The sequence below is a fragment of the Plantactinospora sp. KLBMP9567 genome (genome assembly GCF_033446045.1).
GTDB lineage: Bacteria > Actinomycetota > Actinomycetes > Mycobacteriales > Micromonosporaceae > Plantactinospora.
Genome location: NZ_JAWQRR010000023.1, coordinates 227,120 through 283,994 on the forward strand (window position 1 = coordinate 227,120; position 56,875 = coordinate 283,994).

Consider the following 56,875-nt stretch of genomic DNA (forward strand, 5'->3'; position numbering starts at 1 on the left):
GGTCGCCACCGGTGACATGGCGGACGTGCCGGTCGACGGACCGTTCACCCTGGTGTACCTGGTCTACAACACACTGTTCAATCTGGTCCGTGCCGAGCGGCAGGAGGAGTGCTTCCGCAACGTCGCGCGGGTGCTGGCGCCGGGCGGCGCGTTCGTGATCGAGACGTACGTCCCTGATCCGGTCGACATGGAGCGCACCGAGCAGCAGGTCCAGGTGTGGGACGTGACGGAGGACTCGGCGACCATCCGGCTGCACCGGTTCGACCGGGCCGCGCAGACGTTCGTCCGGCAGACCATCAGGTTCGACGGTGCGGGCGTGCACCTCAAGCCGTTCGGCATGCGGTACGCCTGGCCCGAGCAGATCGACCAGATGGCGGCACGGGCCGGTCTCCGGCTCGCCGAGCGGTACGCCGACTGGCACCGTCGGCCGTTCGGCGCGGACAGCGGCAGTCACGTCTCCGTCTATCGCCGAAGCTAGCTGAGCGTCGACCAGGGGTCCGGCATCCCCGGCGCGGGTGGTGCTCACCGGAAATGCCGGTAGCCGGTCCCTGGTCGGCGGCCTCGCCGGTGCCGGTCTCTCGGGCGAGGGCGGCACGCTCGACCGGGCGGCAGCCGCCGACAACGCGCCGAGCTGGCGCTGCCGGGAACGAGCAGGACCGCGCCGATCACGGGGCCGGCCAGCTCGGGCGCGAGCAGGACCCACTGCCGGCGATGGCGGCGGGGAACCGCCCGGGCCGGTCCGGCAGGGCCGCCCGGTCACCGTTCCGCCCGTCGGTTACGGCCGCCCCGGAGCTTGCCGAAGCAGCTGGCGGACCCCGGACCGCAAGGAGAGCTTGACGAGGTCCGGCGGTTGGAGGGCGAGTCCGGCCGAGGTCGGCCTCCGTAACTTCCGGCCAACTTCCGGGAGTTGAATCGGGTCGATCTGTGGCGTCTCCAGGTCTTGTCTTCAGCGTCTTCGATGGGTATTAATAGTGGTACGGCTCATCGACGGGGCTGATTACCGGAAGTTTTCGGCAACCTGTTCCGGTCGGCGATCGCCCGTCGCCGGCCCGGCGGCCACCTGCGGGTGGCGGGACAGCAGCAACAACCGGCTGGCTCGTCGCCGGGCCGTCGGACCGAATCCGGCTTCCACGGCACCGGATCCGGTCCCGGAAGCAGGCGCCACCTGCGCTGCCAGTCAACGGCGACGGCCCACCAGCGCCGCCAGTTGACGCCGCGGAACCCGGTGCGGAGGGAAGGACGCCCCCTCCGCACCGGGTGGGCGTACCCGACCGGCCGGCGTGCCTTTTCGCATCCGCTCCGCCGGGGTCGATGGCTCCGGAAGGCGAAGACGGACAGGTCAGGAGCCGGGCGTCGTCGCCACCGTGAGCAGTACGGCCGAGTCGTCGATCGCGGTCAGGCCGTGCCGCTCGGGCGGGATGACCAGGTAGTCACCGGCGGTTCCCTCCCATGCGTCGGCGGCGGTGGGCAGGCGTACCCGGCCGCACAGGACCTGGAGGGTCGCCTCACCGGGGTTGTCATGGTCGGCGAGGCTCTGCCCGGCGGCGAGCGCGAGCAGGGTCTGCCGCAGCGCGTGCCCGTGCCCACCATGAACCGTACGGGCGCTGCGCCCGCTGCTGCTCTCCCGCGCCGCGGTCAACTGCGCGTCCAGCAGAGTGGTCAGGGAGATCGACTGCATCGCACTACCTCTCGACGTGGTACTCAGGTCGCCAGCAACAGGGTGCCGGTGGTGATCAGGGCGACGACCTTGACCAACTCCAGGGCGACGTAGGCGTAGTGGGCGTGTGACCGTGGCTCCTGGGCACCGGCGAGGATCCGATCGGCGCGTCGGGTCAGTCGGGGACGTACCACGGCGAGCTGCACCAGCAGCACTGCCACGACCACCCCGACGGCGACCGGGACGGACGCCTTGGGTGTCGCGTCGGCGGCGACGATCGCGGCCACCAGCGTCACCCCGAGGACCACCTCCGCGGCGTTGAGCGCCCGGAAGACCAGCCGGCCGATGCCGAGCCCGATCCGCAGGGTGACCCCGGGGGCCCGGAACTTCAGCGGCGCCTCCAGAAAGGAGATCGCCAGTCTGCCGCCCACCGTCGGTGGACCGCTGTCGCTCCGGCGCGAACCCGAGATCGCCGAGCAGTTCCACCAGCCGGTCGACCGCCTGGTCCTCGCTGGCTGTGGGCGGATTGACCGACGGCTCCGTGGACGAAGCAACTGGCGACTGCGTGGATGATTCAACCGATGGCTTCGTGGGTGACTTGGCCGACGGCGCCGCGAGTTGCCGGCCCCAGGCGCGTCCGGCTTCGGATGTCCTGTGTAGCGCGTCAGGATCGGTGGCGACGCTGCCGGCCAGAATTCCGGCGAGGAGGCGGTAGTTGCGCGGTCCGGCCGGGTCCGTCCCGGGCCGGGCCCGGAACAGCAGCGCCGGTCGCCCGCGCCGGCCTGGTGGGGTGTGCACCCGGTCCACCTGTCCCGTCCCGGTCAGGGTGTCGAGATGGAACCGCACCGTGTTCGGGTGTACGTCGAGCCGCTCCACGATGTCGGCGATGCTCAGCGGTACCGGTGACGCGCGGAGCGCCGCCACGGCCGCCCGGCGGCACCATCGACGTGCCCGCCGGGCCCGATCTCGACGTACTCCTGGTCGTCATCGCCGGAACGGGACAGCTCGGCACCGAGCTTGATCCGTTCGACCTTCAGCCGTGGGGCGCTCGTCTGGCTACCGCGCCGCTCCCGGCGCCAGTTCGTCGCGAGCGCCACCGACGAGCTGGCACCTGCCTGGGGCTGGCGGGCGGTGCGCCGCGAGCTGGGGGCGGTTCGTGGAGCTCAGACCTCGACGATCGGCCAGCCGTCGCCGAGCACCTGCCGCAGTTGCTCGGACCGGGACGTGACCACCGCCGCGGCGCTGGTGAGAGCGACGTACGCGGTGTGTCCCGCCCCGAGCCGCCCGGTGTGCCGGGCCATCCCGCCGATCATCGCGTAGTCGTCGGTGTGGAGGGCGGGGGAGACCACGTGTACCGCCGGGTTCTGCCGGAGCATCTGAAGGTAGTCGTACTCGGTATGGTCGAGCAGGCTGTACGCCTCCAGCAGGCAGACCAGCGGTACGGCGACGGTGCCATCGGCGTCCGCCACCTCGACAAGGGTCTCGCCGATGACGTCGACGCCCTGGGCGTAGGCCATCAGGGCCCCGGTGTCGAGCACGTAGTGGGGCCGACTCACTCCGCCGCTCGCCGGTCGAGGTCGGCACGGACCTCGTCGACGGGCCGCTCCAGCAACTGGGCGACCCTGACTATCGCCGCCTCGCGAACCTCCGGGCTCACCTGCGGCACCGCGAGCCGGCCGGCGGTGCGCTTCAGGTCGTACGGGTACTCGCGGTGGCCGGCTGCCCGCAACGCGGCTCGCATGTCGTCGGATTTCCGCCGCCGCCGCAGCGCCCTCGGTGACGGATGCGGAAACCTGACGGGTCGGTAGGGCGGCGAGTTGTTCTGCCACGTCATCGGGGACCGAGATCGTCACACGCCGAGTCATACTCTTGAGCCGATCGGAGTATGAATCATGCGGCCAGCGGGAAGCCCTGCTCGGCGAGTAGTGCGTAGATTGTCCCTTGTAGTGGCGCTGGGCACGATCGGCGGCGATCAGTCGCCGAAGCTGCTCGGCTCGGGAGCCGACGTCGGCGACGCCGAAGTCGCGTCCAGTATGAGCTCCGGCGTCTTTAGCCGGCCGCCGTAACGGTGGTCGTGATCTTATCGATCTGGGCCATGTCGGCCGCAGTCAGCGGTCCGAAGGACATCGCGGCGGCGTTCTCCTCCACCTGCTCCACGGTGCGGAATCCAGGGATCGGCACCGTGGCCGGGCTGCGCGCCCACAGCCAGGCCAGCGCCCCCTGGGCCAGGGTACGGCCGCCGGAGGTGAGCACCTCGCGAATCGCGTCGATCGCCGCGAGCCACTCGGGCGCGCCCGCACCGTCGCGGAAGTAGCGCATCCATGGCAGGGCCTGGCTGCGTACGTCGTCGCCGGGCACCTGCCGCCCGTCGTGGTACTTGCCCGACAGCAGGCCCATCGCCAGCGGGCCACGGTTGATGCTTGCCTGGTTGAACTTCTCGCAGACCGCGAGCACCTCTGCGGAACCGCTGAGCACCGACAGGTCGTGCTGGATCGCCGTACAGCCGGCTCCGGCCTCGGCGAACGCCGCCGCCCGTACGGCGTCGTCCGTGCTCCAGCCGTAGGACCGGATCTTGCCCTCGATGACGAGGTCGTCGAGGACAGCGATCATCTCCAGCGCCCGCGGAACGGGCAGGTCTCCCAGGTGTAGCTGGTAGAGGTCGACGTAGTCGGTCCGCAGCCGGCGCAGCGAACCTTCCAGACAGGTGCGGATGTACTCCAGGCTGTCGTCGTCGCCGATGGCGAGCCGGCGTTCCTCGTCGAAGGTGTAACCCCACTTGGTGGCGATGACCACCTGGTCGCGTACGCCGTGGAAGGCCGAGCCGATGAGTGTCTCGCTGTGCCCGGCGCCGTAACTGCTGGCGGTGTCGAAGAAGGTGATGCCGAGGTCCCGGGCCCGGTGCAGTGCCCGGATCGACTCGTCGTCGTCGCGCGAGCCGCCCCACCCGTACTGGTTCTCGGTGTCGCCGTACGGGCCGCCGATCGCCCAGCAGCCCGCGCCCAGTGCACTGATCTCGATGCCGCTACGGCCAAGAGGTCGCTTCATGCGTCCCACTCTGCTACCTGGAGCGCGCTCCAGGTCAAGGCGGATATCCTCACGTTCGTGAATACCTATCCACCGTCCGTGGCGGCGGAGCGTACCGGGTTCAGCCTCGACACCCTGCGCTACTACGAGCGGATCGGCCTGCTGAGCGAGATCGCTCGTACCTCGGGCGGTCGCCGGGTCTTCACCGAGGACGACCTGGGCTGGCTGGACGTCCTGCGGTGCCTGCGGGACACCGGCATGCCGATCGCCCAGGTGCGCCGGTACGCCGAACTCGCCCGGCAGGGCGAGATCACCCTGGCGGAACGTCTCGCCCTGCTAGAGGAGCACTCCCGGGAGGTCGAGGAGCGGATGGAGCTGCTGCGCCACCAGTACGCCCACCTCCAGGACAAGATCGCCTGGTACCGGGGACAGCTCGACTGACTCATGGTGTCGGTGCCTCAGGGTGTCGCGTGCCTCAGGGTGTCGCGGCCCGGCCGAGTGCCGCCTCGACGATCCGGATCGCCTCGGCGGGGTCGATGCCGACGCTGGTGACGACCGCCGCGTAGTCGTGGGCGGCACGGCGGGCCTGTTCGAGGGCCTGCTCGCCGGCGGCCGAGACGAACGAACCGGCCCGGCCACGGGTCTCGATCAGCCCGGCCTCTTCCAACTCCCGGTAGGCCCGACCGACGGTGTTCACGGCGAGGCTGAGGTCGGCCGCGAGCCGCCGGATCGTCGGCAGTCTCGTGCCGACGGCGAGCGTGCGATCCTGGATCTGTCGCGCGAGCTGGGCCCGGAGCTGCTCGTACGGCGGAGTCGGCGAGCCCGCGTCGATGACGATCATCCGGTGACCATGGCACGCCGGGCCGCCGTCCCGACACCCGTGGCCCGCAAGTGGATCAGGCAGTACGCGATGGCGCCCACCACCACGAGCCCCAGCGAGGCGACGTTCCACCAGCCGAACGATTCTCCGTACAGGAAAATTGCCGGCAGCGTCCAGACCAGGCTGGGGGTGACGAGGGCGCGGGCGTCCTCGACCCGCATGATCACATCGGCGGTGAGCGACGCCTCGTCCTCCGCCACGGCCGGGCTCGCCAGCACGTTGCGCAGTTGCAGCACGATGCCGACGGCGGCGCCGGTGAGACCGATCAGGACGACGGTCGCCCCGCGCCGCAGGCCGGGGTCCGGAACCGCCAGCACGCTCACCGCGAGCAGCAGGGCGGCGGTGAAGCTGGCGACCGTGAAGACGGCGTACGGCCGGCCGAGCACCGCCGACCAGCCGAGCTGGACCGGGTGGGCCACCCGCCGGGACAGTTGCGCGCCGGCCCGCCGGTCGACGTGCCGCACCCACCAGCCGAGCAGCCACTGCGCCACCAGCAGCCCGACCACCAGCGCCACCAGCACCAGCATCGGCAGCCAGGAGGAGGTGACGTCGCTGGTCCGCACCGACACGTGGGTGAGCGCCGCGCCGACGATGAACACGGCCAGCAGCAGGCTGTCGGCGACCTTGACCCGCCGCCGTACCGCCAGCCGCGCCGCGAGCAGCGGGGTCGGCTCGACGTCGGCCAGGCCGTGCCGCTCCAACCACACCCCGGCCAGCCACCGCTTCGGATCCGTCTGAGCTGGCGGTCGCATGCCTTACCTCCGTACGTCGCAAGTTTTGTCTCACTAGCTTGAGTCATAGGATGCGACAATGTCAACCTCGGGACGGGCGCTAGGCATGCTCGCCCGCCGGCTCGGGGGACAGCGCAGCGGTGGCGTCGGACGCATCGATGGGTTCTGGCCGAATTGACGGAGCTCAGCCAGTACGCACACCTACAGGACAAGACCGCCTGATACCGGGGACATCGGCCGGGTCGTCGGCTCGCTGAGCGTGTCGCGTACCCGGTTTGCCGAGGCCGCCGAACGTCTCGCGGGGCTTCCCGAACGGCTCCACGATGCCGAACGGCAGCTCCGGGAGGGCGCCGACCCCCGACTGCAAATCGCGGACGTGACCCGGGACTGGTCCCGGGCGGCCGAACACCTCGGCCTGCTCACCGGGAGCCTGACTGAGGCGGTCGGCGCACGGGCGTCGTACGCCGTCGGGTCACCGGCGCGACCGCCTGACCAGACCCTCCCGGCCGCCACCCGCCCCCCGGTGGCCGGGAGCCGAGTTGGCCCGGGGCGGGTGCCGGGCTCCGGCCGCCGGCCACCCGGGCGGTCGACGGACGACCCCGCCCGCCTCGGCGCCGCTACCTGCGAAGGGACCCGAGATGGCAGTCAAGCTGGCGAAGAGCGGGATCGCCCTGAACCGGGAGATCGCCGACCAGGAGCGCTGGGGACGCCCGGAGATCCACGCCCGCGCGGACGCCCTCGCCGAACGCATCGTCGCCATCTGGCCTGGCCCTACCGGGGAAGCCGTGGACACCAGGTCGGACGTGGCCTGGGACGTGATGAACCGGGCGCTCGCCGAGCTGCCGGCCGGGTCCTGGACCACGTACGGCGACGTCGCCGCCCTCATCGGCAGCCACCCGGTCGCGGTCGGCGCCCGACTAGCCAGCCACCCGGCGCCGAACGCACACCGGGTGCTCCAGGTCGAGGGCACGGTATCGGCCGGCTTCCGCTGGCCCGACCCGAACCGCACCGACGATCCTCGGGACCTGCTCCGCGCCGAGGGTGTGGAGGTCGACCGGTACGGGCGGGCCAGTCAGGAGCAGCGCATCGTCGCCGAGGAACTGGCCCAGTTGATCGGCATGGCGCCGGAAGATCTACCCCGGCCGCGTCCGGGTCGGGATGTCCGGTTCGTTGAGCAGTTGACGGAGCTGCAGAGCCCGGAGGTTGCGGAAGCCGCGATCGCCGTGATCGAGGCGTGGACCAGGCTCGGCGGGACGCTCGGCTTCGGCACGGGTGGCGAAACCTCCTGCTTCCTCCTCGCCCGGGGCAGGGAGCACGAGCTCGGCAACATCTGGTCGGCGGCGATTTACCCGAGTGGCAAGTTCGAGGTGGTGTTCCAGCACCTGAGCGTCCGGACGCCGTTCGACGACATAACCCTGCGGCAGGAGTTCCGGCAGCGGCTTAACAAGGTGCCAGGGGTGGAGATCGCCGCCGCGAAGCTGGCCCTCCGTCCCGGCTTCCCGCTCAAGGTTCTCGTCGACCCCGATACCCGTAACACCCTGATCGAGCAGCTCGGCTGGTTCTACGAACAGGCGCAGCTGGACGGCTCGGACCGCTGAAAGCCCGTCGAGGGGGGGGGGGGGGGGGGGGGCCGCCCCCCCCGCCCCCCCCCCCCCCCCGGGGGGGCCGGCGCCCTACGAACGGGCGCCGGTGGACGGCGCGCACCGCTGAACGCCGGTGGATCGCGGCCGGTAGGGTGTCACCGGCCGCGATCGACTGACCACGGCGGAGGGTTCGCCCGTGCCGCAACTCGCCTTCGCCAACCGCTTCTGGGAGAGCTACGACGTACTCGAAAGCCGGTGAAAGCCGGGGTACGCAAGGCGATGGCGAAGTTTCAGCAGCTCAGCATCGCCGAGTTGCACGCCGACAAGGGCCTGTACCTGGAGTCGGTCAACAACGCCCGGGACGCGCGGATGCGGACCATCCGGATCAACGACTTCTGGCGCGGCGTGGTACTGGCCCCGGACGACGGCACCGACACCTTTCTGCTGCTGAACGTCGTACCGCACGACGAGGCGTACGGCTGGGCGGCGAAGCGCCTCTACACGATCAACAGGGCCACCCCGGGCGCTGGCGGGTGTTCCTACACCCGTCGCAGCGCCGGGTCGCCTACCGCGCCTCGTACAACGGCCCGGCCCAGGTGACCGGCGGACCCGGCACCGGCAAGACGGTGGTGGCGCTGCGCCGGGTCAAGCACCTGCTCACCCGCGCGCCCGACAGCCGGGTGCTGCTCACCACCTACACCACCGCGCTTGCCGGCACGTTGCGGGAGCACCTGGCGCTGCGACCTGGCCGCGTACCAGAAGGCCAGCCGGCGGGGCCGCGGCTCGGCCCTCGGCCCACGGCAGCGGGAACGGGTCTGGCAGGCCATGGAGATGTTCCGGGCCGAGCTGAGCGTGGCCGGCGCCAGCACGCGTTTGCAACTCTTCGCCGAGGCGGCCCGCTTGCTGGGTGCGGCCGACCTCAGCACGCACGGCTTCGAGCATGTCGTGGTAGACGAGGCCCAGGACCTGCACCCCGCGCAGCGGCGGGTGCTGCGCGCGGCCGTGCCCACAGGTCCGAACGAACTTCTCATCACCGGCGACCCCCATCAGCAGATATACGACTCCCGGGTCTCGCTCGGCGCGTTCGGCATCGCCACCGCGTCGCAGCGCCGTGCTCGGGGTGACCGCGAAGGCCGTCCCCTTCGCCAAGGACATCACCCCGGCGGAGGTGGACCGGATCCAGCACGACAGCGACCTGCTCCGGGAGCGTTGCGTGCTCTTCGTCGCCCGCACCCGGGCCCGGGAGGCCCTACACGTCTCATGGAGTGGCGCCGGCAGCCCTTTCCTGCCGGCCCTTGAGTAGCCGGGTGGGCTTACGTGGGGGCGCTCCACTCAGGCCACCGTCCCATCTCGGTTTGACCGATCCTTGACGCCGTTCCGGCACCGTAGCCCACGGAAAGGAGCGTCAAGATGACTCGAAGTAAGAGACGACTCGTCGCGGTCGGTGCTGCGCTCGTCGCCAGCACGGCCGGACTGATCGGCGCCGGCCAGGCCGGAGCGGCCGGTCCGACCCAGGTACCACCCGAGGGCACGGTCTGCACCAGCCAGCTGCGGGCGGATGCCGGTGTGGTGTTCAGCGGCAGCAGCACCGTCAACAGCGGCGGCGGTCCGCTGTGGAGCGTACGGGTGACCGGCACCGCCGCCGGGCCGCAGAGCGAGGTGCTCCGGACCCCGGCCCGGACGCTGCCGCCCACCACCGTCGTCCCACCGGTACCGGGGACATGGTTTTTCCAGGGCTGCCTGCGGAACACCGGGCCACTGACCACCAGCGTCCAACTCCAGCTCAATCCCGTCTAGGAGGGACCGTGTTCACCGCACGAATGCGCAAGGCCGCGATCGCCGGCGCGGTCCTGATCGGCGTCGGGCTCGCCCTGAGTGGGGCGACCGTGGCACAGGCGGCGGCCGGCGGCAGCCTGCCTCCCGGATCCACGGTCTGCACCGAACGCATCCGGTCGACGCAGGGGGTCGCCTTCTACGGCTCCCTCCAGGCACCGGTGACCGGGGTGACCGCGCTGTGGACGGTCTACGCCAGCGCCACCGAAGCCGGTCCGGAGACCACCCTGGTACGGCTGCCGTCCCGGGAGCCGAGCACGACGTACCTGAGCTGGCCGGGCACCTTCTACTACCGGCTCTGCGTCACCAACACCGCCACCGCGATCGGCTTGCTGCGCTTCAACTTCTTCGGCCAGGGCACCGGCGCGGTCGGGGGCTTCGGCCCGGCGACCGCCGTACTCGGTCCCGCCGGCAGCTACTGCGGACTGGAAACGAGTGTGCCGGCGCGGCTGGCCGGCACCTCGACGGCGCCGGTACGCTGGACGGCGGAGGTCGGGAACTTCAACGCCGAGTTCCTCCGTACCGAGCAGTACGGCACCAGTACCGGGATCGACCGGCCGCTGACGCCGGGCGACGACGAGATATTCCAGGTGTGCGTGGCGAACCCAAGCAACTCCACCGCTACCATCTCCTTCGACCTTACCCGGCCATAGATCCATCGTCGACGGTTGAACCCCTCCGCCGGTCCCTGCGTGGCACCTGGCGGAGGTGGCGATGGCCAGGTTCCGCATTCTCGGCCCGCTCGAGATCGACGCCGTGGACGGCCGGCCGGTACCGCTCAGCGCGGCGAAGCCGCGGACCCTGCTCGGGGTACTGCTGCTGCACGCCAATCGCCCGGTGGGCGTCCCCACACTGGTCGACGTGCTGTGGTCCGGCACGCCGCCCCGCACCGCCGCCGGGGCTCTCCGGACGCACCTGTCCACCCTCCGTACCTCGCTGCGTCTCGCCGGGCTGAAGGCGCGGCCGCCGGGCTATCAGCTCGACGTCTCCGCCGACGACCTCGACATGCTCCTCTTCGACCGGCTCGCGGAGCAGGGGCGCCGGGCAGCGGCCGGCGGCGACCTGTCGCGGGCTGCCGACCTGTGGGAGCGGGCGCTTCGGCTCTGGCGCGGCCCAGTACTCGACGGTGTCGACCTTGCCGCCGTCGAGTCCACTCTGGCCGACCTGGCCGAGCGGAGGCTCATGCTGCTCGAACGGTGGGCCCGGGCCCGGCTGGCGCTCAACCAGCACACCGAGGTGCTGCCCGCGCTGGCTGCGGCAACGGCGGAGCAGCCGCTACGTGAGCAGTTGCACGAACTGGTCATGCTCGCGTTCTACCGGGCCGGCCGGCAGGCCGACGCGCTGGAGACGTTCCGCCGGCTGCGCGGGCGCCTGGCCACCGAACTGGGCGTCGAGCCGGGGCCGCCGCTGCAACGCCTGCAACGGCAGATCCTCTCCGCCCACCCGGGGTTGGACCCGCCCCGGCCCGGTGATGGGCTGGCGGTACCCGGTGCCGCCCCGGTGCCCCGGCAACTGCCCCCGGACATCGCGGCGTTCACCGGCCGTCACCGGGAGGTCGCGGCCGCTCACTCCCGGCTCTCCGGCGGCTCCCCGCTGCGGCCGCCCCCGGTCGTGGCGATCAGCGGGGCAGGCGGCGTCGGCAAGTCGGCGCTTGCCGTCCATCTGGCGCACCGGCTGGCGCACTGGTTTCCGGACGGGCAGCTCTACGTCGACCTGCGGGGCGCCACGGCGGGCCTGCGGCCGCTGCCTCCGCTGGAAGTACTGGGCCGGTTCCTGCGCGCCCTCGGTGTGCGGGACACCGACATGACCACCGTGGACGAGGCGAGCGGCACCTTCCGGGCGGCCACGGCGGACCGCCGCGTGCTGGTGGTGCTGGACAACGCCCACGACGCGGACCAGACCCGTCCGCTGCTTCCCGCCGGCCGGCACACCGCCGCGCTCATCACCAGCCGACGAGTGCTGTCGACATTGGACGGTGTCGCACACCTGAGGCTGGACGTGTTGCCTCCGGCCGAGACGATCCAGCTTCTCGGCCGGCTCGCCGGCGCGGACCGGGTCGCCGCCGACCCGTCGGCTGCCGCGCGGATCGCCCGAGCCTGCGGCCAGCTGCCGCTGGCGCTGCGCATCGCCGGTGCCCGGCTGGCAGCCCGGCCGAGCTGGCCGCTGCGCGAGCTGGCTGATCGGCTCTCCGACGTCCGACGCCGCCTCGACGAACTTCGGATCGCCGAGCTGGGTGTGCGGTCGAGCTTCCAGATCGGGTACGAACTCCTGCGCGACAGCCCGGACGTCGGTGACCGGGATGCCTCGCGGGCCTTCCCGGTGCTCGCCAGCGCCGACGCGGCCGACCTGAGCCTGCCGGCGGTTGCCGCTCTGCTGGACCTGGCGGAGCCGGACGCCGAGCCGATCCTGGACCGGCTGGTCGACGCCCAGCTCCTGGCCAGCCCGGCGGTGGGTCGGTACCGGCTGCACGACCTGTTGCGGCTGTTCGGGCGATCTCTTGTGGACCCGCCGGATCCGGTGCCACTGGGCCGCCTGCTGCGCTGGTACTCGGCGACCGCCTGGCAGACTTTCCGGCTGCTGCGGCCAGCGGATTCCCGGCCGGCGACCGCCGGCGAGTGGGCGTCGGGCGGTAGGGGGTTTCCCGACGTCGGGGCCGCGCTCGACTGGCTGGAGGCGGAACGGCCCAACCTGCTCGCCGCCGTACACCAGGTCGCCGAAACCCCGGAGCTGCCCGGGGCCGCCGCCACCAGCCTGGCGCGTGCCCTGTTCGCGTTCTTCCACGTCCGTGGCTATCTCAACGAGTGGGTCGAGGTGAACCTCACGGCGCGGGTGGTCGCGCACCGGGCCAGTGACCTGGTTGCCGAGGCGCACATCTGCCGGGACCTCGGCGCGGCCTTCGAGGTGCGCGGCGACTACCGCGCGGCGCTGGACTGCCTCCGCGACGGTCTGAACAGGTACGTGGCGGCCGGCGACCGGGCCGGTGAGGCGGCCTGCCTGAACGGCCTCGGCACGGTCTACGACAGTCTCGGCCGGCTCGACGAGGCGGCGGCCTGCCTGGAGCGGAGTCTCGCGGTCAGCGAGGAGCTGGGCGACCGGCACAGCGCGGGGATCAGCCTGAACAACCTCGGCGAGGTCTACCGTGGCCGGGGGGAGTACGCGCGCGCCGCCGAGGGTCTGCGCGCGGCCCTGGCCATCTTTCGCGACACCGGCAACATCCGCAGCCAGGCGGCGGTACTCAACAACCTGGGCGAGGTCTTCGACTGCCAGGGTGCGTACCCGGACGCGCTCGCCTGCTACGAGCGGAGTTACGCGCTCTTCCGCCAGCTCGGCGTCTCCGTCGGGCAGGCGACCGTGCTCGCGGCACTCGGCCGGGTGCAGCGGCTGCTCGGCCGGCATGCCGACGCGCTGGACCGGCTGGCGGACGCGCTGGCCATCGCCGACCGGCTGGACGAGCGCCGCAGCGCCGCGATCAGCCTGCGCGAACTCGGCACCACCCGGCACGAGCTGGGCGACCCCGAGGCGGCGCGGGCATGCTGGCAGCAGGCGCTGGCGCTCTTCGAGGCACTCGGAGTCCCCGACGCCGACGAGGTCCGCACCCTACTCGCGGGCGGCTCCGGCTCGTCCCGATAGTGGTGTCCGGGCACGGCCGGGACACCCTGGCCCCGACCGCTGGCCCACATCGGGCGACCCGAGAACGGTCGTCATCTGACAGATGTCTCGCCGGTGCGCGGCGGCGCAGACTTCGGTCGTACCGGAGCGGGTGGAAGCCCGGCACCGGCGACGACGCGAACGGGAGTCTCCCGGCCCGCCGCCACGACCAGCTCGTGGTCCAGGCCGTGGGGACGGCCGCGGCACGCTGAACCGGCCCGGACAGCGGGAGCGAGGGGGGAGAGGAGACCACGAGACGGTCGAGGGGGGACAGCGAGGGGGAGGATCGCCCGCCCGGGCCAGGCCTGGGCGGGCGATCCTGTCGACGGTCCGGACCTAGCTGGCGGGACCGATGAGTTTCCAGGGTTCGTGGTCGGGGTCGGCCCCGGCGCCGGGCGGGTTGCCCTGGGTCCACCACTTGGCCCGCCAGATCCTGCCGTCGTACCTGACGGTCACGTTCTCCACCGACTGCGTCGACGGGTCGTACACCCTGGCGGCGTCCCAGGCCGGTGCCGAGCAGCCGCCGGCCGGCGGGTTCACCTTCGCGGCCCCCCGGTTGTGCTCGGTGACCGGCGCGTACGTCGTACTGCCGAGCTTCACCGTGGTGTTCACCGGTCCGGTGGCCGGGATGTAGTAGATGATCGGCACGTCCAGGCTCTTGCCGGCCGGGATGATCTGGCAGTAGTCCAGAGCCAGGCTCACCCGGTGGAAGTCACCGGCGAGTCCGGTCCGGGCGTTCGGTCCGGTGTGCCCGGCCTGGACCTTCCACCGGCCGCCCTGCTCGCCGGTCTGCCAGTCGCCATCCTTGATCAGCGCGGGTGTGGAGGTCGGCAGGTCGAACGAGATGAGGTTTTCCTTGCCGCCACCGATTGTCACCCCGGTGTTGTTGGTGATCCGGACCGTCGGCGTCAACGGCCAGAGTTTCGCCGTCTCGGTCGGATACTGCACGAGGTCGACGGTGACGTCGATCGCCGAGCCGGGGCGCTGCGCGCTGCTGCCGGCGCTGCGGCTGTTGTCGTACGCGTCGAGGCCCTGCAGCCGCTCGTGCAGCCGGCGGGTCAGGGTGTAGCCCATCACGCACGGGTTCCTGGCGCTGGTGTCAGCCTCGTCCGGGCAGTCGTAGTCGCCGGAGAGTTCCCACATCATCACGCCGCCCGCGCCGCTGCGGTCGACGTAGTCGATGATCTGGTCGAGGCCCTGCATGTCCTGGATGGAGAGGAAGGTCCTCTTCTCCGAGTTCCACAGCCAGGCGGTTCGGGTCACCTCGTCCCAGTGCCGGTCGTAGGTGCCGGTGCGCCGGTCGTCCGGGTCGGTCTCCGGGCTCAGGCCGACCGCGTTGGTGTACCGGGGCGTGACGTCGCGCTCCAGGTTCTTGGCGTGCCACATCGGGTTGACGCCCGCGCCGACCTCCGCGCCGTCGGCGGAGACGTCGTGCCAGATGTTGTCGACCCCGACCGCGCCGTCGCCACAGGGCCGGACCAGGCCGGTGCCGGGCTGGCAGTCCTCGCCGGCCGAACTGCCCCACATGCCGTTTTCGCCGCCGGTGACGTTGCGCCAGCCCCGGGTGTAGTAGGGAATCCCGAGGTTGATCCGTCCGGCCTGCATCGCGCCGCGCAGGTAGTGGAACGCCCAGTCGGTGTTGAAGTAGCCGATCTTCTGGTACTCCGGGGTCTGGTAGAGCTCGGCCAGCTCCGGGTCCCTGCCGTCGTCGTAGAGGGCGGCGTTCGGGCCGACCACCTCGTTCCAGGAGCCGTGGTAGTCGTACGCCATCAGGTTGGTGTAGTCCTGGTAGCGCAGCGCCTTGTGGTTCTCCATGCCGCGCACGAGATAGCCGGAGGCCGACGAGGCGGAGGTCAGTAGGTAGTACCGGCCGTCCGCCGCCGCGGCCCGGTCGAGCCGTTCCCGCAGCGTCTTCATCAGCGCGGTGTACGCCGCCGGCAGCCCCTTGCGGCGCGGCTGTGCGGTCGCCCAGTCGTTCGGGTTGCCGGTGTCGTCCAGCACGGTCGGGTACTCGAAGTCGATGTCGACGCCGTCGAAGTCGTACCGGCGGAGGAATTCGACCACCGAGTCGGCGAAGGTGTTGATTCCGGCCTGGTTGGTGGTGCCGTCGGCGTTGGTGGTCATCGGATAGAAGCCGCGGCTCTCCGCCCAGCCACCCACCGAGACCAGCGTCTTCACCCGGGGATGCAGGTCCTTGTAGGTGCTCAACAGGTTGAAGTGGCCCCGGTACGGCAGGCTCTCGTCCATCTCGGTGCCGGGCCCGTCCCAGGTCATCCCGGTGGCCGGGTTGCCCGGACCGTCCGCACCGACCGAGATCCGGTTTCCCTCGATCCAGGCGAAGGCGTAGTTGATGTGTGTCAACTTGGACCAGGGGATGTTGTTCACCAGATAACGCGGTTTACCGTCCGCACCGGTACGGGTGCCGTTGAAGTAGCCGATCACCCGCCGGTCGCGGTCCTGGCCGAGCCACTCCCGCCCGTCGCCCTGATAGACGTCGCAGTACGGGGCGTTGGTACCGGCGGTCGGGACCATCCCGTCCGGGCGGCACTGCGCGTGGTCACCGGGCACCGCCGGCCGGCTGCCGCCGTCGTCCCCGCCGAGGTGCGCCTCCATCGGGGCGCCGGCACCCAGGTTGGGGTACACCGACGAGCCGGTCGGATTCCTGCCGATGATCTCGTCGATCAGGCCGCCGCCGGGGAAGTCCATCACCACGATCCCGGTGCGGTCCATGGTGGACCGGCCACCGAAGTTGTCGGCACGACCGGGAAAGAACTCCGGGCAGCGGCCGTCGGCGCCGCGCAGGCACTGGATGAGGAACTCGTTGACCCCGGTCGCCGTCGGGGTGCCGCCGGCCACGGTGTAGGGCCGTGCCCCGCCGCCCGAGCCGCTGGTGAGGTTCATGTAGAGGGCGTCGGGCTCGTGGTCGTGATGGGCCTGCTCGCCCCGGTTGGCGTCCCACACCCCGTTGGTCTTCCGGAGATGGGCCCGAACCTTCTCCCACTTCTCGTTGATCGCGCTGATCGTCGGGACATCCCAGTCGTTCTGGACGTAGTTCTCCGAGGATCCACCGGCCGGGTAGAGCTGGCCGATCCCGTAGCCCTCGTAGATCCCGCCGCGCGGGCCGACGAAGCCGAGCAGGACGATCTTCCCGCGTACGGCGCCGAGGGTCGGCGTCGTCGCCTGCACCCTACCGTCGACGGAATCCGCCCAGAACAGGTCCGCCCAGGATTTGCCCTGCCTCGTTTCCTCCTCCTCGCCGGTGTAGTAGCGCCCGGTGAGGTACGAGTCGAAGACCTTCCTCCGCCATTCGGTGCTGTCGTACCCGGCCGCGTCGTAGCAGGTTGTGCCGCCGGAGCCCTCGCACTCCGCCTTCAGGTTCAGCAGAATGGTCTCGGCCGGGTTGGCATCGAGAAAAGTCTCGATCTTCGTCAGTACGTCCGTGAAGTTGGCGTGCTGGTAGTAGACGCCGTGGTGGACGGTGAAGGTCAGACCGGCGTCACCCTTGTCCACCCGGACCCGGATGTCGATCGACCGGATGCCGGCCTCCAGTTGGACGGTCAGGGTCTCCGCGCTGTACCCGTGGCGCTCCTGCGTCTGGGTGATCTCGGTCGAAATGAACTCGCAGTCGTCGCCGTTTCCGCTTGCCGAGTGGCCGCACAGCGCGAGGGTGTCGTGGGTGCCGGGAATCGACAGATCGGCCAGGCTGGCATCGTCCGGTACCCGGGACATCCAGTTCCGGTTGGCCTCCGAGGCGGACTGGATGTCGTTGTAGTAGTCGTTGGCGTACGCCGGAGCGGCCGGTGTCAACACGACCGCCGCGGTCGCGACGAGGGTCAGGACCAGGAACGGGACAGACAGCCTCCGAGCCGATCTACGCCTCCCCACAAGTACCGGCGGGCCGGTTCGAGGATGTGTCTGCATGGTGCGCCTCCGTGCGTGAGCGTTCGCGCTGGCGGTTGCCGGGCGGTCGTGCTCGAAGTGTCGATGCCCCGGAGGTGTGAAGACATCTGTCAGATGACGACGGTCTGTGGGAGTACGCCGAAACACAGCTCACGGCCAGGTCGCTGGCGTCTGCGACCCGGGGCCGGATCGTCCCGATCTTCTTCGCGGTTGTCTCAGGGTTCTTGATCTTTTCGGGTGACGTTACATCCACGACGCTGATCCCGATGTCGTTGAGCGTCGTCGGTGGCGCCTTTCGGCAACTCCACCTACCTGGTCCCGTCGACAAGCGGCTACCTCATTCGACTACGCTCGGTCACCACAGGGCGGAGACGTGCGCGTGGATCGCGGCATGTGCCGACACTGGCCGGCGTGTGGGATGCGGGCTGAGTGAAGCTTGGGTGTGATCGTCATCGAGCGGGTTCGTGTGCGGTGGACGGCTGCGGCGCGTGATGCGCCGGCCGCGATTGCCCGTCGCGGCCTCAACCAGGCGGTGGTTGCCTCGGTCACTGCCGGAATCCGACGTGGTCATCCACGAGGTCCTGGCTGACGAGGCGGTCAACTACGAACGCCATGACGAGGTGCTGGCCGGAGGCGTTGAGCAGGCCGGAGCCACCGGCCTTTGGTTGAGCCGTGACGAGGCGACGTTAACCGTCGACCGGCTACCTGGTTCGGCGGCCTATCCGCGTCCGTATGCGTCGACTCGCCTGTTCGCATTGACTCCGGGACGGCTTGGCCGTTACCGGGCCAACTTCCGGTTCACCGGCGACATCTGCAGCCCGAGCTGGTACTACGAGGATTGGCTGGTGCCGGAGTTCAGCATTCGTCCCTTGCCAGGCGCGCGAACTCGTCGAGGGAGATGCTCTTCTGTACCTCTTCGTTGGTCTCGATGGTGGTGATCAGGACCGATCCGGGTTGCAGGCCGGACAGTTCAGGGAGCCGGAAGGTCACCGAGTGGGAGGTGAAGCGGTTGTTGCTGGTGACTCCCCGCATTCGGAAGGCTGCGCGCGGGCCAGGGGCTGGTTCAGGCGGGAAGCCCGTCAGGCGAACGGTGGCCGGTGAGGTCGCGTCGCGCTGAACGTCGTACCGCCACTCCGGCCAGTTCAAGGACGGCGTCGGCGCGCCGGACGGGGGCGGCGAGGCCAGGTCTTCTGCGGCGCGGAGACGCACAACGTCGGGCGGTTGGTCCGCGCACCAGGCCAGAGCTGCGAGCGGCCGCCCATCAGCGTCCACGGTTAGGCCGGTGATGGCTTTGACTGCGGGCGTGCACGAGGTCAATCCGGTCAGTAGCAGCAGGGCGGCGGTGAGCGAAGCGGTGGTCCGCTGCGCCGTCGTCAGCGCTTGAACGGCCATGCTCCGACGATCGCAGCGTTGCGTTGATCCACGACCACGGTCCGGTCTCAGGTCGATGACGCTCCCGGCTGGGTGGCGGCGCGCACCCGTTCGGTGGCGTGTCAGGAAAAAGGATCGCACCTTCGGAAGGCCGAGCATCGGTAAGCCGCACGTTCGGCGCGTTGTCAAGCCACGTGCCACTTCGGCACTCGCGGTCATCGACCGGCACGGTGTGCCGGCCACCAGGCATGACGGTCCCAGCCGGGGCGGCGCGCGCGGAGCGGCATGTGCGGTTGTCGGCGGTCGTGCCACCGCGCACGATGATCGTCATGGACGCACTTACGGACTTCCTGCTCCAGATGGAGATAGCCACGCTGGAAGAGACACCGTTGTACGCGATCCCAAGGGGCTCCGTCGACCTGGTGACGCCGCCCGTGACACACGGCCCATGGCCAGCGGCTACCTGCGCGGCGGTCCTGAGAATCTGGCACAAGGCGGACTGGATCGGCCTGTACCTTCCGGACTACCCCGCGGAATGGAGGCTTGTCCCCGCAGACTGGTGCACCCGGCTCGTTGATGGCGACACCCTGGCCGAGCCCGATGCCGAGGAACTCCTCGACCACCCAGAACGCTGGCTGCTGCAGCACGCCGATGGGCACGTCGCGCCGTACAAGACAGCAGCGGGTGAGACGACGCCGTGGGAGCAGTGGCATAAGGAGGCACTCGACATGGCAAAGCCGCTGCCGCTCAAGACGCACAACTCGAAGTGCTGACGGCGACATCCCCTACTCATCCGGTAATCGGCACGACCGCGCGCTGGACGCTGCCGTCCTTGGTCACGTCCTGTAGGCCCGGTCTGCGGTATGTACGTGCGCGCGTGGCCGCCAGAAGCGCGCCCGACATAGGCCTTTCGCGTGCAGCTTGCGCATGGGGCCTGTCCTGCGGGCCTGCGGGCGGCCGTAACTGGGCACGTGGCTTCAGCAGCCCGCAGAGGGGGTATTACCCTCCGCTGCATGACTGGCGATCTTGTGTACGGTGTGCGGCTCTTCGTCCCAGGGACTGCGGCGACGATGGCTCAGTGGCAGGGCTCGCTCGGACGTTCCGGTCTGACGCTGGACGGCCAGTCGCTCACATCGGAGACCCTCGGCTTTCGCGCGCAGGTGGAGTGGGTGGAGAACGACGGCTCGTTCAGCCAGGCGTTCGGTCACGGCACGATGTCGGTGGAGGAGCAGTGCGCCGTCGTCGGGGCCGGCAGCGCGCTGATCCTGGATCTACCGGTGTACCTCGGTGCTGCGGCGGGAGAAGTGGCGATGCTGATCTCCGCGCTGGGCGACGCCGGAGCGCTGGGAGTGCGACTCGAGCAGTCGAAGCTGGGCTGGCCCGTCGCACGCTGGATTCGGAGTCTCGAAAGCGGCGACCCGTGGATGCTCTACCGCTGCGCCGTGATGGTGCTGCAGGACCGCGGTGTGTCGCGATCCTGCGGCATGCACGCGTTCGGGTTGCCGGATGCGCAGGTCGAGGCCCCACCGGCCGAGGCCAACCAACTCCTTGGCTCGCTCAACGTGTATCAATTGGCTGAGGACCCGGTGCTGGTCAGCGGCGACACCTTCACACCCGACTTGGATACCCCTCGCCGCCGCTTGGAGCGCTGGCCCGATGACGGGTATCCGCCGGGCCGTGCTTGCCACAACCCCTTTGGTACCTGGCGTCTGGGCGCCGAGGGAGGCGAGGCAGATTCGCGGGGCGAACTTCGACCCGTGTTCATCCCCCCGCTGGTGGCCCTACTCACCGCCGCCGAGGAGAAGGTTGGCCGGGGCCTCCGTCGCGAAGAGGTGGAGCGCCTCACCGGCGAAGGTGTCTGCATGATGATGACCCACGCCGATGCGAAGAACCTCGAACGCAGCCGCGGTTACGCAGACCTCGAGCCCGAACTCGTCTGGAGGCAGTGGCAGGTCCTGCGCGAGTCTCGCGCCTGACATCGCAACGATCCAGCACGCGTACCCGAGTGAGGATGCCGGTCATCTGCTCATCGGCACGGCAGAAACGGGACACCCACGAGTCGGCTACATGCGGTGACGGCCGGGTAGGCGGATGATGCGCGAACTGCGGCAAATCCGCGCACTTGATGACGTCACTCGGCGGGTTCGATACGCAGGACGGCGACAGTATCGCCGATCTTGACGATCTCCAAACTCATGACGTCGTTAATGGTCGCGACGGTTCCCACCTCGCAGCTCATCCCGACACCGCCGCGGCCCTGCGACGACACGCCGCCGCCACCGGAACAGCCCGAAACGCTGTAGCCCGACCCGGTCAGCGGCGCGACCATCTCGACCGCGTCGGCGGCGATCGCCGTAACCTCGATCGGCCCGAGGCCGTACCTTTCCGGCACGGCCACGACATCGCCCACAGCGACCTCGATCTGGCACGTCCCGTCAGCGCACGGCCCGGTCGGTGAAGGCGATGGTGTGGCCGCCTGGGTGGGAGCCGGCGTGCCGTCGGACGCCGATGACTCGGAGCCGGACCCATCCGAAGAATCCGCCGAACACGAGGTGAGGGCAGCGAACACGACAGCGACAACAACGGCGACGACTGCGGTGGACGACGTCCTCCGCATCACGGTAGCCATGGAATCCAGGCTACCCGGCAAGACCGAGTGCGCGGTCATCGGCAGTGACCGGACGGCGCGCGCGCCAGCCGTACACCGCCGCACTCTGTGATCCGTGCCCAGCCGGCCGCCGCGCGTGCTCTGCGGCAGATCCGGATGCCGGGTTGCCCCCAGCGGTCAAAGCTGCCGGAACTGCTGCGAGCCTTCTCAGCATGAACAGTGAAGTCCTGCTCCCCCAGCAGTCGGTTCCCGCCGCCGGCGCCGTGCTCAACCCGTTCGTGATCGTGGACGCCGCCGCCCTCATCACCTTCGTATCCGAGGTCTTCGGCGTCCCGGAGACCGCCGAGGCGAGGACTCCGATGCCCGACGGCAAGCTGATCCATGCTCGCGGGCGGCAGCCGACTCAGTTCAGGCTCCGGCTGGCCGCGATGGCGGCGTACCCGCTCGTGCTCGGTTTCGGGGTACGAGAGAACGTCTTCCTGTCCACCATGTGTAGCCCGAAGCGGAAGGCGTCGTAGCCAGCGGCCCACTCGAAGTTGTCCAGCAGGGTCCAGTGACAGTAGCCGAGCACCGGTACGCCGTCGTCGATCGCGTCGAGCAGGCCGGCCAGCGACGATTCGATGAAAGCCGCCCGAAGGCCGTCGTCGTCGATGCCGATACCGTGTTCGGTCACGAAGACCGGCACGCCGCTGATCTCGTGTGCGTACCGCACGGCGCCTCCGAGCGACTCCGCGTCGATCGCCGAGCCCAACTGGTTGAGGGTAGCCCCCTGTGGCGGCGGCAACAGCCCATCGGCGTCGTAGACCGCGCTCTCGTAGTTCTGAATGCCGATGAAGTCGTCCTCGCGTGCCAGCCTCAGCCAGTGGTCGTACACCTCGGTGCGCTTGCGGTCCCGCAGCGTCGCGTCGTCGCCGGCCACGCGGTCGTCCACGATCGCGATGGACAGGCCCACGGGCAGGTCGGGCCGCTTAGCCTTGAGCGCTGCCCGGCCGACGAGGTGGCCCGCCGTCATGCCATCCCGCATGGCGTCAAGTTCTTCCGGCAGCATGATGTTGCTGACGCGGTAGCGGGGCACGCCCGCGGCGGCGCTTGCCGCCTCCAGCATGGCCCGCTCCAACTCCCGGACGGATGCCGGCAGCTCCGCCCAGGACAGTAGCTGCGGCAGGTTGGGTTCGTTGAGCGTGACGACTGCGGTGACCCGGTCACCGAGGTGGTCCATCACCTTGGCGCAGTATCGGGCGAACAGCTCGGGTGCGGCGGCATCCAGCCAGCCACCACGCTTGGCGAACCAATGGGGACAGGTCATGTGGTTGACGGTCACGACCGGAGCCAGACCGCGCTGCGAGCAGCTGTCGACAATCGCCGCATAGTGATCTAACGCCTCGCTGGAGAAGCTGCCTTCCCGCGGCTCGACCCTGGCCCACTCCACGGAGAACCGGAAGGCGCCCAGTCGCATGGCCTCAACCAGATCGAGGTCCTCCCGCCACAGTGTCCAGCTGTCGCAGGCACGGCCGGAGCGTTCGGCGAAGACCGTCGGCTGAACGTTCTCCAGGAACCAGGTGTCGCTGCTGATGTTGCCCCCCTCGGTCTGGTGACCGGAGGTGGCGACACCGAACAGGAACCTGTCAGGGAAGCGCCTCATGCGGCTAATCATCCCTCGACCGTCCCAAGATCGAACGCACTGATTTCGGCAGTTCCGAACGTCCACCGACACCGAGGTCGGTCACGTGGTGTGACTACTCCGGCTGCGGGGTGGCGGTCACGGTCGGCGGCAGGTCCGGCCCATGGCAGTGAGCGGCATCTCGATGAGCCCGCCGGGGCTGAAGAGGCGTGGCTGCGGTCGCGCCCGGTCGGCTATGGTTGGCGGCATGCATTCCGGCATCGCCGCGATGAAGCCCTGGTCCTGCCGCTGACGGCGGCAGGGTCGACGCGACTTTGAGCTAGCTCTGTTCCGCCGTCCTGGCGTTCCTGCCGGGCGGCGTCTTCGTGCTGCCCGGCTCCACGACGAGCCGAAGAGCAGACAGTGAACAATCTTGACCTGAACTCATCCCCGGAATCGACCACCCTGTCCGATTTCGCCTGGGGCGGCCGGCTGCCGGCCGGTGACCGGGCTCACGTCCGAGCCGACGGCGTACGGGTGGTGCGGGGCGGACGGGCCGTGCTCTCCGAGGTGCGCGTGACCGTCTCCGCCCGTTCCCGCCTCGCCGTCGTCGGCGAGAACGGCCGAGGAAAGACGACGTTGCTGCACGTACTGGCCGGCATGATCGCGCCCGACCAGGGCACGGTGGAACGGACCGGCACGATCGGCGTCGCCCGGCAGTCGCTGGAGGCGCGCGGCGGGGAGACGGTGGGCAGCCTCGTCCTGGGGGCGATGCGGGAGTCCCAGCAAGCCCTGCGGGCGCTCGACGATGCGGCGGGGGCGTTGGCCGAGGGGAGGGCGGGCGCCGATTCGGCGTACGCCGCTGCACTCGACGCGGCCACCCGGCTGGACGCCTGGGATGCGGAGCGTCGCGTTGACGTGGCGTTGGCCGGGCTGGACGCGTGCACCGACCGGGAGCGCCCGCTGTCGACGCTGTCGGTCGGGCAGCGCTACCGGGTACGCCTGGCCTGCCTGTTGGGGGCTCGTTACGACCTGCTGATGCTGGACGAGCCGACCAACCACCTCGACGCCGACAGCCTGGCGTTTCTCACCGCACGGCTTCGCCAGTATCCGGGCGGGGTCGTGGTCGTGACGCACGACCGTGCCCTGCTTCGGGACGTGGCCGTGGAGTTCCTGGATCTCGACCCCGGCCAGGACGGGCGACCGCTCCTCTTCGTCGGCGGCTACGCCGGCTGGCAGGAGGGGCGCCGGCGCGAGCGCGAACGCTGGGAGCGGGACTACGAGGCCCAGCAGGCCGAGCACCAGCGACTGGCCGACGCGGTGAACGAGGCGCGGCAGCGGCTCAGCACCGGCTGGCGCCCGGAGAAGGGTCATGGCAAACACCAGCGCCAGTCCCGCGCCCCTGGTGTCGTCCAAGCGCTCCGGCGCCGGCAGGAGGACCTGGACGCGCACCAGATCACCGTGCCCGAGCCACCGCTGCGGCTGCGCTGGCCCGACCTCGCCACCCGTGCCGGCTCACCCCTGCTGCGCTGTCACGACGTCACCGTGGCCGGACGGCTGCAGCAGAGCGTCACGCTCACCCTCGACGGCGGGGACCGGCTACTGGTGACCGGCCCCAACGGGGCGGGCAAGTCGACCTTGCTCGCGGTACTGGCCAAGGCTCTCGAACCGTCGACCGGCCGGGTCCGCCACCTCGCGGGGGCCCGGGTGGCGTACCTCGGGCAGGAGGTGCCGGCCTGGCCGCCGACCGCGCTCGCCCACCAGCTGTACGACCAGCACGTCGGCCAACTCCAGTCCCGGGGACACCTCGGTGAGAAGGGCCATCTGTCGCTGACCGCGACCAACCTGCTCGACCGGGAAGCCCTCCGCACGCCCGTCGGGCGGATGTCTCAGGGCCAGCAACGCCGGCTGAACCTCGCGCTGCGGCTCGCCGAGCGACCCGACCTGTTGATCCTCGACGAACCCACCAACCACCTGTCGGCGCTCCTGGTAGACGAGCTGACCATCGCCCTGCGGGAGACCGCGGCAGCCGTCGTCGTCGCCACCCACGACCGCCAGATGCTGCACGACCTCGCGGCCTGGCCGGCGTTGCCGCTCACCGCCGGTACCACGGAACCGTCCTGGTGACTCCGGCCGCGGCAGGCTGACCCGGCCCGGACAGCGAGAGCGAGGGGGAGGAGCAGACAGCGGGACCGTCGAGGGGGACAGCGAGGGGGAGGACCGCCCACCCGGACCCGCCCCGTGCGTCCTGCTGTGCGGAGCGGGTCCGGGCCGCGGGTCAGCGGTCGCGACCGATCACGGACTCGTACCGGTGGCGGCGGCCGGCAGGCCGAAGGAGTAGAAGGTGGTGCTGGCGGGGCCGAGCCGCTCGTAGCCGTTGCCCCAGTACAGCTTGCCGTCGACGATGGCCGGACCGGCGTTCGACGCCCCTGCGCCCTGGTACTCCCACAGGACCTCGCCGTCCTCGGCGTCGAGGGCGTACATGTAGCCGTTCAGCGAGCCGTAGTAGACCACGCCGTTCGCGGTCGTCGCCGGGCCGACCGCCAGGCCGCCGTGCGGTTCCGGTACCTGCCAGACGATCTCCCCGGTCGCCACGTCCAGCGCGCCGAACGAGCTGTAGTCGATGGTCTGGCCGTCGGGCAGTTGGTACGGCTCCCGGTCGTTGTTCGTCTCCGCGAAGAAGATCCGCTCGCCGTCGTTGGCGGTGCCCCACTCGATGCCGCCGAGCACCGAGCCCGGCCCCACCGACGCGCTCCAGATGATCTCCCCGGTCAGCGCGTCGAGCATCCAGAACTCGCCGCTCTTCTGGCCGGCACCGACCGCCTTCCGGGGCTGCCCGTCCGGGCCGGGGATGGTGAACAGGTGGGTGCCGTCACTGGTGTCGTGGTCCGGGCCCGGGTTCGGGCAGTTGTTCGGCGGGAAGCCAGGAATGCAGGCGAGGTTCCACTCGTCGAACCGGGGCGGGCCGGTCGACCACTTGATCTCACCCGTGGCCATGTCCATCGCGACGATCGAGTCCTTGGCGTTCCACGGCGGCAGGCACTCCTGGGGGGTACCGCCGTTCTCCTGGCATTCCCGCGCCGTCCCCGGGATCGAGTAGTTCTGCCCGGTGCCGACGTAGACGGTGCCGCTCGCCGGGTCGATGGTCGGGGTGCTGCCCCAGACCGACGCACCGCTGAAGATGTCGCCGCCCGCACCCTGGTCCGGCAGGGTGTGGCTCTTCCACTGGACCACTCCGGTGGCCGCGTCGACCGCCACCAGGCTGCCCCGGAAGGTGCAGCAGTCGTACGCCGGGTCGCCGGCGTTGAGGAACTCCAGCGAGGAGACGCCCTGGTAGAGCACGCCGTCGTGGATGGCCGGCGACGAGGTGAGGATGGCGTCCGGATGGGTGTCCATCCCGGTGTTCCAGCGCAGGTCGCCGGTCTCGGTGTCGATCGCCAGCAGCCGGGCACCGGCCTGGGTGCCGAGGTAGACGGTGTCGCCGGCCACCACCGGAGCGGTCCGGGCGAAGGTGTCGGCGATTCCGGCCAGCTCGGCGACCGAGCGAGACCAGATCACCTCCCCGGTCGCGGCGTCGACCTTCCAGAAGGTGCCGCCCCAGTCCGGGAAGTAGGCGGCGCCGTCGACCACGGCGGGAGTGGCCGAGACATCGCCGTCGGTGGTGACGGTCCAGGCGACCTCAAGGTCGCCGACCGTCGAGGGGGAGAGTAGTTGCTCGTCCGGGTTCGACCGGGTGTTGCGGATGTCGTGGCCCCCCATAGACCACTCAGCGCCGTCCTGGGCGCTCGCCGGTGGTGCGTGGCTGATGGGTACGAGTGCCACCACGCACGCCACGGCCAGCGCGGACGCGGTGGTGATCCGTCGAACGTTGCTCATCGCAGATCCCCTTACGAGTGAGACATATCTATAGAGACATATCTCAATTGCAAGGTCGGCTCAAGGCCGCGGGCACGGTTACTCGGCGCGCCCCCGGTCGGGTCGGCTACGAGTCGCCCTCCCGCGCCTCCGTCCGGGAACGCGTTCCAGGGTCTGTGGTCGCCGAGGCGCTGCTACTGCTCCCGGTCGCCGTCGCGGTGGAGGGACGCCCGCCCACGCTGGACGCCCGGCGCTGGCCGGCTTCGGCTACGTCACGGTGGTGGCCACCGCACTCGCCTTCGCCGCCTGGTTCACCGGACTGCGACACCTGAGCGCCGGCACCGTCGGCCTGATCGGGCTGCTCAACCCGGTGACCGGGGTACTACTCGGCACCGTGGTCGCCGACGAGACCCTCGCACCGCAACAGGTCTGCGGGCTCGTCCTGGTCTTCCTCGGCATCCTGCTCGGGCAGCCGGTCGCGGCACGCGTCGTCGCGCGCCTCCGGGCGGCCCGAGCCGGCCGAGCGGCCCGGGCCGCCCGGCCCGGGGAGCGGACGTCACCCGGCCCGGGCTGACACCCCGGGCCGGACCGCTACCTCGGTAGCACCGGGCGTGCGCCAACCGACCCGCGGAGACCGGCGGCCGGCCGGTTACCCCGCGCCGGTGCCGTGCCCCTCGGGCGAGGCGACCTCCGGCAGCCATCCGGTGAGTACCGCCGGATCGGCGACGGCCCGTTCCACCTGCTCCCGTTCGGGCCCGGTCAGTGAGATCTCCCGCAGCCGGGAACCCCACTCGGGCACCCGGTCTGGCTCGTCCAGCGCGATCGACAGTTCGATCAGCGCGGCGAGCGCCAGGGCCCGGTCGAGACCGGACGCCGTCTCGCCGTGCCGGCGCAGCCCGGAGTTGAGTGCCCGGAACGCGGCCAGGTCGTCGGTCTTGAACTCGCGCAGGATCCGCGCGTTGTCCAGTACCTTGGCCAGTCCGGTCAGCCGCTTCGAGCCGCCGTACTCCAGCTCCTGCGGCTCGTCGCGGCGAATGAAGACGATCGAGTTGCCGGACGGGTCGACGATGCTGAACCGGGAGGCACCGGGCCGGTAGCGGGTGATCCGCGGCAGACCCCTGCCGAGCACCTTCCCGTACGTCTTCCGCATCGCCGCCACGAAGGCCGCGTGGTACGGCGCGACCGCCCCGACCATCACCAGGCAGCCGCCGGTGTTCTCCAGCGCCGGGTCGAGCCCGGCCGGTGCGGCGCCGTAGTGCAGCTCGAACCCGCTCCACCGCAACGCCAGGTAGAGGTACGGCTTCCGCTGCTCCCAGGTGACCTCGAAGCCCAGCGCCCGCCAGAACGCGAGCGTCTCGTCCGCGGAAACGCAGTTCAGCAGCGGTACGGTCCTCTCGTCCGGCACAATCCGTTCGTCGCCAGTCATCATCGATCTCTCGCCCCGTCCCGGCCGTAGGTCGGGCCATTGTGCCAACGGGCCCACCCGGTCCGCCTATGGGCGAGGAGGGATGAATATGTGTGCGGACCGGCGAGGGGGGCGGTAGCCGCGCTCAGGCTCCGTCCGCCCGGTGTTCCTCCGCCGGACCGACCGTGGCGATGTCGTACCCGTCCGGGTAGGTCTTGGCCCGCAGCCCGCCGTCGAGATACTGCCGGCGGCGCGGTGCCGCCCCGTGCCGCAGGTACCCGGCCCGACCGGCGAGCCCGCCGGTCAGCAGGGCCCGGGCCCACCACGGCGGCGGTGCGACCGAGACCGCCGCCCGCAGCGGTGGGTCGAGCAGCGCGTCGGCGACCCGCTCGCCGACCGGTACCAGCGGCCTCGGCAGGTCGGCGAGCAGTCCCTTGGTCGCGGTGATGAGCTGCCGGGCGGCCGGGGTGGCGGCGAACCGTTCCGCCTCGAAGGTGTCGTACCAGTCGGCGTAGCTGTCCAGGTCCGGCGGGATACCGGTGATGCGCAGCCGCCGGCCGAGTTCGGCGTAGAAGTGGTAGATCGCGGTGCGCTCGTGGCAGCACAGCGGGCGCCAGCCGTACCGGTCGATCCACCGGGAGCCGACGAAGACGAAGGTGCCGAGCACGTACAGGTAGTCGTCGTTGTCGATGGCGTACCGGCGGTGCAGTTGGTTGAGCCGTCGGGTGGCGGCCCGGCCCAGCGGGTGGTCGAGGCCGTGCTCGATCAGCGTGTACATCAGGATGCCGGTGTCGTCGGCGCGCCGTTCGGTCCGGGACGTGGTCTCGCCGGTCGCGGCCAGCAGTTCGGCGATCGACGGCACGGCGAAGGTGCGCCAGAACGCCAGCAGCAGCCCCATCCGGACGTCGAACGGGAACTCCCAGAGCGCGGTGGTCCGGTAGATCCGGTGGCAGTCTCGCGCGGGGTCGAGTTCGCGAATCTGGCGTAGCCGGTCGAAACGGCCGGGCCGGTGCAGCATCTGTGCGGTCAGCTCCGCACCGGCGCACCGGGCGAGCTGGCTGCGGTCGTCGCCGGCAGCCGGCGCAGCGCCGACGAGACCTGGCCGAGGAACTCCAGGTCGGCGGCGAGGTCGCCGTCGTCGGGCTGTGCCGGCGGCGCGGCACGGGTTCCCCGGGCAGCCGGGGCGAACGGATCCGCCGCCAGTCGTTCCGGGCTCGCCGCCCGCAGCCGGGCGAGCGCGTCCCGGATCCGGATCGCCTCCCGGGTCGCGGCGGCCGTCCTGCCGCCGGGAGCGTCGGGGCCGCGACCGTCCGGTGGACGAGTCCCGTCGGGCGGTGCCAGATACGCCGCGAGCGCGAGCCGGCCGTCGCGGATCTCGATGACCCGTCGGTAGAGCGCGAAGTCGAGGTCGCGCAGCATCCGCAGGTCGGCCCGGCGGGACGCGGGCGGGTCCAGGGCGATCTCCGGCATCACCTGGTACATGGCGTGCCACAGCGGGTAGAGCCGGAGGTAGGTGCGGGCCCGCCCCAGCCTCTCCGCCGCGGCGGAGAGATTCGGTCCCCAGGACGGGATGGTGAAGCCGATCGTGATCACGAGTGCCCCGACGCAGGCGCAGAGCGTACCGAGGTCGCTCAGGGCCGGCAGGGTCGTGCCGAACCAGGCGGCGACGACGTACCCGCCCTTGCCGAGGCAGTAGCCGAGCGCGACGATCGAGCCGGCCGCGACCAGTCGCAGGCCCCGGCGCAGCCACGGGCGCCCGTCGCTCCGGGCGACCCGGCCGGCGAACTGGAGGCTGCGCCAGGCGGCGACGCCGAGCCCGAAGGCGAACGCGGAGACGTAGACCAGCAGGAACGTACCGCCGACCGGGCGGGGGCCGTAGACGTCGTCGAAGTCGCTCGGCGCCTCGACGGTGGCGCCGCTGTTCGCGAAGAGCACCGCCATGGCGACCAGCACCAGGCCGTAGAAGACCGCCAGCACCCGGGCCCGGGGCAGCGCCTCGGCCGCCGGCATGTGCCAGAGCATCAGCATGACCAGCGCGGTGACGCTGTATCCGACGATGCAGCCGTAGACCAGCAGCGAGGCGAGGTTCGGTACCCCGAAGAAGCGGTTCACCGCCGTGTAGACGGCCGGGACGGCCATGGTGAACCCGGCCGCCGGCAGGGCGATGCAGAGGGTCAGCACCCACAGGTTCAGGTTGCGGGGGTTGCGGGCGAGTGCCGCCACCTTGTAGCCGACCGCGATCCACGCGGCCGCCGCGCAGAACAGGAAGATGCCGCTCTTACCGTCCATCCGGCAACACCCTAGTGCTCCAGCGACTGGCCGAGCCGCTCGACCACCGGGTCGCTCGGGGTACGCGGGGCCGGCGGGCGCCACAGCCCGGCGCGCTGCCCGAGCAGCGAGGCGAGGGTCTCGGCCTCCTGCTCCTCCTGGCTGCTGTAGTTGGTCCGGGCGAACATCGCCCGCACCACCCCCGGGTCGAGATGCCGGAACAGTTGTCGGCTGCCCTGCACCTCGTCGACCAGGTGCAGCCGGTGCTCCAGCAGCAGGTGTGCCAGCTCGTGCAGGGCGATGTGCACCCGCTGCACCCCGGTCGCGGCGGAGGTCACCACCAGGTAGTCGGCGGCGTCGGTCGAGACGCAGAGCCCGCACGGCGCCCCGGGCGGCAGGTCGAACGCGATCAGGTGGACCGGACGTCCCCGGTCGGCGCCGAAGTCGCTGATGAACGTGTCGAGGTCGAACGGGTCCGGTACCCGGATGCCGCGTGCGATCCGCTCACAGCGCCGGCGTACCTGCCGTAGCGTCATGGGCCCACCGTCCCTCTGCGCGGCGTGCTGTCGCCAGACCGCGATCCGCATTCACGCGCCATCATCCGCGTCCGGCTTGCCCTGTTCAAGGACGCGGATCACTCCGAGCAACTCGGTGAGGGCATCGATGGCGGACTGTGCCTCCGGGATGACGGAGTTGCGTAGCGCGACGGTGCGGGCGCGTACCTGCTGCAACGCGGCGGCGAGGTCGAGTTCCCGGTCGACGTCGGCGGCCAGCCGGTCGCTGGTGAAGTACTCCACCGGTACGCCGAAGAACTTCGCCAGCGCCCGGAGGTGACTGAGGTTCGGGTCGCGCTTCTTGCCGGTGCGTAGCTGTCCGATGTAGGTGTGCGAGATCGACTCGCCCTGCGCGGTGATCGCGTCCGCCACCTCGCGCAGGCTGTACGCGCTGCCGTCGGGCTTGCGGATCCGGTCGAAGAGCCGGTCCAGCCGGGCGGCCAGGGTCCCCGAGCTGCGGAACTCGTCCGCTTCTTCAGCCATCTGGCCTCCTCCGGGACTGGTTCCAGTGGTTTACAGCATGCCACAGCTCTGTCCACAAATGTTGACGGGATCACCTGCCGTGTGCGTATCATCGCTGCGAACGCGCGAGCAGGCATGACCGGAGGCATTATGCCGGGGCGCGCGGGCACGGGGAGGTGCCGTCGTTCAACGGGGGAGACGGGAACGTGTCGCGAGACCGGAGCCCGTCGTACTGACGGCATCTGCGGACCACTCGCCGGGGCGGCGGGTCCGTGAGCCCGACGGTCGGTGTCGGGCGTCCGGCCGGGCCAGGGGTTCCGCCGGTCGCCCGACGCCAGATCCAGGTCGGACAAGCCCGCCGGCGGCGGGCGTCCGGTGCGGAGGACGCCTCATCCTCCGCACCGGACGGCGAAGGTGCGCCACTCAGCTCGCGGTGCAGGTCGGTGACATGCCGGTCCCGCTGCCGCTGCCCTGGAAGCCGAACTCGGTCGACTGTCCGGCGGCTATCCGGCCGTTGAAGCTCACGTTGGTGAACGTGACCGCGCCGCTGCTGCCACTGCGATTCGCGTTCCAGGCGTTGGTGACACTCGCGCCGGACGGCAGGTTCACCCCTACCGACCAGCCGTTGGTGCCGGACGAGCCGGCGGTGACCCGTACCGTGGCCACGAAGCCGCCGTTCCAGGAGTTCAGCGACACGGCGGCGGTGCAGCCGCCCGGTCCCTGCGTCGGCGGGTTCGTGGGCGGGTTGGTCGGCGGGTTCGTGGGCGGGTTGGTCGGCGGGTTGGTGCCGTCAGGCGCGACGGCCCGGCCGGTGGCCGGGGAGATCATCCCGGGGCAGAGGTTGCGGTTGGCCAGGTTTGCGACGATCTGCGGTACGGCGTTGATGGTTGTCTGGTAGCCGTCGTGCATCAGGATGACGCCGCCGTCGGTGAGGTTGTTGGCGGCCTGGACGATCTGGGCCGTGGAGGCGCCGTTCCAGTCCTGGGAGTCCACGCTCCAGAGCACCTCGGTCAGGCCGAACTGGGCCTGCACCGAGCGCAGCGTGGCGTTGGTCTCGCCGTACGGCGGTCGGAAGAGCCTCGGCGCGGACCCGGTGGCCTGCTGGATGGCCTGCTGGGTCTGGCTGATCTCCGAGGTCATCTGCGCGGTGCTGAGCTGGGTCATGTGCGGGTGCGTCCAGCTGTGGTTGCCGATCCACATCCCGGCCTGCTGCTGGGCGCGGACCAGTGCCGGGTTCTGCTGGGCCCGCTGGCCGATGTTGAAGAAGGTGGCCCGGGCACCGGCCGACCGCAGCGCGTTGAGCAACGCGCTGGTGGTGCCGGTGTTGGGGCCGTCGTCGTAGGTCAGGGCCACGTAACCGTTGCAGGCCGCGGCGGCGACCGGTGGGGCTGCGGCGGTGACGGCGACGGCTCCGGCGGTGACGGCCAGGGCGGTGGCGGCGAGCGCGGCGTACAGGCCGCTCAGCCGGGAACGCGGACGGGGCATGGGGGCTCCTCGGTGGGGGCAGGTGGCCTGCCGGCGATGATGGACGTTGAAATATTTCGCGGCGTCGATCGAAATATATTCAACGGAAATGGTCGATGTCTAGCGGCGGTGTGCCGGGCACGGACGGGCGCCCGTCAATCGCGGGGGACCGGGCGCGGTCTGCGGCGCCGGCCGTGGCCAGATCCGTCGACAGCCGCGGCAGTTGCTCGGCCCCGGAAGGCGGGGTCAGCGGACGGCCCGGGCCGCCAGTCGGGGGAGGCCGACCAGCGCGCCGTCGCGGAGGATCGCCTCGGCCTCCGCACCGGTGACCGGGCCGGCGAAGAGATAGCCCTGGCCGTGGTGACAGCCGTAGCGGCGCAACTGGTCCCGCTGGGCGGCGGTCTCGATCCCCTCCGCCACCAGCTCCAGTCCCAGGTTGAGCCCCATCGACACGATCGACCGGACCAGCTCGCGGCTCTTGCCGTCGGTCGCCAGCGGCGCTACGAAGGACCGATCGATCTTGAACGCGTCGATCGTCAGGTGGTGCAGCGCCTGCAACGAGGAGTAGCCGGTGCCGAAGTCGTCGATGTGCAGCTGTACGCCCAGCTCGTGCAGGGCCGCCAGCTTCGTCCGCGCCGCCGGGACGTCGTGCACGATGACGCCCTCGGTGATCTCGATGATCAGCGCCGCCGGGTCGAGCCCCGCCGCCCGCAGGCTCTCCTCGATGTCCTCCAGGAGCCGGGTGTGCCAGAACTGCCGGTTGGAGACGTTGACGCTCATCCGCAGCCCGTTCGGAGCGGAGCCGCTCGCCCGCCAGACCCCGAGCTGGCGGCACGCCTCGGTCAGCGCCCAGCGGCCGATCGACGGCATCAGCCCGCTCTCCTCGGCGATCGGCAGGAACTCGGCCGGCAGCACCAGCCCGCGTACGGGATGCCGCCAGCGCACCAGGGCCTCGAAGGCGCGGGTACGGCCGTCGTTCAGCCGTACGATCGGCTGGTAGCGCAGTTCGAAGCCGCCGGTCTCCAGCGCCCGGCGCAGCTCCGCCTCGGTACGCAGCCGTCCGACGACCCGCTCGTGCATGGCGACGTCGAACACCGCGTGCGAGCCCTTGCGCTGCCACTTGGCCGAGTACATCGCGGTGTCGGCGTCCCGGATCACGTCCTCGGCGTGCTGGTAGCCGGTGCTGCTGCGGGAGATGCCGATGCTGGCCGAGACGACGAACTCCTCCTCGCCGAGCCGGAACGGCACGTCCAGCGCGCCCCGGATCCGTTCCGCCACCGCGACCGGGTCCTCGCCGCCGGGCCGGTGCCGCAGCAGTACGGCGAACTCGTCCCCGCCGAACCGGGCCGCGACGTCGGCCTCCCGGGCGCTGGCCCGGATCCGCTCGGCGACCTGGACCAGCAGCCGGTCACCGGCCAGATGTCCCAGGCTGTCGTTGACCAGCTTGAAGCCGTCGAGGTCGAGCAGCAGCACCGAGTAGTGCCGCTCCGGGTGGCGCGTCTGGGCGGCGACGGCCGCCTGCAGCCGGTCCAGGAACAGGGTCCGGTTGGCCAGCCCGGTCAGCGGATCGTAGAGCGCGGCGTGCCGCAGCAGGTCCTCCTGCTCGCGCAGGGACTTCAGCACCGCGTCGTGGTCGAGGGCGATGGTCAGCAGGGCCGCCCACTGGTTCATCATCTCCCGGCCACTGGCCACCTCGGCCTCGATCGGACCGACGACGGCGAGCATCCCCCAGTCGCTGGTGCCGATCCGCAACGGTGCCACGTAGACCATCTGGTCGGCGTCCAGGTCCGCGAGGTCGACCAGTTCGGGCGGCGGGAACGACCGGGGCGGCACCGGCCCGACCGGCATCGGCACCGGCCCACGGTCCCGTTCGAACATGGTGACCAGGTCCAGCGCCGGTTCGGCGGTGTCGCCGCCGGCCGGGGTTCCCGACCAGAGGCCGAGGCAGCCGCCGCGGGCGTTGGTGTCCTGGATCCAGGCCAGTGCCCGGGGGTCCTTCTCGTGGCTGCGCAGCAGGTTCTTGCTGACCGTGTAGAGCGTCTTGAGGGTGGTCTGGAACTCGTTCTCCTCGATCTTGTGGGTCCGGGACCGGCTCTGCGCCAGCGCGACCACGATCTCCTCGGTGCCGGCCCGGACCCGTTCGGCGCCGGCCTGGTCGTGCCGTCCGACACGCCGGGCCAGACCCAGCCCGTACCGGCGTACCCAGTCCATCATCCGGACCACGCCCTCCGGGTGCCGCTGGCTCAGCGTCTGTAGGCCGACCAGGGCCTGGCGGAGGTCGAGCAGGTCCGGACCCGCGGCACCGTCGGCGGCCGCGGCGAGGGTGTCGGCGACCAGGGCGCAGGCCCGGGTGATGGTGGTCCGGCGGGGCGGATCGACCGGGGCCGGCAGTGCCGCGACAAGTCGGGCGACCAGGTGGTCGGCGGTCGACAGGTCGGCGTCCGGCTCCGCCGCCAGCGCCACCGGGGCCAGCGGGTCGGGGCAGCCGCACGACTCGCGCGCCTGGAACGACGTGGGTACCGAGAAGGTGCGGGCCTCGACCTCCTCCCCGCGCGTGGCACGCAGCGCGAGCTCCGCGGCGATCCGGCCCAGGTCCTCGAAGCTCTGCCGGACGGTGGAGAGGCTCGGGGTGAAGTAGACCACCCCTTCCATGTCGTCGAAGCCGACCACCGCCTGCTCATCCGGCACCTGCACGCCGGCGGCCAGGAAGGTGCGGAGCAGTCCGATCGCGTTGAGGTCGTTTCCGGCCACCACCGCCGTCGACGGGAGCCCGGCGGCCAGCATCGCCCGGCCCGCGCGTTCGCCGCCGCTCTCCCGGTTGTCGCCGGTGTCGAAATGCAGATCGGTACGCGGTGTTATCCCGCACTCCAGCAGGGCGTCCCGATAGGCCTCGTAACGCTCGCGCAGATCCCGCAGTTCCAGGTATCCGGCGAAGGCGATCTCCCGATGGCCGTGTTCGACCAGGTGCAGTACCGCCTCGCGTACTCCGCCGCGGTTGTCGGGGAGCACGACCGGGCAGGAGACGCCGGCCATCTCGTGGCTGATCATGATCACCGGTTTGCCGGCGCGCTGGATCGAGTTCAGGTATCCCGGCGACGCCGAGTTCAGGATGACCACGAACGCGGAGACGTGATCCCAGGCCACCAGGTGCGGAAAGTCCGGAGGTTCGGGCGGATCGAAGTCGAATGTGCCGGCGCCGAGCGTCTGAATGGCGATCATCCGGCCGCCCGCGGCTGCGGTGGTACGCGCGATTCCGCCGAGAATGCTGCCGAAATAGTCGCAACCGACAGACATGGTGAGTACGCCGATGGTGGGGCCATCGACCACGGCCATCACCTCCTGCGCCAGCCGACGCAGTACGTTGCGAAGGCCGGGCCGAGTCCGGTGGAAAAGGTGGCTTTCCGGTGGTTGTTCCGATCAACTTCCGGAATATTTCAGATAACCGTCGAGGAGCCTACCGGATCATGTTCGGACGCGTCGATACACGCGAATCTATTCGCCAGTGGTCGCGGAAACCGCGCCGCCCGCCCCGAGCGGCCGGTGATCAGGAGCCGAAGCAGCCCGGCAACCGGGGAATGACGTCGGACGGGACCAGGTCCGTGCAGACCGCGTCGGTGCCGGCGCCGAGCGCCGTCCAGGTCGCACCGTCCCGGTCGTACTCGAAGACGACCCAGGCCGGGTCGGCCCTGCCCGGCGGCACGATCGTCGTCGCGGTCGCGTACCCCCGGTGGCAGGCCGGATCGCGGACGCCGCTGATCTCCGCGTCGACGGCGGCGAACAGCTCCCTGTTGGCCTTGAGCGCGGCGAACAGGGTCGCCGCGTCGACCGGGCAGCCGTCCGTCGCGGCCCGGGTCGGGCTCGGCGTCGGCGCGGTGGCCGTCGCCGACGTGGCCGGCGGCGCGCTCGCCGTGCCGGTCGTCTCCCCGCCGGCACAGCCCGAGGCCGGCACCACCAGCCCGACGAGTCCGACGAGCGCGACGCCGCGACGGGCGACGACGGTACGGCCGGGAGTCCCGCGCGGTGTGCGGATCACGACGGCGGTCATGCGGAGGCAGGCTACCGAACGTCCGCCGCCCGTGGGGTGCACCGCCGGCCCGGGTGGGACGCGCTTCCTGCCCCGGTGGCGAGGTCGCGGCGCGTCAGCGCTCCCGATGCCGCCAGGCGGCTGCCGTCAAGGCCCTGGTCAACGTCGGCTGGCACAGCACGGGGTGCTGTCCACATACTGGTCGATGCCGCCCACCGGAGGCAGCCCGGCGATCTCGGGTGAGCGGGTGAGCGATCCGACCCGGTGTGCTACCCGGCGTCGAGGTAGCGCCACTGGCCGTCCTCGCGGCCGAAGCGGCTGCGCTCGTGCAGCTCCCCGGGGCGCCCCGACCGCCGGTAGTGGGCCCGGAACTCGACGGTGCCGGTGGTGTCGAACAGCCCGCCCCGGTCGGTGTCGAGGATGTCGAGCCGGGTCCACCGGTCCGCGGGGTCCAGCGTCAGCCGGGCCGGGCGGGTGCTGGAGTGCCAGGTCCGGAGGAGATAGCCGGGGTCGCCGACGGCGTACGCGCTGAACCGCGAGCGCATCAGCGCCTCGGTCGTCGCCGCGACCGTCCGCCCCTGGTGCAGGGCGCCGCAGCACTCCCGGTAACCCGATCCGGACCCGCACGGACACGGCCGAACGGACTCGTCGTCGCCCGCCCGGCGGGTCCTGCGTTTCGCCACCACCGAATTGTCACCCCCGGGTCACCCGGCCGGGTGGTTGGGTGGGCGGAGCGATCCTGGTCACGATCACTGACAGCCGTACCCGCCGGCTGTGAAGCTGGACCGGCGCTGTGCGGAGCCGGTCGAACGGCGACCCGTCCGGGCGGCGCGTTCGGACGGGGTGTCGCTGTGCGAAGGGTGCCGGGTCTGCCGGTGAAGGTGCTGCCGGGCTGGGCGGCGATCGGGCTGACCGTACTGGCCGGGGTGGGCTCGGCGGCGCAGAGCCTGGCCAACGCCGAGATGGGCGAGCGGACCGGTCATCCGATCATCGGGGCGCTGGTCAACAACACCGGCGGCGTGGCCCTGGTCCTGCTCGGCCTGCTCGCCCTGCCGTCGATGCGCGCCGGTCTCGGGGTGCTGCGCCGGACCAGGCTGCCGTGGTGGACGTATCTGGGCGGGCTGTGCGGGGCGTTCTTCATCGTCGCGGCGACGTACATCGTGCCGGTGCTCGGGGTGGCGGTCTACACCATCGCCCAGGTGGCCGGGAACAGCGGTGGCGGGCTCGTCGTCGACCGGACCCGGCTCGCCCCGGCCGGCCGGATGGGATTGACCCGGTCCCGGGTGGCGGGTGCGCTGCTCGGGATCGCGGCGGTGGCGCTGGCCCAGTTCGGCCGGCCGGTCGGCGACCTGGCGGTGGGGCTGGTGCTGCTCGGCGTCGTCTGCGGGGTGCTGGTCGCCGTCCAGGGCGCGCTGAACGGCCGGATCTCCACGGTCGCCGACCCGGCCGCCGCCACGGCGGTCAACTTCGCGGTGAGCAGCGCGGTGATGCTGCCGGTGGCGGCCGTGACCGGCGCCCTGGCCCAGCTCGGCGCCACCGGCTGGCCGAGCGAGTGGTACCTGTACGTCGGTGGTCCGCTCGGGGTGACGATCACCGTCGCGCTGCTGGTCGGCATCCGGTCGATGGGACTGCTCCGTACCGGCCTGGCCCTGGTCGCCGGGCAGTTGGGCGGGGCGCTCCTGCTCGACCTGCGGCCGGGTGGACCCGGCGCGAGCCTGGCGGTGTTGGTCGGGGCGGTGCTGACCCTGCTCGCGGTGGTCGTCTCCGGTCGGGCGGCCCGGGGTGCCCCGGCCGCCACCTGAGCCGGCCACGGCCCGGTTCGGTATCCCGGCCCGCCGCCATACCGGTCGGGGCCGACCTGATCGAGCGGTACAGCAGGGCATTCCGGGCGCTCACCGTGCTCCGTCTCCGGTGGGCTGGCGGCATCCGGTCGGACGCCGGATGGCAGACTGGACGGCGTGACCCAATCCGCCGTCGCCCGTGATCCCGGCACCGTACGCGTGCGTCCGCGACGCATCCGGACGGTCTGCTGGATCCTGGCGCCCGCGCTGGTGGTCATGTTCGCCCTGCTGAGCATCGGGCTGCACGGCTCGACCGGTTCCGGGGCGGCTACCTTCCAGCGCGGCGACCAGCTCGCCATGGCCGGGCTGGGCGTGCTGGGCGGCTTCGTGGTGCTGCTCTTCACCCGGCCCCGGGTGGAGGCGGACGCCCAGGGGGTCCGGGTGCGCAACGTCTTCCGCGGCTACGACCTGCCCTGGGACGTGGTCCGGGCGGTCCGCTTCGACCGGAGCTCGGCCTGGGCCAGCCTGGAGCTGCACGACGACGAGCTGGTGCCGGTGCTGGCCCTCCAGGCGGTGGACCGCGAGCTGGCGGTGGACGGCGTACGGGCCCTGCGTGCGCTGCATGCCGCGCAGCAGCAGCCCCAGCCGGCACAGCCGGAACCCGAGGTCGTCCAGGGCCAGCGGACGGCGCGGTGATCGCCCGTCGGTGACCTGCCGTCCCCGGCGTGCCCGTTTTGGCATCCTGCGGGCTGACCTGCTAGTCTTTACCAGTCGACCACTGTCTGGGTTATCCACAGGCAGTCAAGAAGCGGAGCGCCTGCTCCCACCCGTGTCGCCCCATTCGGTGGCCGGGTCCGGTCACCGGTTCGGCTCTTAGTCGATCCGGAGTGCGATCGTCGATCGCCGCAGACCGGTCGAGCGGGCCCTGGCATGCGCCGGGGCCTTCTGCTTTGGGTCGAAGACGTTAGGACCGGCCACCGCTGACGCGCGGCCGGTGAGGATCACCACGAGGAGGCCCCATCAGCGTCGAGCCACGCGTGAACGAACAGATCCGGGCACGTGAGGTCCGACTGGTCGGCCCTGAGGGCGAGCAGGTGGGCATCGTCCCACTGGAGCGCGCTCTGCAGCTGGCCGCGGACGTCGACCTGGACCTGGTCGAGGTTGCGCCCATGGCGCGCCCGCCGGTGTGCAAGCTCATGGACTTCGGTAAATACAAATACGAGTCCGCACTCAAGGCGCGCGAAGCCAGGCGTAACCAGCAACAGACCGTCATCAAGGAGATGAAGCTCCGTCCGAAGATCGATCCGCACGACTACGAGACCAAGAAGGGTCACGTGGTGCGGTTCCTCAAGGCGGGTGACAAGGTCAAGGTGACGATCATGTTCCGCGGTCGCGAGCAGAGCCGACCGGAGCTGGGTTACCGGCTCCTGCGCCGACTCGAATCCGAGATCTCGGAACTGGGGTACGTCGAGGCCGCTCCGAAGCAGGACGGCCGTAACATGATCATGGTCCTGGCTCCGCATCGGGCCACCAAGGCCGCCGCCACGGCTGCCCGGGCTGGCTCGCCGCGAGAGCGGGAGGCCGGTGCCGCCGAGGCATCGCCGGTCGCCGAGGCGGCGCCCGGACCGGCCGGACCCGCCGGAACCACCGGCGAGTAACAGGGGAGAGACGCACCAAGATGCCGAAGATGAAGAGCCACACCGGGATGGGCAAGCGGGTCAAGGTGACCGGCAAGGGCAAGATCGTTGCCCAGCAGGCCGGCCTCCGGCACAACCTGGAGAAGAAGCCCTCCACCCGGACCCGCCGGCTCACCGGCACCGTCGAGGTGGCCAAGGCCGACGTCAAGCGAATCAAGAAGTTGCTGGCCCGCTGACGCGCGCCTCTTGACCTGAAGGAGTAGTTGAGATGGCACGCGTCAAGCGGTCAGTGAACGCCCAGAAGAAGCGCCGTACGCTGCTGGAGACCGCCAGCGGCTACCGCGGCCAGCGGTCCCGGCTCTACCGCAAGGCCAAGGAGCAGGTGCTGCACTCGATGCAGTACGCCTACCGGGACCGGCGCGACCGCAAGGGCGACTTCCGGCAGCTCTGGATCACCCGGATCAACGCGGCAGCCCGCGCCAACGGGATGACCTACAACCGGCTCATCCAGGGTCTGAAGCTGGCCGGCGTCGAGGTGGACCGCAAGATCCTGGCCGACCTCGCCGTCAACGACCCGACGGCCTTCGCGGCCATCGTCGAGGTGGCCCGCGCTGCCGTGGCGGCCGAGGGCACCGGTGGCGCGTCGGCCCAGGCCGCCTGACCACACCGCGACACCCGATCGAGGCGTCCCGCATGTCGGTAAACCCGCAGGTGGGGCGCCTTGACCATGTCCGGGCACCGGATCAGCCGCTGTTCACTCCGCGTACCCCGAGGATTGTCGCGGCCCGGCGGCTGCACCGGCGCCGGGAACGTGACGCCACCGGCCGGTTCCTGGCAGAGGGCCCGCAGGCGGTCCGGGAGGCGCTGGCCGCGCCGGGCGTGGTGGTCGAGCTCTTCGGCACCCCGGCCGGGCTCGACCGGTACGCCGAGCTCGCCGGCACCGCCGACACGGCCGGAGTACCGGTCTCCGGGGTGACCGACGAGGCGCTCGCGGCGCTGACCGAGACGGTCGCCCCGCAGGGGATCGTCGCGGTCTGCGCCCGGCTCGACGTGCCGATCGGCACCGCGCTGGAGCGGCGTCCCCGGCTGGTCGCCGCGCTGGCCGAGATCCGTGACCCCGGCAACGCCGGCACCGTGCTGCGCACCGCCGACGCCGCCGGGGCCGGCGCGGTGGTCTTCGCCGGGGACGCGGTCGACCCGTACAACGGCAAGTGCGTGCGGTCGTCGGCCGGCAGCCTCTTCCACCTCGACGTGGTCCGGGCTGCCGAACCGGCCGACGTGGTGGCCGAGCTGCGGGCGGCCGGGCTGGCCGTGCTGGCCGCCTCCGGCTACGGCGAGACCGACCTGGACGACCTCGCCGACTCCGGCGGCCTGGCCCGGCCCACCGCCTGGCTGTTCGGCTCCGAGGCGCACGGTCTGCCGGCGGAGCTGGCCGACGCCGCCGACGCCCGGGTACGCGTGCCGCTGCACGGCCGGGCAGAGAGCCTCAACCTGGCTGCCGCCGCCGCGGTCTGCCTGTACGCTTCGGCCAGAGCACTGCGGCCCGGGGCCGCCCGCACCGCGCCGGAGCGCGCATAATGGGCCCCGGGGCAGCAGAACAGACCAGGGAGTTGTCGACCTGATGACCGAGTCCGCGAAGTGGCGCGTCCGCGATGCGCGACGCCACTCGTTTAGCCAGCCCGCCGGTGTCGGCGGGCGGCAGGGCTGACTCTTCTCCTCCCTGCGCACCCTCCCCACCGGCGGGCTGCGGCCCAGCCGCCCGTCCGTAGACTCTCCGGAGCCGCCCGGAAGGGCTGCCCACCGAACCTCTTCAACCTGAACAGCGCGGTGCCGGCGCCCCGAACCTGACCTGGGGCCACGATGGACCCGCACGGGGAGGTTGACCGAGGTTCACCGACCTGTCCACGGCGTCGCCGGTGCTCCGGCGCACACCGACCGGATCGCCCGGTTCTCGTACCGCTCGTGAGCGGGCCGATCCGGGTCTCCGGCGGAGTGCCGGAGGCGTCCACGGCGGCGCAGGGGACATTCGACGCGCAGGCAGCGGGACCACCGCCCGCGATGTAGAGGGAGTAGCCGCACGCCATGACGTATCGCAACGACCCGTACGACCCGAAGCAGGTCGCCCTGCTCGACCCGGAGGCGCTGGCGGCGGCGGTGGCCGACGCGACGGCCGCGTTCGACGCCGCCACCGATCCCGACGGGCTGGCCGAACTGCGCCGGGCGCACCTCGGCGACCGGGCGCCGGTGTCGCTGGCCCGCCGGGAGATCGGCGCGCTGCCGCCGGCCGCCAAGTCCGACGCCGGCAAGCGGGTCAACGAGGCCCGCCGGTCGATCGAGTCCACCTACGCGCAGCGGCTCGCGGTCGTCCAGGCGGCGCAGGCCGAGCGGATCCTCGCCGAGGAGCGGGTGGACGTCACGATGCCCTACGACCGGCGGCCGCGCGGCGCCCGGCACCCGATCAGCACCCTGTCGGAGCGGATCGGCGACCTCTTCGTCGGGATGGGCTACGAGATCGCCGAGGGGCCCGAGGTCGAGTTGGAGTGGACCAACTTCGACGCCCTGAACATCCCGCCGGACCATCCGGCCCGGGGCACCATGGACACCTTCTACCTGGACGTACCGGGGCTGGTGCTGCGTACGCACACCTCGCCGGTGCAGGCCCGGACGATGCTGGCCCGCAAGCCGCCGATCTACGTCGTCTGCCCCGGCCGGGTCTATCGGACCGACGAGCTGGACGCCACGCACAGTCCGGTCTTCCACCAGGTCGAAGGGCTGGTGGTGGACGAGGGGATCACCATGGCGCACCTGCGGGGCACCCTGGACCACCTGGCCAAGGCGATGTTCGGGGCCGAGGCACGGACCCGCTGGCGCCCGCACTACTTCCCGTTCACCGAGCCGAGCGGCGAGTTCGACGTCTGGTTCGCCCAGCACCGGGACGGCCCGCGCTGGGTGGAGTGGGGCGGCTGCGGCATGGTCAACCCCCGGGTGCTGCGGGCCTGCGGCATCGACCCGGACGTCTACTCCGGATTCGCCTTCGGGATGGGCATCGAGCGCACGCTGATGTTCCGGCACGGCATCGGCGACATGCGGGACATGGCCGAGGGCGACGTGCGGTTCACCCGCGCGTTCGGGGTCGAGGTGTGAACGGGATGGCGAACGTCGGAACGGATGCGGTGGTCTGAGTCATGCGAATTCCTGTTTCCTGGCTGCGCGAGCATGTCGACCTGCCCGCCGAGCTGAGCCCCGAGGAGCTGGACCAGGCGCTGGTCAACCTCGGCATCGAGGTCGAGTCCATCGTGGACCTGCGCGGCACCGTCACCGGGTCGCTGGTGGTCGGCGAGGTGCTCGAGATCGAGGAGCTGACCGGGTTCAAGAAGCCGATCCGGTTCGTCCGGGTCGACGTCGGCGCCGCGAACGGCACCGGCGAGCCGCAGGAGATCGTCTGCGGGGCGACCAACTTCGCCGTCGGCGACCGGGTGGTGGTGATCCTGCCCGGCGGCGTACTGCCCGGCGGGTTCGCGATCGGCGCCCGGAAGACGTACGGGCGCAACTCCAACGGGATGATCTGCTCGGTCCGCGAGCTGGGGATCGGCGACGACCACGCGGGCATCCTGGTGCTGCCCGAGGACGTGCCGGCCAAGCCCGGTGACGACGCGCGGCCGGTGGTCGGGCTCGACGACGTGGTCGTCGAGGTCGAGATCACCCCGGACCGGGGGTACGCGATGTCCGTCCGCGGGCTGGCCCGGGAGCTGTCGCACGCCTTCGAGGTGCCGTTCCGGGACCCGGGGCGCTCACCCGCGCCCGGGGCGACGCCGGAGCCGGCGTACCCGATCCGGGTCGTCGACACCGTCGGCTGCGACCGGTTCGCCGCGCGGGTGGTCCGGGGGATCGACCCGGCCGCCGAGTCGCCGACCTGGATGCGGCGGCGGCTGACCCACGCCGGCATCCGGACCATCTCGCTGCCGGTCGACATCACCAACTACCTCATGCTGGAGCTGGGCCAGCCGATGCACGCCTTCGACCTGGACGCGCTCCGGGGCGAGCTGGTGGTCCGCCGGGCGGTGCCGGGGGAGCGGCTGACCACGCTGGACGGGGTCGTCCGGGCACTCGACCCGGAGGACCTGGTGATCTGCGACGCCGGCCTGCCCGGATCGGTGGCCGGTGACGGCGGGGTGCCGATCTCGCTTGCCGCCGTGATGGGCGGCGAGACCAGCGAGGTCGCCGACACCACCGTCAACGTGCTCTTCGAGGCGGCGCACTGGGACCCGGTGGTGGTCGGCCGGACGGCCCGCCGGCACCGGCTCTTCAGCGAGGCCGCCAAGCGCTGGGAGCGGGGCGTCGACCCGGCACTGCCGCTGGTCGCCCTGGAGCGGGCGGTCGCGCTGCTCACCACGTACGGGGGAGGCACGGCCGGCGCCGAGGTGCTGGACGTCGACCACGTCAGCCCGCCGAACCGGATCGTCATCGACGCGGACCTGCCGGCACGGCGGGCCGGGGTGCCGTACGAGCCGGGCCGGACGGTGGCGCTGCTGGAGCGGGTCGGCTGCGCGGTGGCGGTCGGCGACGGGCGTGCCGGCAACGGCAACGGAAACGGGGGGCGGCACGCGAGCGGGCCGGAGACCCTGGTGGTCACCCCGCCGACCTGGCGGCCCGACCTCACCGACCCGGCGGACCTGGTCGAGGAGGTGATCCGGCTGGACGGCTACGACAAGGTGCCGTCGGTGCTGCCGGTCGCGCCGCCCGGCCGGGGGCTGACCCCGGAGCAGCGGCGGCGCCGCTCGGTGAGCCGTACCCTCGCGGAGAGCGGCTTCGTCGAGGTGCTCTCCCCGCCGTTCGTCGCCGTGGAGCTGTTCGACCGGCTCGGCCTGCCCGCCGACGACCCGCGCCGGACCGCGGTACGCCTGGCCAACCCGCTGGCGGACACCGAGCCGCTGATGCGGACCATGCTGCTCGGCACCGTGCTCGGCACGCTGCGCCGCAACCTCGGACGGGGCCACCGCGACGTGGCGCTCTACGAGATCGGCATGGTCTTCCTGCCCCGGCCGGGAACCGCCCCGCCGCCCGCGATGGGTGTGGACCACCGGCCGAGCGACGAGGAGTTCCGGGCCGCCGACGCCGTCCTGCCGGACCAGCCGTGGCGGGTCGCCGCGGTGCTGACCGGCGAGGTGGAGCCGGCCGGCTGGTGGGGCGCGGGGCGCCCGGCCGGCTGGGCGGACGCCGTGGAGGCGGGCCGGAACGTGCTGGCCGCCGCCGGCATCCCCGGGCACCGGGTGGTGGTCCGGCAGGCCGGGTACGCGCCCTGGCACCCGGGCCGGTGCGCCGAGCTCCGGGTCGACGACGTACTGGTCGGGCACGCCGGTGAGCTGCATCCGGCGGTACTGGCCGAGCTGGACCTGCCGCCCCGGACCAGTGCCCTGGAGATCGACCTGGACGCCCTGCCGCCCGCCCCGGTGGTGTCGGCACCCCGGATCTCCGGATATCCGCCCGCGCTGATCGACGTGGCGCTGGTGCTGGACGCCGGCGTGCCGGCTGACGAGGTGGGCCGGGCGCTGGCCGAGGGAGCCGGCGAGCTGCTGGAGTCGATCCGGCTCTTCGACGTCTACTCCTCCGAGCAGTTGGGGCAGGGGCGCCGGTCACTGGCGTACAAGCTGGTGTTCCGGGCGCCGGACCGGACGCTGACCGGCGAGGAGGCGGTGGCCGCCCGGGACGCGGCGGTGGCCGAGGCGGCCCGCCGGTTCGGGGCGGTGCTCCGGGGCGCCTGACCGGGACGACGACCCCGACGGATGGTCGATCGCGGCCGTCGCGCTCCGGCGCGGCGGCCGCGACGTTCTTCGGCGGGGGATGTCGGCCGTGCCTGGTGTAGCGAGCCTGTCCGGTTTCGCGGATCTTGTACTCTACGGTCTCGCGGAGACGTCTCGGGGGTACGCGTGCCGCAGACCCCGGCGTCACTGTCCCGGATTGGAAGATCGAACGTGACGCCGAACCCAACCAGATGGAACGCCCTGCTCAAGCCACTCCGGATCTGGGGCCCGGTGCTCGCCCTGCTGCTGGTGCTGGCCGTGGCCGGGGCGTACGTGGTGGCCGGACTGCGCCCGTCGCCCACCTCGCCGTCCCGGCCGGTGCTGGTCTCCAGTGGAGAGTGGGCCCCGTTCGTCGGCCCGGAACTGCCCGACGGCGGCCCGGTCACCGAGCTGGTGGTGGAGGTCCTCAGCCGCTCCGGCTACCGCCCCGAGATCAGGTACACCTCCTGGTCACTGGCCGAGGAGCAGGTCCGCTCCGGTGCCACCATCGGGACGTTCCCGCTGGTGGCCAGCGAGTCCCGGCGGGCGGACCTGCTGCTGTCGGACCCGCTCGTCGACTTCGAGTACGTGCTCTTCTACAACCGCCGGGCCGGCCAGCCGAGGGTCTCGTCCGCCGCCGAGCTGAGTGCGCTGCGGGTCGGCGGCATCACCGGGTACGGCTACTGGGACGAGTTGGAGTCGGCGGTGACCGACTTCGTGGAGTTCCCGTCCACACTGGAGGGATTCCGGGCGCTGGCCGACGGCCGCATCGACCTGCTCGCCGAGGGGCTGCTCTCCGGCCAGGCGGCGCTGGCCGACCCCTCCTTCGCCGGTGACGTCGGCGATTTCGGCCACCTCCAGGGCGATGACCCGCTGATCCACTCCGTGGAGGGGTTGTACTTCATGATGGCGGACAGCGCCGAGGCGGCCGCGGTGATGCGGGAGTTCAACCAGGTGCTCGGGGAGCTGCGCCGGAGCGAGGAGTACGCGGAGATCGTCGCCGAACTCAGCCCGTCCGCGCAGCGGGAGGTCACCCTCGATCCGATCGGCGGCACCGGACTGGTGGAGTTGTGCGACGAACACGGCAGGCTGGTGCTGCTCGCCCCGCAGGGCACCCGGGCACAGGTGCTCGACTGGCCGGAGGAGTTCGTCGGCCGGGTCGGTCCGAGCCCGGGGCGGATCCTGGTCGAGGTGAAGCTGACCAACGGGCCGGCGCAGGGGCGGGTACTGCACGTCGACGCCCGGGCGCTCCGGCTGGGAACGGCGGGCCGATGACCCAGCTACGGATCCTCGCCCCGGTGGTGGTCGACTTCTACGCCGTACCCGGAGCGGCGCTGCGGGATCCGGAGGCGCACGCGCGGTTCTGGACCGAGCGGCAGCCGGCCCTGGACGCGCTGCTGCCGCGGCTGGCGCCGCCCGTCCCGGCGGAGGCTGCCGGGGCGGCGTCGGCGCCGGCCGGGTCGCCGCCGGCGGTGGTGCTCAAGCACACCCGGCCGCGCAGTTCGCTGAACCTCTACCGCAGCATCAGCGAGCACGCGGCGGAGCGGACGCTGCACGTGCTCACCGGCCGGCTCCGCCCGGAGCATCTGGCGGAACGCTCCGGTGACCTGCTGTGGGCCGGACTCGTGGAGATCAGCTTCCGGCTCTACGACCACGGGCTGATGCTGCTGGAGATGCTGGCGGAGGTGGACCCCTGGCTGGCCGGGCAGGCCGACCGGCTGCCGGCCCGGCTCGACGAGTTGCAGGCCCGGGCGGTGGAGTTGGGTGAGCAGACCGCCCGGGAGGTCGTCCGGCGGTACCTGGACCCGGTGCTCGCGCTGCTGCGCGAGGCGGACCGGGACGAGGAGGTGCTGGCGGCGGCCACCCCGGCCGACGACCCGGTGACGGCGGAGTTCGGCGAGGCGCTCTGGGTGACCCGCAGCCTGGTGGTCGACCCGTCCGCGCCGGGTGCCGAGGAGATGACCCGGCACTGGGTCAAGGACGTCGTCATCGGCGACGACCAGCGCGCCCCGGCGGACCGGCTGCTCGACGGCGGCCTCGACCACCTGGTCCGCTGGCTGAACTACCTTTTCCTGGACCGGACCGGTGCGGGCGCCCGGATGCTGCCCGGCGACCCGTTCCGGGACCAGTGGGAGGCGCTGCGCTACGCCCAGGTCTTCTACGGGGTGCTGGAGCGGATCGACGCCCGGCTGTCGAAGATCCTCGCCGACTCGGCGGCGGCCGACTCGCGGTGGGAGCTGGAGCAGCTCAAGGGAAAACTGACCGGGCTGAGCCAGCGGGCCGAGCTGATCATCATGGAGCGCCAGGACCTGTCGAAGTACCTCAAGCGGGCGGTACGGGTCGAGATGGACGCGATCCTCGACTTCTGGGACTACGAGAAGCTCCTGGAGCAGCCCGTGCTCTTCAAGATCGAACTCTGTGGGCGGCGGCTGGCCGAGCTCGCCGCCCGGCGTACGGCCCGGTCGGCGATGTTCACGGACCTGATCCTGCTCGGCATCGCCATGACGTCGATCCTCGGTACGGCGCTCGCGGTGACCGAGTTCGGCCGCTCCATCGCCAGCGATCCGGAGATGGCCGTCTACGACCTCGGCCGATCCTCCCTGGTGGCCTGGGTCGCCTCGCAACCGGCGGACGCCATCCTGGTCACCTCCGGGGTGGTCTCCGCGCTGCTGGTCGTCGTGTACCTGTTCTTCCGGCGGGATCGCAGCGCATGAGCTCCGCCGGTCCGACCGGAGCGGGTCCGGCCGCCCTGGCACCCGTGGAGTCCGGTCCGGCAGCGGCGGAGTCCCGCCCGGCACCGGGGGAGTCCGGCCTGGCGTCCGTGGCGTCCGGCCTGGCGTCCGTGAAGTCCGGCCCGGACACGGAAGGCCGTCACCGCGCCAGCCACGGCGAGGCTGGATGAGGCAGGCGCTGCGCAGCCGGGCGATCCGAACCTTCGCGGTCACCCAGTTCCTGCTGGAGGTCCAGTTCTGGTTTCCGATCTGGCTGATCTACCTGCTCGACCTCGGCTTCCCGCTGGCGACCGCGGTACTCGCCGACGGAGTGTTCCGGATCGTCTCGGTGGCCTGCGAGCTTCCGGTGGGTGTGCTCGCGGACCGGATGGGGCGGCGCCGGGCGTACCTGACGCTGGCCGGGGGTGCGGTACTGACGTTCGCGGCGATCTCGCAGGTCCGCACCGTGCAGATGCTCTTCGCCGCGTGGGTGCTCTGGGCCGTACTCTGGGCGCTCACCTCCGGGGCGGCCAGCGCCTACCTCTACGAACTCTGCCTTCAGGACGACCTGGAGATCAATCCGGCCCGGGCCTTCGGGCTGATCCGGGCGGTGGGCAGCGGCTCGGTGCTGCTCTCCCTGCTCGCCGCCGGCTACCTGTACAAGATGGAACCGACGTTGCCGTTCACCGTCACCGCCGGGTTGGCCGGGTTGGCGTTCCTGCTCGCCCTGACCCTGCCGGAGATCGCCGGATCACGGGTCACGACCACGCTCTCTTCGGTGTACGCCGACATCCGGGCCGCGGTGGCCGACGTGCGGCTGCGCCGGGCCGTGTGGCTGGGGGTCCTGCTGCTGCTGTTCGGCTGGAGCGCCCGGATACTCTTCCAGCCACTGGCCCTGGAACTCGGGCTGTCCGCGCAGGTCACCGGCTGGATGTACGCGACCTTCGCCGCCGCGTCGGTGCTCGGCGGCCTGCTGGCCGGATATGTCTCGGTGCCGCGCCGACGGCTCGCGCTGACCGTGTCGTTCCTGCTCGTGCTCGCCACCCTCGTCGCGGTGAGCCAGGCGGAGTGGCTCGGCCCGTTTCTGTTCCTGCCGGTGATGGGCCTCGGCTACGCGCTAGGGATGACGGTGCTGGAGGTGCTCACCAACGAGGTCACCTCGCGCCGGGTCCGCGCCCTGGTCTTCGGGGTGGTCGCCAGTATGGCCGGGGTCGGCATCGCGATCGCCCGCCCCGCCCTCGGGATCCTGTCCGAGCGGCGCTCCACACCCTTCGCAGCCGGGGTGTGGGCCGGCGTCGGCGTCGGACTGGTGCTCCTGGCGGTGTGGCAGATCCTGAAGTTGCGGCCGGAGCCTGATGGTGGGATGCGCGGGCCAGACCCGCCCGGCCGGCGCCTGTGACATCGACGGTGCGTGTGACATCGAAGAATGGACATCTCGCTGCCGATGCTGAAGGATCTGCCTCGCAGACGACTTTCGGAGGTTACGGGGTGGGGAGTCATCGACGGCGGGCGCTCGGGTGCGGCGTGCTGCTGGTGTTGCTGTTTGCCGGGGGATGTCGCGGGGCGGGGGTCAACACCTCGCCGCAGGCGTGCGACGACGCCCGGACCGTGCTCGGCCAGTTCCATGGCCTGCGAGGCTCGGCGGAGGAGGTCCGGGCTACCCAGATCGAAGCCATGCAACCCGAGTTGGCGAAGTTGGCGGAGTCTGCGGACGGCGACGTGAAAGGCGCGATCCAGCGCCTGGCCGACACCATCGAAGCGGCCGACATCGACTCCAGTCAGCCGGCCACCACGCTGCGGCCCAAGCTCGCCGAGTTCGACACGGCGTTCGAGCAGGTCCGGCAGGAGTTCGACGAGATCTGCGACTGACGCGCGTCGGGCCCGCGACCCACGATCTTCGGGGCGGCATCGAGGCTGCGGGACGGTGCGGTGACCGCCGCCAGCCGAGTGACGGCGGGCGGCGCCGTGCCGGACGACATCGTGGCCGGGCGGGCTAGGCTCGGTTGACCGCCGAGCCCGGGACCGGGCCCGCAGATCGGGAGACCAAGACCAGGTGGAGAGCCACGCCACGGTGCTCATCGACCTCGGCGACGACCGCGGCCTCCCCGATGTCGAAACGCCGCCTTCGCCCGGGTCGCGCCGGGTCTCGGTGCGTTGGCTGGCGGGGCTGTTCTCCGGTCTGTTCGTGGTCTTCGGGGTCACCGCCGCCGCGCCGCCGGACGGTGCGCTGCGGCCGGTGGGCGGTCTCGACGTGCCGGCCGAGAGCACGTACGTCGTCGCCGACGACGTACTGCTCGTCTCCGCCGCGCTGGCCGGCCGGCCGGGCACCCTCAGCGCGTACGACCTGCCGGGCGGGGACCGGCGCTGGACGGTACCGGTCACCATGGCCGGCCGGCACTACGCGGAGCGGGTCGGCGAGATCCTGCTGGTCGCCGAACTCGACTCCGTCGGCCGGCGTACGGTGACCGCCGCCAGGTCGGTCCGCACGGGCGCGGTGCGGTGGAGCCGGCCGGGCCGGGTCATCCGGGTCGGCGGCAGCGACCTCGGACTCGGGGTCTCCGAGGTGCGCAGCGTCTCCGGTGCCGGTCGACGGCTGGAGGGAGCGGTCGAGGCGGTGGACCTGGCCACCGGGGAGGTCCGGTGGCGGCTGCGGCTGGCGTCGACCGCGGTCGTGCAGCCGGTGCCCGGCGATCCGGCTCGGGTGCTGATCGTGCACGACAACGTCACGGCGGAACTGCGCGACCTTGCCACCGGTGCACTGGTCGGCACCGGTGAACTGCCGCCGGCCGACTACGCACAGAGCAACCCCCGGGTGGTCGGCGGCCGGCTGGTGCTGCGGCACCCCGCCGGGCGGGAACCGGCCGTCAGCGGGTACGACCTGCCCGGGCTGACCCGACGGTGGACCCGGCCGGGTGACGGGATCGGCGAGTTGATCCGGGACTGCGCAGGGCTGGCCTGCCTGGACGGTGAATCGCGGGTGGTCGCGCTGGATCCGGCCAGCGGGGCGGAGCGGTGGCGCCGGGCCCGGCCCCGGGGGTGGAACTCGATCGTCTGGTCTCCGGACATCCTGATCCGGCCGGACGCCTACGACGGCCGGTCGCTGCTGGCCGTGGCCGACGGTGCGGGGCTGCGGATCCTCGGTGCCCTGCCGCCGGGGGTGGTGGACTGCCGGGCCGGCCCGTCCGCCCTGGTCTGCCGGACGGCACCGGACCGGCTGGGCCTGTGGCAGTTGATCGGACCGGCCTGATCCCCTGCTGCTCGGCGCAGATCCGGGCGACCACCGGGCTTTCCGGTGGGGGACAACCGGCGCGGCCACGAGCGGTGGCGTGGGGGCGCGGCCGGACATGCCGTGGCCCTGCCGGGTGCAGCCGCCGGACATATCGGGTCGGGGTCGCGGTGACGGTCGACGGCCCGGCCGGGTAGATCGCGTCGACGCAGATGTGCAACTTCGGTCCACCGGTCGAAAGATCATTCAGTCTACCGCATATACTTGCAGTGGTTCGGTGATGTCTGCTAGCGTGCTCACTGCATAGAAATGCGGAGGTGGGCATGGGAATTCGAGTCGCGGTCGCCGGCGCGAGTGGCTACGCGGGTGGTGAACTGCTCCGGCTGATTGCCGGGCACCCCGAACTCGACCTCGTCGCCGCCACCGCACACAGCCAGGCCGGTCAGCCGGTCGCCGCCGTACACCCGCAGCTCACCGGCCTCGACCTGGTGCTCGGCCGGACCGAACCGGCGGTGCTCGCCGACGCGGACCTGGTCTTCCTGGCCCTGCCGCACGGCGAGTCGGCGGCGCTGGCCGCCGCCCTGCCCGGCGGGGTCCGCCTGGTGGACCTCGGTGCGGACCACCGGCTCACCGACGCCGCCGCCTGGACCCGCTACTACGGCGGCACCCACGCCGGCGCCTGGGCCTACGGCCTGCCGGAGTTGCCCGGCCAGCGGGCGGCGATCGCCGGTGCGACCCGGGTCGCCGCCACCGGCTGCTACGCGGTGGCCACCATCCTCGCCCTCGCCCCGCTGCTCGCCGCCGGGGTGGCCGCCCCGCACGACGTCGTGGTGGTCGCCGCCTCCGGCACCTCCGGAGCCGGCCGGTCGGCCAAGCCGCACCTGCTCGGCAGCGAGGTGATGGGCGACCTTTCGCCCTACAAGGTCGGCGCCCACCAGCACGTCCCGGAGATCAAGCAGGCCAGCGGGGCGACCGGGCTCTCCTTCACGCCGGTGCTGGCCCCGATGCCGCGCGGCATCCTGGCCACCGTCACCGCGTTGCCCGCCGACGGCGCCCCGGCCGATCCGCGCGCGGTGCTGGCCGAGGCGTACGCGGACGCGCCGTTCGTGCACCTCCTGCCGGAGGGGCAGTGGCCGCACACCGCCGCCACGCTGGGCGGCAACTCCTGCCACCTACAGGCGACCGTCGACGTCGACTCCGGTCGGCTGATCGTAGTCAGTGCCATCGACAACCTGGGCAAGGGTGCCGCCGGCCAGGCGGTGCAGTGCGCCAACCTGATGCTCGGGCTGCCGGAGATCACCGGCCTGTCCGTGCACGGGGTGGCACCGTGATCGGGGCGCCGACGACAGCCGGGCCCCGCCGGTCACCGCAGGTGTCGCGGCAGTCGGATGGCCGTCGGTCGCTGATGGCGTCGCGGCAGCGGGCTGCGTACCCGTCGGTTCGGCAGCGTCGCGGGCCGCGTGCCTGGGCACCGCGGGGCCGGGCGGAGAGCGCGGCGGCAGGCAACGAGGGAGGGTGGGCATGAGCGTGCGGAGCGAGCGAATCAGTCAGTTCAGTGCGGATGAGCCTCATGACGGTCCGGAGCGCAGCGGAGGGCCGGCATGAGCGTGCGGAGCGAGCGAATCAGTCAGTTCAGTGCGGATGAGCCTCATGACGGTCCGGAGCGCAGCGGAGGGCCGGCATGAGCGTCACCGTGCCCCGGGGATTCCGGGCGGCCGGCGTCGCCGCCGGACTCAAGTCCAGCGGCGCCCGGGACGTCGCGCTGGTGGTCAACGACGGACCGGACGCCACGGCGGCCGGGGTCTTCACCGCGAACCGGGTCAAGGCGGCACCGGTGCTCTGGAGTCAGCAGGTGCTCCGGGCCGGGCTGGTCCGGGCCGTGGTGCTCAACTCCGGCGGCGCCAACGCGTGCACCGGAGCGCCCGGCTTCCAGGACACCCACGCCACCGCCGAACACGCCGCCGCCGCGCTCTCCGGATCCGCTGACCGCGGGCCGGCGGTCGGCGCCGGCGAGGTGGCGATCTGCTCGACCGGGCTGATCGGGGAACGACTGCCGATGGAGCGGCTGCTGTCCGGAGTGGACACGGCGGTGGCCGGGCTGACCGCCGACGGCGGACCGGCGGCGGCCGAGGCGATCATGACCACTGACACCCGGCCCAAGACGACCGTGGTCGCCGGCACCGGCTGGACGGTCGGCGGGATGGCCAAGGGCGCCGGCATGCTCGCGCCCGCGCTGGCCACCATGCTCTGCGTGGTCACCACCGACGCGGTCGCCGGACCGGCCCTGCTGGACGAGGTGCTCCGGGAGGCATGCCGGGTCAGCTTCGACCGGGTCGACTCGGACGGCTGCCTCTCCACCAACGACACCGTACTGCTGCTGGCCAGCGGTGCCTCCGGGATCGCGCCGAGCCAGGCCGAGCTGACCGCCGCGGTCACCGAGGCCTGCCGGGACCTGGCCCGGCAACTGGTGGCCGACGCCGAGGGCGCCAGCAAGGAGGTCGCGATCGAGGTGGTCGGGGCGGCCGACGAGGACGACGCGGTCGAGGTCGGTCGGGCGGTCGCCCGGAACAACCTGGTCAAGACCGCGCTGTTCGGCAACGACCCGAACTGGGGCCGGATCCTCGCCGCCGTCGGCACCACGGCCGCGGCATTCGAGCCGGACGGCATCGACGTGGCGGTCAACGGGATCTGGGTGTGCCGGTCCGGGGCCGCCGCCGAGGACCGAGCCAAGGTCGACCTCTCCGGCCGGCAGGTGACCATCCGGATCGACCTGCACGCCGGCCCGGCCGAGGCAACCATCCTGACCAACGACCTGTCGCACGCGTACGTGCACGAGAACTCGGCGTATTCGACGTGAGCGCGAGGAACGCAGCGAAGCGGAGTCCCGCAGTCGCGAACGGAACGCAGGCACGGCCATGATGCTGACCCGTGATCTGACCGAGGCGCAGCGCAAGGCGGCCACCCTCATCGAGGCGCTGCCCTGGCTGGCCCGCTTCTCCGGCTCCACCGTCGTGGTGAAGTACGGCGGCAACGCGATGATCGACCCGGAGTTGCAGCGGGCGTTCGCCGCCGACATGGTCTTCCTGCGCTACGCCGGGCTGAAGCCGGTGGTGGTGCACGGCGGCGGGCCGCAGATCTCCGCCATGCTGCGCCGGCTCGGCATCACCAGCGAGTTCAAGGGCGGGCTGCGGGTCACCACGCCCGAGGCGATGGACGTGGTCCGGATGGTGCTGGTCGGCCAGGTCGGCCGGGAACTGGTCGGTCTGATCAACGGGTACGGCCCGTACGCGGTCGGCCTCTCCGGCGAGGACGCTCGGCTCTTCACAGCGGTACGCCGGCCGGCGTACGTGGACGGCGAACCGGTCGACATCGGCCAGGTCGGCGACGTGGACCGGGTGAACGTCTCGGCGGTCGCCGACCTGATCTCGGCCGGCCGGATCCCGGTGATCTCCACCGTCGCGCCGGACGTCGACGGCGTACTGCACAACCTCAACGCCGACACCGCCGCCGCCGCGCTGGCCGTCGCGCTGCGGGCCCGCAAGCTGGTGGTGCTCACCGACGTACCCGGGCTCTACGCCGACTGGCCGGACACCGACAGCCTGGTCTCCGAGATCACCACCGGTCAGCTCGCCGACCTGCTGCCGAGGCTGGAGTCGGGAATGGTGCCGAAGATGGAGGCCTGCCTGCGGGCGGTCAGCGGCGGGGTGCCGGCGGCGCACGTGGTGGACGGGCGGGTGGCGCACTCGACCCTGCTGGAAGTTTTCACATCGGAAGGATTCGGCACGATGGTGGTTCCCGAGCCCGGGGCGGTCTCGTCATGACAACGACCCTGGTCGACCGCTGGACGCAGTCCATGATGGACAACTACGGGACCCCGCAGCTCGCGCTGGTCCGCGGCAGCGGCGCGGTCGTGGTCGACGAGGCCGGTCGGGAGTACGTCGACCTGGTCGGCGGCATCGCGGTCAACGCGCTCGGGCACGCCCACCCGGCGGTGGTCGAGGCGGTCTCCCGGCAGGTCGCCACCCTCGGGCACGTCTCCAACCTCTTCGTCGCCGAGCCGCCGGTGGCACTGGCCGAACTGCTGCTGGCGCTGGCCGGCCGCCCCGGTCGGGTCTTCTTCGCCAACTCGGGCGCGGAGGCGAACGAGGCCGCCTTCAAGCTGTCCCGGCTGACCGGGCGCACCCAGGTGGTCGCCACCGAGGGCGGCTTCCACGGCCGGACCATGGGCGCGCTGGCGCTCACCGGGCAGCCGGCCAAGGCCGACCCGTTCCGCCCGCTGCCCGGCGAGGTGACCCACGTCCCGTACGGCAACGTCGAGGCGCTGGCCGCCGCGGTCACCGATCGGACCGCGATGGTGATCCTGGAACCGATCCAGGGCGAGAACGGCGTCGTCGTGCCGCCGCCCGGCTACGTCGCCGCGGCCCGGCGGATCACCGCCGCGCACGGTGCACTGCTGGCGCTGGACGAGGTGCAGACCGGGATCGGGCGTACCGGGCACTGGTTCGCGCACCAGGCCGACGGGATCGAGCCGGACCTGGTCACCCTGGCCAAGGGGCTCGGCGGCGGGCTGCCGATCGGTGCCTGCCTGGCCTTCGGCAAGGCCGCCGAGCTGCTCCGGCCGGGTCTGCACGGCACCACCTTCGGCGGCAACCCGGTGAGCTGTGCCGCCGCCCTCGCCGTCATCTCCACCATCGCCAACGAGGGGCTGCTCGACCACGTGAAGCGGGTCGGCGAGCGGATCCGGCGCGGGGTGGAGGCGCTGGACCACCGGCTGGTGGCCCAGGTGCGCGGCGTCGGGCTGCTGCTCGGCATCGTTTTGCGTGCCCCGGCCGCCGCCGCGACCGCCGGGGTGCTGCGGGACGCCGGCTTTCTC

The 56,875-nt window shown here is 71.6% G+C and carries 51 protein-coding genes and 2 pseudogenes (2 of these 53 cut by a window edge); 31 read left to right on the forward strand and 22 right to left on the reverse strand.

Features of this window, described 5'->3' with window-relative positions:
* On the forward strand, positions 1-478 hold the 3' portion of the coding sequence (locus R6Y94_RS20240) for a class I SAM-dependent methyltransferase (RefSeq protein ID WP_318397428.1). 257 nt of this gene lie to the left of the window's left edge; the window shows 478 of its 735 coding nt (coding positions 258-735); its start codon lies off the left edge, out of view; the stop codon is at positions 476-478.
* Positions 479-1,339: 861 nt separating this feature from the next.
* On the opposite strand, the gene R6Y94_RS20245 is transcribed toward R6Y94_RS20240, so the two are convergent.
* The 6 genes from R6Y94_RS20245 to R6Y94_RS20270 form a co-directional block, all read right to left on the reverse strand.
* Positions 1,340-1,678, reverse strand: a complete 339-nt coding sequence (locus tag R6Y94_RS20245) for a cupin domain-containing protein (protein WP_318397429.1) — start codon at positions 1,676-1,678, stop codon at positions 1,340-1,342.
* Positions 1,679-1,701: 23 nt separating this feature from the next.
* Positions 1,702-2,088, reverse strand: a complete 387-nt coding sequence (locus R6Y94_RS20250; protein ID WP_318397430.1) for a hypothetical protein — start codon at positions 2,086-2,088, stop codon at positions 1,702-1,704.
* Positions 2,089-2,547: 459 nt separating this feature from the next.
* Positions 2,548-2,754, reverse strand: coding sequence for a hypothetical protein (locus R6Y94_RS20255; RefSeq protein ID WP_318397431.1), 207 nt, complete (start codon positions 2,752-2,754; stop codon positions 2,548-2,550).
* Between the two features lie 66 nt (positions 2,755-2,820).
* Entirely contained in the window at positions 2,821-3,213 is a 393-nt protein-coding gene (locus R6Y94_RS20260; RefSeq protein WP_318397432.1) for a hypothetical protein, read from the reverse strand.
* The gene (locus tag R6Y94_RS20265; protein WP_318397433.1) at positions 3,210-3,398 is read right to left on the reverse strand and encodes a hypothetical protein; all 189 of its coding nucleotides are present in this window, start codon (positions 3,396-3,398) and stop codon (positions 3,210-3,212) included. The genes R6Y94_RS20260 and R6Y94_RS20265 overlap by 4 nt, the downstream gene beginning before the upstream one ends.
* A 308-nt stretch (positions 3,399-3,706) precedes the next feature.
* On the reverse strand, positions 3,707-4,702 hold the full coding sequence (locus R6Y94_RS20270) for an aldo/keto reductase (protein ID WP_318397434.1): 996 nt from the start codon (positions 4,700-4,702) through the stop codon (positions 3,707-3,709).
* A 57-nt stretch (positions 4,703-4,759) separates the two neighbouring features.
* On the opposite strand from R6Y94_RS20270, the gene R6Y94_RS20275 reads away from it, so the two are divergent.
* Positions 4,760-5,122 carry a MerR family transcriptional regulator gene (locus R6Y94_RS20275; protein WP_318397435.1) on the forward strand — a complete coding sequence of 121 codons (363 nt, stop codon included), beginning with the start codon at positions 4,760-4,762 and terminating at the stop codon, positions 5,120-5,122.
* 34 nt (positions 5,123-5,156) lie between these two features.
* Here the strand turns inward: R6Y94_RS20275 and R6Y94_RS20280 are convergent, their stop codons facing one another.
* Together R6Y94_RS20280 and R6Y94_RS20285 are read right to left on the reverse strand one after the other, a co-directional pair.
* The gene (locus R6Y94_RS20280; protein ID WP_318397436.1) at positions 5,157-5,522 is read right to left on the reverse strand and encodes a GntR family transcriptional regulator; all 366 of its coding nucleotides are present in this window, start codon (positions 5,520-5,522) and stop codon (positions 5,157-5,159) included.
* On the reverse strand, positions 5,519-6,313 hold the full coding sequence (locus R6Y94_RS20285) for a hypothetical protein (protein ID WP_318397437.1): 795 nt from the start codon (positions 6,311-6,313) through the stop codon (positions 5,519-5,521). The genes R6Y94_RS20280 and R6Y94_RS20285 overlap by 4 nt, the downstream gene beginning before the upstream one ends.
* A gap of 617 nt (positions 6,314-6,930) precedes the next feature.
* On the opposite strand from R6Y94_RS20285, the gene R6Y94_RS20290 reads away from it, so the two are divergent.
* From R6Y94_RS20290 to R6Y94_RS20315, 8 genes and pseudogenes are all read left to right on the forward strand, one after another.
* Positions 6,931-7,890 carry an MGMT family protein gene (locus tag R6Y94_RS20290; protein ID WP_318397438.1) on the forward strand — a complete coding sequence of 320 codons (960 nt, stop codon included), beginning with the start codon at positions 6,931-6,933 and terminating at the stop codon, positions 7,888-7,890.
* 264 nt (positions 7,891-8,154) lie between these two features.
* Positions 8,155-8,475, forward strand: a complete 321-nt coding sequence (locus R6Y94_RS20295; RefSeq protein ID WP_318397439.1) for a hypothetical protein — start codon at positions 8,155-8,157, stop codon at positions 8,473-8,475.
* Positions 8,472-8,549 (forward strand): annotated as a pseudogene (locus R6Y94_RS45190) (hypothetical protein); the annotation flags it as partial. The gene R6Y94_RS20295 and the pseudogene R6Y94_RS45190, both read left to right, overlap by 4 nt.
* Positions 8,550-8,706: 157 nt before the next feature.
* Positions 8,707-8,931, forward strand: a pseudogene (locus tag R6Y94_RS45195) (UvrD-helicase domain-containing protein); the annotation flags it as partial.
* Between the two features lie 64 nt (positions 8,932-8,995).
* Positions 8,996-9,178, forward strand: coding sequence for a hypothetical protein (locus tag R6Y94_RS20300; protein ID WP_318397440.1), 183 nt, complete (start codon positions 8,996-8,998; stop codon positions 9,176-9,178).
* A 107-nt stretch (positions 9,179-9,285) separates the two neighbouring features.
* A complete protein-coding gene (locus R6Y94_RS20305) occupies positions 9,286-9,672 on the forward strand; it encodes a hypothetical protein (RefSeq protein WP_318397441.1) in 387 nt (128 codons plus the stop codon).
* 8 nt (positions 9,673-9,680) lie between these two features.
* On the forward strand, positions 9,681-10,361 hold the full coding sequence (locus R6Y94_RS20310; RefSeq protein ID WP_318397442.1) for a hypothetical protein: 681 nt from the start codon (positions 9,681-9,683) through the stop codon (positions 10,359-10,361).
* Positions 10,362-10,422: 61 nt separating this feature from the next.
* Positions 10,423-13,338, forward strand: a complete 2,916-nt coding sequence (locus R6Y94_RS20315) for an AfsR/SARP family transcriptional regulator (protein ID WP_318397443.1) — start codon at positions 10,423-10,425, stop codon at positions 13,336-13,338.
* 354 nt (positions 13,339-13,692) lie between these two features.
* On the opposite strand, the gene R6Y94_RS20320 is transcribed toward R6Y94_RS20315, so the two are convergent.
* Positions 13,693-17,166 (reverse strand): phosphatidylinositol-specific phospholipase C domain-containing protein, encoded by a 3,474-nt coding sequence (locus R6Y94_RS20320; protein ID WP_318397444.1) that lies wholly within the window; start codon positions 17,164-17,166, stop codon positions 13,693-13,695.
* A gap of 945 nt (positions 17,167-18,111) precedes the next feature.
* The gene (locus R6Y94_RS20325) at positions 18,112-18,648 is read right to left on the reverse strand and encodes a hypothetical protein (RefSeq protein WP_318397445.1); all 537 of its coding nucleotides are present in this window, start codon (positions 18,646-18,648) and stop codon (positions 18,112-18,114) included.
* A gap of 308 nt (positions 18,649-18,956) precedes the next feature.
* On the opposite strand from R6Y94_RS20325, the gene R6Y94_RS20330 reads away from it, so the two are divergent.
* The gene (locus R6Y94_RS20330) at positions 18,957-19,400 is read left to right on the forward strand and encodes a hypothetical protein (RefSeq protein ID WP_318397446.1); all 444 of its coding nucleotides are present in this window, start codon (positions 18,957-18,959) and stop codon (positions 19,398-19,400) included.
* 240 nt (positions 19,401-19,640) lie between these two features.
* A complete protein-coding gene (locus tag R6Y94_RS20335) occupies positions 19,641-20,603 on the forward strand; it encodes a DUF4261 domain-containing protein (RefSeq protein ID WP_318397447.1) in 963 nt (320 codons plus the stop codon).
* 155 nt (positions 20,604-20,758) lie between these two features.
* On the opposite strand, the gene R6Y94_RS20340 is transcribed toward R6Y94_RS20335, so the two are convergent.
* Positions 20,759-21,037 carry a hypothetical protein gene (locus tag R6Y94_RS20340; RefSeq protein WP_318397448.1) on the reverse strand — a complete coding sequence of 93 codons (279 nt, stop codon included), beginning with the start codon at positions 21,035-21,037 and terminating at the stop codon, positions 20,759-20,761.
* A gap of 601 nt (positions 21,038-21,638) precedes the next feature.
* The gene (locus R6Y94_RS20345; RefSeq protein ID WP_318397449.1) at positions 21,639-22,877 is read right to left on the reverse strand and encodes a glycoside hydrolase family 1 protein; all 1,239 of its coding nucleotides are present in this window, start codon (positions 22,875-22,877) and stop codon (positions 21,639-21,641) included.
* A gap of 381 nt (positions 22,878-23,258) precedes the next feature.
* Here R6Y94_RS20345 and R6Y94_RS20350 point away from each other — a divergent pair, with 381 nt between their 5' ends.
* On the forward strand, positions 23,259-24,962 hold the full coding sequence (locus R6Y94_RS20350) for an ABC-F family ATP-binding cassette domain-containing protein (protein ID WP_318397450.1): 1,704 nt from the start codon (positions 23,259-23,261) through the stop codon (positions 24,960-24,962).
* 168 nt (positions 24,963-25,130) lie between these two features.
* On the opposite strand, the gene R6Y94_RS20355 is transcribed toward R6Y94_RS20350, so the two are convergent.
* Positions 25,131-26,711, reverse strand: coding sequence for a PQQ-binding-like beta-propeller repeat protein (locus R6Y94_RS20355; RefSeq protein WP_318397451.1), 1,581 nt, complete (start codon positions 26,709-26,711; stop codon positions 25,131-25,133).
* A gap of 259 nt (positions 26,712-26,970) precedes the next feature.
* Between R6Y94_RS20355 and R6Y94_RS20360 the strand changes: the two genes are divergently transcribed.
* Complete coding sequence (locus tag R6Y94_RS20360) at positions 26,971-27,264, forward strand: DMT family transporter (RefSeq protein WP_318397452.1); 294 nt, start codon at positions 26,971-26,973, stop codon at positions 27,262-27,264.
* A 75-nt stretch (positions 27,265-27,339) separates the two neighbouring features.
* Here the strand turns inward: R6Y94_RS20360 and R6Y94_RS20365 are convergent, their stop codons facing one another.
* From R6Y94_RS20365 to R6Y94_RS20405, 9 genes are all read right to left on the reverse strand, one after another.
* The gene (locus R6Y94_RS20365; RefSeq protein ID WP_318397453.1) at positions 27,340-28,119 is read right to left on the reverse strand and encodes a glyoxalase; all 780 of its coding nucleotides are present in this window, start codon (positions 28,117-28,119) and stop codon (positions 27,340-27,342) included.
* 121 nt (positions 28,120-28,240) lie between these two features.
* Positions 28,241-29,113 carry an oxygenase MpaB family protein gene (locus R6Y94_RS20370; RefSeq protein WP_318397454.1) on the reverse strand — a complete coding sequence of 291 codons (873 nt, stop codon included), beginning with the start codon at positions 29,111-29,113 and terminating at the stop codon, positions 28,241-28,243.
* Positions 29,114-29,121: 8 nt separating this feature from the next.
* A complete protein-coding gene (locus R6Y94_RS20375) occupies positions 29,122-30,384 on the reverse strand; it encodes an MAB_1171c family putative transporter (RefSeq protein ID WP_318397455.1) in 1,263 nt (420 codons plus the stop codon).
* Between the two features lie 11 nt (positions 30,385-30,395).
* The gene (locus R6Y94_RS20380) at positions 30,396-30,899 is read right to left on the reverse strand and encodes a hypothetical protein (protein ID WP_318397456.1); all 504 of its coding nucleotides are present in this window, start codon (positions 30,897-30,899) and stop codon (positions 30,396-30,398) included.
* 51 nt (positions 30,900-30,950) lie between these two features.
* Positions 30,951-31,400, reverse strand: a complete 450-nt coding sequence (locus R6Y94_RS20385) for a helix-turn-helix transcriptional regulator (protein ID WP_318397457.1) — start codon at positions 31,398-31,400, stop codon at positions 30,951-30,953.
* 402 nt (positions 31,401-31,802) lie between these two features.
* Positions 31,803-32,864, reverse strand: a complete 1,062-nt coding sequence (locus tag R6Y94_RS20390) for a polysaccharide deacetylase family protein (RefSeq protein ID WP_318397458.1) — start codon at positions 32,862-32,864, stop codon at positions 31,803-31,805.
* A 225-nt stretch (positions 32,865-33,089) separates the two neighbouring features.
* The gene (locus tag R6Y94_RS20395; RefSeq protein WP_318397459.1) at positions 33,090-36,176 is read right to left on the reverse strand and encodes an EAL domain-containing protein; all 3,087 of its coding nucleotides are present in this window, start codon (positions 36,174-36,176) and stop codon (positions 33,090-33,092) included.
* Positions 36,177-36,387: 211 nt separating this feature from the next.
* Positions 36,388-36,888 carry a hypothetical protein gene (locus R6Y94_RS20400; protein ID WP_318397460.1) on the reverse strand — a complete coding sequence of 167 codons (501 nt, stop codon included), beginning with the start codon at positions 36,886-36,888 and terminating at the stop codon, positions 36,388-36,390.
* A 248-nt stretch (positions 36,889-37,136) separates the two neighbouring features.
* Positions 37,137-37,550 (reverse strand): YchJ family protein, encoded by a 414-nt coding sequence (locus tag R6Y94_RS20405; protein ID WP_318397461.1) that lies wholly within the window; start codon positions 37,548-37,550, stop codon positions 37,137-37,139.
* Positions 37,551-37,718: 168 nt separating this feature from the next.
* Between R6Y94_RS20405 and R6Y94_RS20410 the strand changes: the two genes are divergently transcribed.
* The 17 genes from R6Y94_RS20410 to R6Y94_RS20490 all read left to right on the forward strand — a co-directional run.
* Positions 37,719-38,669: a DMT family transporter gene (locus R6Y94_RS20410; protein WP_318397462.1), complete on the forward strand. Its 951-nt coding sequence runs from the start codon at positions 37,719-37,721 to the stop codon at positions 38,667-38,669.
* Between the two features lie 156 nt (positions 38,670-38,825).
* Positions 38,826-39,344, forward strand: a complete 519-nt coding sequence (locus tag R6Y94_RS20415) for a PH domain-containing protein (RefSeq protein ID WP_318397463.1) — start codon at positions 38,826-38,828, stop codon at positions 39,342-39,344.
* A 341-nt stretch (positions 39,345-39,685) separates the two neighbouring features.
* Positions 39,686-40,306, forward strand: coding sequence for a translation initiation factor IF-3 (gene infC / locus R6Y94_RS20420; protein ID WP_318397464.1), 621 nt, complete (start codon positions 39,686-39,688; stop codon positions 40,304-40,306).
* A 20-nt stretch (positions 40,307-40,326) separates the two neighbouring features.
* A complete protein-coding gene (gene rpmI / locus R6Y94_RS20425) occupies positions 40,327-40,521 on the forward strand; it encodes a 50S ribosomal protein L35 (RefSeq protein ID WP_318397465.1) in 195 nt (64 codons plus the stop codon).
* Between the two features lie 32 nt (positions 40,522-40,553).
* A complete protein-coding gene (rplT, locus tag R6Y94_RS20430) occupies positions 40,554-40,946 on the forward strand; it encodes a 50S ribosomal protein L20 (protein ID WP_101366673.1) in 393 nt (130 codons plus the stop codon).
* Positions 40,947-40,978: 32 nt separating this feature from the next.
* Positions 40,979-41,863, forward strand: a complete 885-nt coding sequence (locus tag R6Y94_RS20435) for an RNA methyltransferase (RefSeq protein WP_318397466.1) — start codon at positions 40,979-40,981, stop codon at positions 41,861-41,863.
* A gap of 504 nt (positions 41,864-42,367) precedes the next feature.
* Complete coding sequence (pheS, locus tag R6Y94_RS20440; RefSeq protein ID WP_318397467.1) at positions 42,368-43,429, forward strand: phenylalanine--tRNA ligase subunit alpha; 1,062 nt, start codon at positions 42,368-42,370, stop codon at positions 43,427-43,429.
* A 41-nt stretch (positions 43,430-43,470) separates the two neighbouring features.
* Positions 43,471-46,047, forward strand: coding sequence for a phenylalanine--tRNA ligase subunit beta (gene pheT, locus R6Y94_RS20445; protein ID WP_318397468.1), 2,577 nt, complete (start codon positions 43,471-43,473; stop codon positions 46,045-46,047).
* 210 nt (positions 46,048-46,257) lie between these two features.
* Positions 46,258-47,340, forward strand: coding sequence for a transporter substrate-binding domain-containing protein (locus tag R6Y94_RS20450; protein WP_318397469.1), 1,083 nt, complete (start codon positions 46,258-46,260; stop codon positions 47,338-47,340).
* Positions 47,337-48,779, forward strand: a complete 1,443-nt coding sequence (locus R6Y94_RS20455) for a hypothetical protein (RefSeq protein ID WP_318397470.1) — start codon at positions 47,337-47,339, stop codon at positions 48,777-48,779. Before R6Y94_RS20450 ends, R6Y94_RS20455 begins: the two co-directional genes overlap by 4 nt.
* Before the next feature lie 184 nt (positions 48,780-48,963).
* Complete coding sequence (locus R6Y94_RS20460; protein ID WP_318397471.1) at positions 48,964-50,175, forward strand: MFS transporter; 1,212 nt, start codon at positions 48,964-48,966, stop codon at positions 50,173-50,175.
* Between the two features lie 125 nt (positions 50,176-50,300).
* A complete protein-coding gene (locus tag R6Y94_RS20465) occupies positions 50,301-50,645 on the forward strand; it encodes a hypothetical protein (protein ID WP_318397472.1) in 345 nt (114 codons plus the stop codon).
* Positions 50,646-50,829: 184 nt separating this feature from the next.
* Positions 50,830-52,023, forward strand: a complete 1,194-nt coding sequence (locus tag R6Y94_RS20470) for a PQQ-binding-like beta-propeller repeat protein (RefSeq protein WP_318397473.1) — start codon at positions 50,830-50,832, stop codon at positions 52,021-52,023.
* A 302-nt stretch (positions 52,024-52,325) separates the two neighbouring features.
* Positions 52,326-53,333: an N-acetyl-gamma-glutamyl-phosphate reductase gene (gene argC / locus R6Y94_RS20475; protein ID WP_318397474.1), complete on the forward strand. Its 1,008-nt coding sequence runs from the start codon at positions 52,326-52,328 to the stop codon at positions 53,331-53,333.
* Positions 53,334-53,683: 350 nt separating this feature from the next.
* Positions 53,684-54,859 (forward strand): bifunctional glutamate N-acetyltransferase/amino-acid acetyltransferase ArgJ, encoded by a 1,176-nt coding sequence (gene argJ / locus R6Y94_RS20480; RefSeq protein ID WP_318397475.1) that lies wholly within the window; start codon positions 53,684-53,686, stop codon positions 54,857-54,859.
* 58 nt (positions 54,860-54,917) lie between these two features.
* Entirely contained in the window at positions 54,918-55,823 is a 906-nt protein-coding gene (argB, locus tag R6Y94_RS20485; RefSeq protein WP_318397476.1) for an acetylglutamate kinase, read from the forward strand.
* On the forward strand, positions 55,820-56,875 hold the 5' portion of the coding sequence (locus R6Y94_RS20490; protein WP_318397477.1) for an acetylornithine transaminase. 195 nt of this gene lie beyond the right edge of the window; 1,056 of the gene's 1,251 nt are visible here — the first part of the coding sequence; it begins with the start codon at positions 55,820-55,822; its stop codon lies off the right edge, out of view. The genes argB and R6Y94_RS20490 overlap by 4 nt, the downstream gene beginning before the upstream one ends.

What these genes read in the sequence shown, in the direction of transcription:
- R6Y94_RS20390 (WP_318397458.1), bottom strand. Translation starts at nt 32,864, where the DNA reads ATGCCCCGTCCGCGTTCCCGGCTGAGCGGCCTGTACGCCGCGCTCGCC.
- R6Y94_RS20315 (WP_318397443.1), top strand. Translation starts at nt 10,423, where the DNA reads ATGGCCAGGTTCCGCATTCTCGGCCCGCTCGAGATCGACGCCGTGGAC.
- R6Y94_RS20400 (WP_318397460.1), bottom strand. Translation starts at nt 36,888, where the DNA reads ATGACCGCCGTCGTGATCCGCACACCGCGCGGGACTCCCGGCCGTACC.
- argB (WP_318397476.1), top strand. Translation starts at nt 54,918, where the DNA reads ATGATGCTGACCCGTGATCTGACCGAGGCGCAGCGCAAGGCGGCCACC.
- R6Y94_RS20365 (WP_318397453.1), bottom strand. Translation starts at nt 28,119, where the DNA reads ATGATGACTGGCGACGAACGGATTGTGCCGGACGAGAGGACCGTACCG.
- R6Y94_RS20335 (WP_318397447.1), top strand. Translation starts at nt 19,641, where the DNA reads ATGACTGGCGATCTTGTGTACGGTGTGCGGCTCTTCGTCCCAGGGACT.
- R6Y94_RS20460 (WP_318397471.1), top strand. Translation starts at nt 48,964, where the DNA reads ATGAGGCAGGCGCTGCGCAGCCGGGCGATCCGAACCTTCGCGGTCACC.
- R6Y94_RS20270 (WP_318397434.1), bottom strand. Translation starts at nt 4,702, where the DNA reads ATGAAGCGACCTCTTGGCCGTAGCGGCATCGAGATCAGTGCACTGGGC.
- R6Y94_RS20345 (WP_318397449.1), bottom strand. Translation starts at nt 22,877, where the DNA reads ATGAGGCGCTTCCCTGACAGGTTCCTGTTCGGTGTCGCCACCTCCGGT.
- R6Y94_RS20280 (WP_318397436.1), bottom strand. Translation starts at nt 5,522, where the DNA reads ATGATCGTCATCGACGCGGGCTCGCCGACTCCGCCGTACGAGCAGCTC.
- pheT (WP_318397468.1), top strand. Translation starts at nt 43,471, where the DNA reads ATGCGAATTCCTGTTTCCTGGCTGCGCGAGCATGTCGACCTGCCCGCC.
- R6Y94_RS20325 (WP_318397445.1), bottom strand. Translation starts at nt 18,648, where the DNA reads ATGGCCGTTCAAGCGCTGACGACGGCGCAGCGGACCACCGCTTCGCTC.
- R6Y94_RS20380 (WP_318397456.1), bottom strand. Translation starts at nt 30,899, where the DNA reads ATGACGCTACGGCAGGTACGCCGGCGCTGTGAGCGGATCGCACGCGGC.
- R6Y94_RS20370 (WP_318397454.1), bottom strand. Translation starts at nt 29,113, where the DNA reads ATGCTGCACCGGCCCGGCCGTTTCGACCGGCTACGCCAGATTCGCGAA.
- R6Y94_RS20245 (WP_318397429.1), bottom strand. Translation starts at nt 1,678, where the DNA reads ATGCAGTCGATCTCCCTGACCACTCTGCTGGACGCGCAGTTGACCGCG.
- pheS (WP_318397467.1), top strand. Translation starts at nt 42,368, where the DNA reads ATGACGTATCGCAACGACCCGTACGACCCGAAGCAGGTCGCCCTGCTC.
- R6Y94_RS20305 (WP_318397441.1), top strand. Translation starts at nt 9,286, where the DNA reads ATGACTCGAAGTAAGAGACGACTCGTCGCGGTCGGTGCTGCGCTCGTC.
- R6Y94_RS20435 (WP_318397466.1), top strand. Translation starts at nt 40,979, where the DNA reads ATGTCGGTAAACCCGCAGGTGGGGCGCCTTGACCATGTCCGGGCACCG.
- argC (WP_318397474.1), top strand. Translation starts at nt 52,326, where the DNA reads ATGGGAATTCGAGTCGCGGTCGCCGGCGCGAGTGGCTACGCGGGTGGT.
- R6Y94_RS20290 (WP_318397438.1), top strand. Translation starts at nt 6,931, where the DNA reads ATGGCAGTCAAGCTGGCGAAGAGCGGGATCGCCCTGAACCGGGAGATC.
- R6Y94_RS20355 (WP_318397451.1), bottom strand. Translation starts at nt 26,711, where the DNA reads ATGAGCAACGTTCGACGGATCACCACCGCGTCCGCGCTGGCCGTGGCG.
- R6Y94_RS20265 (WP_318397433.1), bottom strand. Translation starts at nt 3,398, where the DNA reads ATGCGAGCCGCGTTGCGGGCAGCCGGCCACCGCGAGTACCCGTACGAC.
- rplT (WP_101366673.1), top strand. Translation starts at nt 40,554, where the DNA reads ATGGCACGCGTCAAGCGGTCAGTGAACGCCCAGAAGAAGCGCCGTACG.
- R6Y94_RS20395 (WP_318397459.1), bottom strand. Translation starts at nt 36,176, where the DNA reads ATGGCCGTGGTCGATGGCCCCACCATCGGCGTACTCACCATGTCTGTC.
- R6Y94_RS20375 (WP_318397455.1), bottom strand. Translation starts at nt 30,384, where the DNA reads ATGGACGGTAAGAGCGGCATCTTCCTGTTCTGCGCGGCGGCCGCGTGG.
- R6Y94_RS20295 (WP_318397439.1), top strand. Translation starts at nt 8,155, where the DNA reads ATGGCGAAGTTTCAGCAGCTCAGCATCGCCGAGTTGCACGCCGACAAG.
- R6Y94_RS20285 (WP_318397437.1), bottom strand. Translation starts at nt 6,313, where the DNA reads ATGCGACCGCCAGCTCAGACGGATCCGAAGCGGTGGCTGGCCGGGGTG.
- rpmI (WP_318397465.1), top strand. Translation starts at nt 40,327, where the DNA reads ATGCCGAAGATGAAGAGCCACACCGGGATGGGCAAGCGGGTCAAGGTG.
- R6Y94_RS20385 (WP_318397457.1), bottom strand. Translation starts at nt 31,400, where the DNA reads ATGGCTGAAGAAGCGGACGAGTTCCGCAGCTCGGGGACCCTGGCCGCC.
- argJ (WP_318397475.1), top strand. Translation starts at nt 53,684, where the DNA reads ATGAGCGTCACCGTGCCCCGGGGATTCCGGGCGGCCGGCGTCGCCGCC.
- R6Y94_RS20455 (WP_318397470.1), top strand. Translation starts at nt 47,337, where the DNA reads ATGACCCAGCTACGGATCCTCGCCCCGGTGGTGGTCGACTTCTACGCC.
- R6Y94_RS20330 (WP_318397446.1), top strand. Translation starts at nt 18,957, where the DNA reads ATGGACGCACTTACGGACTTCCTGCTCCAGATGGAGATAGCCACGCTG.